Origin of the sequence: Azospirillum thiophilum, from assembly GCF_001305595.1 — a bacterium.
Classification (GTDB): domain Bacteria; phylum Pseudomonadota; class Alphaproteobacteria; order Azospirillales; family Azospirillaceae; genus Azospirillum; species Azospirillum thiophilum.
Genome location: NZ_CP012401.1, coordinates 451,005 through 505,937, shown reverse-complemented (window position 1 = coordinate 505,937; position 54,933 = coordinate 451,005). Strand labels below are relative to the sequence as shown.

Below are 54,933 nucleotides of genomic sequence, written 5' to 3'. Positions count from 1 at the left end.
AGCGGCCTGGGCGGCGGCTTGGATCGCCATCGGGGCGCGGCCGGGCATGCGCTCGGGCTGGGCTCCGACGACGGCCCCGGCGATGCCGCCGGTCAGCCAGGCGGAGAAGGCGGTCCGCCCGTCGACCCGCAAGGGGGCGTCGGCGCAGGCCTGCGGTGGTTGCCCGGCGCTCCCGTCATCCTCCTCCGCATACTCCCGCTCCTGCTGCGGAGCACCGCCGCCCAGCACCGCGCGGCTCCACAGCGGCAGGTTGGCAGTGGCGGCGATGGACAGGCCGCCGTTGGTTTCGGCGGCCGAGGCGGTGGAGATCAGGCCGGCGGGGCGCGGGGCCGGACGGCTGTGCACCTCGATCAGCGCGACGCGGATGCCGGCGGCCCAGGCACGGTCGATGAAGGCGCGCACGCGCCGGGCGGCGGCACTGGAGCCGGCGAGCGCGTCGGGCGTCCCGCCGGTCAGCCACGCCGCCGGGGTCGGGCCGCAGCCGCGCCGGTATTGCAGCGCGACCTGATCCTGGACATAGGCCTGCCCGCGGGCGAGCCGCAGCAGGCCGCGGCCGTAGCGTTCCAACTCCTCGACCGGACCGCGGCCGGCGGTCAAGAGGCTGCGGTCGATCAGGATCAGCGACGGCTTCAGCGCAACCAGCCGGTCGAGCAGCGGCTCGAAATCGGCGAACTGGGCCTGCCGGTGGACGATGCGCAGGAATTCCAGGTTGGGGACGCCGCGCGTGGCCGCCAGCTCGGCCATGCCGCCCTCGTCCAGCGTGGCGTCGCGCAGGGCGGTGTCGCCCAGCGCCACCACCGTCACCGGATCGGGATTGCGCGCCGCCCGCTCCGCCATCGCCTCGATGCGGTTCAGGTTGTACCAGGCGAAGGGCTGGTCATAGAGGCGGGAGCCGGCCCACAGCACCGCCGGCACGCCCAGGGCCGCCACCGCCAGCGGCGCCAGCAGCAGCGCCAGCCCAAGCCGCAGCCCCCGCCTGCCCCAGCGGCTGCGGCCGGATGCCGCGGCGACGGGCGTGGAACCCGGGGCGGTCGCGGCGGTCGGGGCGGTTTGGGGCTCCGGAGTCTGCATCGGGGTCTCCATGACGGTCACGACGTGGGGCGTCAGGACATGAACAGGGGAGCGGGAGGGGGGTGGCCGGCCGCCCCCCTGCTCTCCTCCCACAACGCGCGGGGAGGGTGAATTGCCCTTCGGAAATCGGGGGTATCCCCAAGGTGCCGGAACAGCTCCGCCGCAGGGTCGTGGTTTGCCGAACGCGCCGATTGTGTGTAGGCTCCTTCCCTCTGGGTGGGCCTTCAGCAGGTTGGGCGATGAGCACCGAAATCCGTACCTTCAGCATTCCCGATGCCGCCGCCGAGGAGGCGCAGGTACAGCTGTCCGCCTTCCTGCGGACGGTCGAGGTCCAGCGCATAGAGACCGCCTACGCCGACGGCGCGTGGCGCGTGCTGGTGCTGTTCACCGACCTCCGCCGCAAGGAGGAGTCGCAGCAGATCGAAGCGGCCATCGCCGCCGCGTTGAACGGCTGGCGTGACCGGGCCGCGGCCCAGGCCGGCCTGAGCCGCGAGGCCGTGCTGCCGGACGATCTGGTGTCGGAGATCGCCCGATTCGCCCCGACGACGGAGCATGAGCTGTCGATCATCATCAACGCCCGCGGCCAGGCCTCCTCGCCGTACGGCGGGGAGATCGTGCAGGTGGTGCGCTCGACGCTGGATCTGCTGATCGACTGAGCAGGGCTATGCCGGTACGGTTTCCGGGAGCGGCGTCCTATACGCTTCGGCGGAACGCACGGCACCCGAAAGCCGTGCCGGGTCTGCCGTAAGCGCCGATTGGCCCCCGCACCGCGCCATGTCAGGATCGCAGCCTGAGATGGCAGCGCTGTGCGAGGCGGTTGTGGCTTCGAAGATCATGTCGGGCAGGTTTGCGGTCGTGAACGCCGCGGTTGCGGACGCCGAATGGACCGTGCACCGGGCCTGTCCGCCGGATTACCGGAAGATCGCGCAGGAACTGGCCCGGCTGGGCGCGGAGGCGGCGCGCCGGGCCCGCGCCACCGGAGACCGGCATTACGACCGCCTGGCCTGCACCCTGACCAGCCGGGCGGGCGCGATCCTGGACGATCTCGACCGCGGCGGGAAGCCGTAGCGGAGGGCGGCCCGGACAAAAGACCGGGGGCCGAAAAGGACTGCACAAAAAAGGCTGCGGCGCCGGAGAAGGCGCCGCAGCCTTTTTTGTGGGACGGTTTGCATAGGACCGTTTGCAGGGGACGGAAGCCGGGGCGGGACCGGTCCGCCGGCCCTCCGCTCTCACGGACAGAGAGGGAGGGCGGCGGCCGGCCTCGAGCCGGCTCAGACCACCTTGGCGTCGTGCATGGCGGCGATCTGGTCCTTGCTGTAGCCGAGCTGCGCCAGCACCTCATCGGTGTGCTCGCCCAGCAGCGGCGACCCGGTGACCTCGACCGACATGTCGGAGAACTTGATCGGGCTGCCGACGGTCAGGTACTTGCCGCGCTGCTTGTGGTCGACCTCGACGACCGTGCCGCTGGCGCGCAGCGACGGGTCGTTGGCGATCTCCTTCATCGACAGAACCGGCGCGCAGGGGATGTCGTACTTGCGCAGGATGTCGACGGCCTCGAACTTGGTCTTCTCCTTCAGCCACTCCTCGATGATCGCGAAGATGTCGAAGATCTTGTCCTGACGGGCCAGCGCCGTGTTGTAGGCCGGGTCGTCGATCCACTCCTCGCGGCCCAGCGCCTTGCAGATCGGCGCCCAGGCATGGCCCTGGATGGTGAAGTAGATGTAGGCGTTGGGATCGGTCTCCCAGCCCTTGCACTTCAGCACCCAGCCCGGCTGGCCGCCGCCGCCGGCATTGCCGCCGCGCGGAACCACGTCGGAGAAGGTGCCGTGCGGGTACTGCGGGTATTCCTCCAGATAGCCGATGCGGTCGAGGCGCTGCTGGTCGCGCAGCTTGACGCGGCAGAGATTCAGCACGCTGTCCTGCATCGACACCGCGACCTTCTGGCCCTTGCCGCTCTTGGTGCGGGCCATCAGGGCGGTCAGGATGCCGATGGCGAGGTGCATGCCGGTGTTGCTGTCGCCCAGCGCGGCGGCCGACACGGTCGGCGGGCCGTCCCAGAAGCCGGTGGTGGAGGCGGCGCCGCCGGCGCACTGCGCCACATTCTCATAGACCTTCAGGTCCTGGTAATGGTGGCCGTCGCTGAAGCCCTTGACCGAGGCGACGATCATGCCCGGGTTCAGCTCCTTGATCTTCTCCCACGAGAAGCCCATGCGGTCGAGCGCGCCGGGGCCGAAATTCTCGACCAGCACGTCCGATTCCTTGATCAGGCGGGTCAGGACTTCCTTGCCCTCGGCGGTCTTGGTGTCCAGCGTCAGGGAGCGCTTGTTGCTGTTCAGCATGGTGAAATAGAGCGCGTCGGCATCCGGGATGTCGCGCAGCTGGCTGCGGGTGACGTCGCCGGCGCCCGGACGTTCGACCTTGATGACGTCCGCGCCGTACCAGGCGAGAAGCTGGGTGCAGGCGGGGCCGGCCTGAACATGGGTGAAGTCGATGATCTTGATGCCTTCGAGCGGCTTGCTCATGACTGCAACACTCCCTTTTTCGCGTTGTTTCAGTTTGTCCCGTGGACGTGCTCTTGGATTTTCTTTCAGGCCGGGCCGGCGCCGGCCGCCGTCGCCGCCGCCTCGAGTTCGGCAAGGCGGCGCTTCAGCTTCCGCTCTTCGGTCCAGCGGGCGGTTTCGTCCCGCACCACGGCGACGATCCCGGTCACCGCACCGTCGGTCCCGCGCAGCAGCGCGACGGTGAAGGCGATCGACAGGCTGTGCCCGTCCTTGTGGACCGCCGGGACCCGCAGCAGCTCGTGCCCATAGCGGGTCTGGCCGGTGGCCATGGTCTGTTCATAGCCGTCCCAGTGGCGCTGCCGCTGGCGTTCCGGAATGATGATGTCCAGCGACCTGCCCATCGCCTCGGACGCGGTGAAGCCGAACATCCGCTCCGCCGCCGCGTTCCACAGCGTGATGGCACCCGCCGGATCGGACACGATGACGGCGTCGCCGATCACCGCCACCAGCTGTTCGCAATCGACGACCACGGGCGAACCCGCTGCCGTCACAACCGCGGGCGCGCCCGCTGCTGTCTGTTCCATGTCGATCTCCTTGGCGCTCGCCCCCTCTTGGATTGGGCGCCGGGGGAGCCGGTGCGGCGGAAGCGTGTAACGCCGGCCGCACTGACATTATCGATACGGTATACCAGATACCATCGACCTGACAAGGGGATTTGAGAGCCGTGCGAATTGTCGTGATCGCGAACAGATGGGGAGGCGGGGCGAGCCGGCCTTGGGCCGTTCCGGGGCGAAGCGGCGCGGGCGGCATGGGGAGAATTGTATGCGTATGATTATCCGACGTAGGATCCGGGAAACGGATCGGTCCGGGTGGCATGAATTGCCGGATCAGCGCAACTGAAGGGAATATATATGGCCGCGTTCGACAGCTATTGCGTGGCGCCGTTCAAGCAGCGCCTGCCGATTCAGCGGCTGTTTCCCGCGGACCACGAGGTGAACAGCGGGATTTGCTTCGGCCTCAGCCTGGAATGGATTGCGCGCCACCGCTCGCACAAGGGCGAGACGTCGAAGGCGCGCATCGCCTACATCGACCTCGACAACACGATCCTGCATGCCAGCATCAAGCAGCGCCTCTACGGTGCGGAGCTGAGCAACGACCTGGACCTGTCGTCGGAGCAGCTCGGTTCACGCAACCAGGCGATGGCGCAGGCCGGGTTCAAGGTCGGGTCGACCAAGACGGAATGGGTGAGCGCGACCAATCCGGACAGCGTCAAGGAGGTGATGAAGGCGATCACCACCGCCACCGCCAGCCCCCACACCTATCACGTCGTCACCATGATCTTCGAACAGCGCGGGATGGCGCATGCGACCTGCTGCTACAAGTCCGGCGGCAAGGCCTTCGGGCTGGGATCGCACCTGTATTTCTTCGATCCCAACTTCGGCGAATACAAGGCATCCAGCAGCAGCGTCGGCGACCTGTTCAGCGGATTGGTCGACCAATACCGCAACTTCAAGAAGCGGGATGGGTCGGTCGTCGACTACAAGGTCAAGGAGTTCGTCGTGCAGAGCATCTCCTTCAACTGACCGGCACCCGACGGGGCAAAGCCGGCCGGCGACACACCGGCCGGCGACCGGCCCCGATCAGCCGACCAGATCGAAGAAGGGCATCGACGCGTATTTGCTCGACTTGATGTTGGCGACCACCTTGTCCTGCGAATGGCCGCCGGTGGCCAGGGTCGCCGGCAGCTTGATCACCTTGCCCACCGCCTTCGACGATTTGCTGATCGGATCCCATTGCAGGTTGAAGTTGACGATCTGCTTCTCGATCGCCGACAGGTCTTCGTTGGCCACCCGGACATAGGGGCCGTGGATGATGCCGCCGCGCACCATCTTCGACACGGTCGGCGCGTTGAAGGCGCAGCAGGGCAGCGCGGCCTCGACCGCGACGATGGTGGCGATGGCGCCGCCCAGCGAATGGCCGCACAGGATCGGGCGGGCGCCGCCCAGCAGCATCTTCGCCTGTTCGAGCAGCAGATGGGCGGCACGGATGCCGGCCGGCAGGCTTTCGATGGTGTAGAGGGCGATGTCGGTCTTCAGGTTCTTGCCGCCGGCCATCTGGCCGGAACTGCTGCTGCCGACCGCGGTGCCGCGATAGGCGATGATGTATTCGCTGGAGTGCTTTTCCTGGTAGACGGCGCCGAAGAATCCGACGTCGATATCCTCGTGGGTGAAGATCACCTGGAAGCCGGGCGGGGACCGCCTTGCCCCTTCCGCCTTCTTGAAGGCGGCCTCGTCGTTGCCGCGACCCTTCTGGAAATTATAGACGGTGTTCGCGGCAACGGCCAGATCGAGAATGTTGACCGGCATGATGGCGTCCTTCGTCGTACACGGGAGCCCGAGACAATACCAGCACCCCAGGGCTGTCAACGCACCGGAACGATTGTTATCGGGAGGCGTGTCCTTGCTTCGGTTGTGCCTTCGGTCCTGCGGTGACGACAAAAGAAAAGGGCGCCTCGCGGCGCCCCTCCAGGGAGCCGGGGACCATCGGCCCCCGGCGGGTGGGGGCGAGGGGCGGCTGGTGCCGCTCCTCGCCTCCTTAAAGCTCAGACATCCAGCAGCAGGCGGCGCGGATCCTCGATCAGCTCCTTGATGCGGACGAGGAAGGTGACCGCCTCCTTGCCGTCGATGATGCGGTGGTCGTAGGACAGCGCCAGATACATCATCGGGCGGACCTCGATCTTGCCGCCGATGACGACCGCGCGGTCCATCGTCTTGTGCATGCCGAGGATGGCGGACTGCGGCGGGTTGATGATCGGGGTCGACATCAGCGAGCCGTAGACGCCGCCGTTGGAGATTGTGAAGGTGCCCCCGGTCAGCTCGTCCATCGACAGCTTGCCGTCGCGGCCCTTCTTGCCGAGCGCGGCGATGGTGCCCTCGACGCCGGCGAAGTCGAGCTTGTCGGCATCGCGGACGACCGGAACCACCAGACCCTGCGGCGTGCCGACGGCGACGCCGATGTCATAGTAGTTCTTGTAGACCATGTCGGTGCCGTCGATCTCGGCATTGACGGCCGGGATCTCCTTCAGCGCCTGGACGGCGGCCTTGACGAAGAAGGACATGAAGCCGAGCCGCACCTTGTGGCGCTTCTCGAAATAATCCTTGTACTCGGCGCGCAGAGCCATCGCGGCCGACATGTCCACCTCGTTGAAGGTGGTCAGCATGGCGGCCGAGTTCTGCGCCTCCTTCAGGCGCTCGGCGATGCGCTGGCGCAGGCGGGTCATGCGCACGCGCTCTTCCTGCGCGGCCCGCGGACGGTCGCCCTGGGTGCCGGCGGCCCACACCATCTTCGGTGCCGGAGCGGCGGCGGGAGCGGCCGGCTTGGCGGCGGGAGCGGCGGCCGGGGCGGCGAGCACGTCGCCCTTGGTGATGCGGCCGTCCTTGCCCGAGCCGGCGATGGTCGAGGCGTCGACACCCTTCTCGTCGGCCAGCTTGCGCGCGGCCGGGCCGGAGGCGGCGATGTTGCCCCCCGGAGCAGCAGCGGCGGCGGCCGGGGCCGGGGCGGCAGCCGGGGCCGGAGCGGCGGCGGCCGGAGCCGGGGCAGCGGCCGGAGCGGCCCCGGCGCTGGCGCCTTCGTTGATGACGCCCAGCAGGGCGCCGACCTCGACGTTCGCGCCTTCCGGAGCGACGATTTCCGCCAGCACGCCGGCGACGGACGCGTTCACCTCGAGCGTGACCTTGTCGGTCTCCAGCTCGACCAGCGCCTCGTCCATGGCGACGGCGTCGCCGGCCTTCTTCAGCCAGCGGGCGATCGTCGCCTCGGAGACGGACTCACCCAGCGTGGGGACCTTGATGTCGGTAGCCATTTTTTATCCTCGTTTCTCTTTTTTCGTTCGCTTGGGTGAGGGTCAGCGGACCGTCAGGGCCTCGTCCAGAAGCTTGGCCTGCTCCTGGTTGTGGCGCTTCAGCAGGCCGGTCGCCGGCGAGGCGGTGGCCGGGCGGCCGACATAGGACGGGCGGCCGGCCTTGTGGCCGACATCCTTCAGCACGCTTTCCAGACGGCGGTCGGCGAAGAACCAGGAGCCCTGATTCTCCGGCTCCTCCTGGCACCACACCAGCTCGGCGTTCGGATATTTGGCGAACTCGGCCGCCAGCGCATCCTTCGGGAACGGGTAGAGCTGCTCCAGGCGCAGGATGACCACGTCCTTGATGCCGCGGCTCATGCGCTCCTGCAGCAGGTCGTAATAGACCTTGCCGGAGCACACGACGATGCGGCGGATCTTGTCGTTGGCGGCCAGATCGTTGGCGGTCTCGCCCAGCACGCGATGGAACGTGCTGCCCGGGCCCATCTCCGACAGGTCGGAGATGCACAGCTTGTGGCGCAGCAGCGACTTCGGCGTGAACAGGACCAGCGGCTTGCGGAAGCTGCGGCGGATCTGGCGGCGGAAGACGTGGAACAGGTTCGCCGGCGTCGTCACGTTGCAGATCTGCCAGTTGTCCTCGGCGCACATCTGCAGGAAGCGTTCCGGACGGGCCGACGAGTGTTCCGGACCCTGGCCCTCGTAGCCGTGCGGCAGCAGCAGCACCAGGCCGGACATGCGCAGCCACTTGGACTCGCCCGACGAGATGAACTGGTCGATGATGGTCTGCGCGGTGTTGGCGAAATCGCCGAACTGCGCCTCCCACAGCACCAGATTGTGCGGCTCGGCCAGCGAATAGCCATACTCGTAGCCGACCACCGCGGCTTCCGACAGCGGGCTGTCATGGACCTCGAAGGTCGCCTGGTCGGCGCCCAGATGGCAGAGCGGGATGTACTTCTCTTCGGTGTTCTGGTCGTACATCACCGCATGGCGGTGCGAGAAGGTGCCGCGGCCGGAATCCTGGCCCGACAGGCGGACGCCGGTGCCCTCGGCGACCAGCGTGGCATAGGCCAGCGCCTCGGCGGTCGCCCAGTCGATGCCTTCGCCCGATTCGAGCGTCTTGCGCTTGGCTTCCAGCTGGCGCGCGATCTTGGAATTGACCGCGAAGTCCTTGGGGTACTCGCACAGCTTGAAGCCGATTTCCTTCAGCCTGGCGATGTCGACCCCGGTCTCGCCGCGGTGCTGGCTGTTCTGGTCCTGCGCCTGCAGGCCGGCCCACTTGCCTTCCAGCCAGTCGGCCTTGTTCGGCTTGTAGGTGCTCGACGCCTCGAACTCGCCCTCCAGCTTCTTCATGAAGTCCTGGGTGATCTGATCGCCCTCGGCCTGGGTGATCACGTTCTCCTCGACCAGCTGCTTGGCGTACAGCTCGCGCGTCGTCGCGTGGGCGCGGATCTTCTTGTACATCAGCGGCTGGGTGAAGCCCGGCTCGTCGCCCTCGTTGTGGCCGTGGCGGCGGTAGCACACCATGTCGATGACGACGTCCCGCTTGAACTTCTGGCGGAACTCGATGGCGATGCGGCTGACATGGACGACGGCTTCGGGATCGTCGCCGTTCACGTGGAAGATCGGCGCCTGCACCATCTTGGCCATGTCGGAGCAATACACGCCCGACCGCGAATAGGTCGGGTTGGTGGTGAAGCCGATCTGGTTGTTGATGATGAAGTGCATGGTGCCGCCGGTGCGGTAGCCGCGCAGCTCCGACAGGCCCAGCGTCTCGGCGACGATGCCCTGGCCGGCGAAGGCGGCATCGCCGTGGATCAGCACGCCCATCACCTGCTCGCGATCCAGGTCGCGGCGCTGCTGCTGCTTGGCGCGCACCTTGCCCAGCACGACCGGGTTGACCCATTCCAGGTGGGACGGGTTGGCGGTCAGCGACAAATGGACGATGCTGCCGTTGAAGTCGCGGTCCGACGAGGTGCCGAGATGGTACTTCACGTCGCCCGAACCCTGGACGTCCTGCGGGCTCGACGGGTTGCCCTGGAACTCTGAGAAGACGGCGGAGAAGGGCTTGCCCATGAAGTTGGTCAGCACGTTCAGCCGGCCGCGGTGGGCCATGCCGACGACGACCTCCTTCAGGCCGAGCTGGCCGCCGCGCTTCAGGATCTGCTCCAGCGCGGGGATCATCGACTCGCCGCCCTCAAGGCCGAAGCGCTTGGTGCCGGTGTATTTCAGCTGCAGGAACTTCTCGAAGCCCTCGGCCGCGGTCAGCCGCTCCAGGATGGCGCGCTTGCCGTTCACCGTGAAGTCGGTGTGGTTGCGCCCGCCCTCGATGCGCTCCTGGATCCAGGCCTTCTCTTCCGGATCCTGGATGTGCATGAACTCGACGCCGATCGTCCCGCAATAGGTCTTGTGCAGGATGTCGAGGATCTGGCGCAGCGTCGCCGTTTCCAGGCCGAGCGAATAGTTCAGGAAGATCGGGCGGTCGAGGTCGCCGGGGCCGAAGCCGTAGGTCGCCGGATCGAGTTCCGGGTGCGGCTCGCGCTTTTCCAGGCCCAGCGGGTCGAAATGCGCGTTCATGTGGCCGCGGACGCGGAAGACGCGGATCAGCATCAGGGCGCGGATGCTGTCCAGCGTGGCGGCGCGCAGCTGCTGGTGGCTGATGCCGCCATAGACCTGCTGGGCGTGGGCCAGCATGGCGCCGTTGCCGGGGCCGTTCAGCGCGGCGGCCGCACCGTTGGCCCCGCCGTTCGGCACGGCGACGATGAAGCTCTCGGCGACCGGGTCGCGCTTGGCCTTGGGGTCCTCCAGATCGGACAGGGTCCAGGACGCGCCGCGCAGCTCGTCCAGGACGGCGCGCGAATCCTCGTCCAGATCCTGGAAGAAGCTGTTCCAGCTCGGATCGACGGCGGCCGGATCGGAGAGGAAGCTGGCATAGAGTTCGGCGACGTAACCGGCGTTCGAGCCGAAGAGGAACGAGGTCTGTTCCAGATTTGCCGACATGGTTTCACCTCGGGCGTGGACCCGGGTCCCCTATGGGAGAATGAGCGGGAGAATTTCGGGCGGATGAAGGGGACGGGGATCGATGGATACCCATGTGCAGGAACCGGCAGGGGCGGCCGGCGGGAGCGCGGATCGCGCCGCCGATGCCTGCATATGGGTTCCCAGGACCGTCCGTCCAGAGGGGGCACGCACGCCTCGAGAGGCGGCGGGCGGGTCGCCGTGGCGGCCCGCCCGTCATCTCCGGTGACGCGGACCGGGTGCGGAGGGCCGGCAAGCGCGCACGCCGCCGGCCGCCCGCGGCCCGATCAGCCCTTGAACACCTTCAGCATGGTGGAGCCCAGCGAGGCGGGGCTGTCGGCGACGGCGATGCCGACCGACTTCATGAAGTCGATCTTGAAGTCGGCGGTGTCGTTGCCGCCGGAGATCACCGCGCCGGCATGGCCCATGCGGCGGCCCGGAGGAGCCGTGCGGCCGGCGATGAAGCCGACGACCGGCTTCTTCGTGCCCGACGCCTTGATGAACTCGGCGCCGCGGACTTCGGCGTCGCCGCCGATCTCGCCGATCATGATGATGCCCTCGGTCTCCGGGTCCTTCACGAACAGCTCCAGGCTGTCGACGAAGTTGGTGCCGTTGACCGGGTCGCCGCCGATGCCGATGCAGGTGGTCTGCCCCAGCCCGGCCGCCGTGGTCTGCGCGACGGCCTCGTAGGTCAGCGTGCCCGAACGGGACACGATGCCGATCTTGCCGCGCTTGTGGATGTGGCCCGGCATGATGCCGATCTTGCACTCGTCCGGCGTGATGATGCCGGGGCAGTTCGGGCCGATCAGGCGGGTGGCGGAGCCGCTGAGCGCGCGCTTGACCCGGACCATGTCCAGCACCGGGATGCCTTCGGTGATGCAGACCACCAGCGGGATTTCGGCGTCGATCGCCTCCAGGATCGCGTCGGCCGCGAACGGCGGCGGCACGTAGATCACGGACGCGTTGGCGCCGGTCTTCTCGACGGCTTCCGACACGGTGTCGAAGATCGGCAGGTCGAGGTGCTTGGCCCCGCCCTTGCCGGGGGTCACGCCGCCGACCATCTTGGTGCCGTAGGCGATGGCCTGCTCGGAGTGGAAGGTGCCCTGGGCTCCGGTGAAGCCCTGGCAGATCACCTTCGTGTTCTTATCGACGAGAACAGCCATTTCACGCGGCCTCCTTCACGGCCTTGACCACCTTTTCGGCGGCATCGGCGAGGTTGTCGGCCGAGAGGATCGGCAGGCCGGATTCGGCCAGGATCTTCTTGCCCAGATCGACGTTGGTGCCTTCCAGGCGGACCACCAGCGGAACATGCAGATGCACTTCGCGCGCCGCGGCGACCACGCCCTCGGCGATCACGTCGCAGCGCATGATGCCGCCGAAGATGTTGACCAGGATGCCTTCGACGTTGCTGTCGGACAGGATCAGCTTGAAGGCCGCGGTGACGCGCTCCTTCGTGGCGCCGCCGCCGACGTCGAGGAAGTTGGCCGGCTCGCCGCCATACAGCTTGATGATGTCCATGGTGGCCATCGCCAGACCGGCGCCGTTCACCATGCAGCCGATGTTGCCGTCGAGCTTGACGTAGTTGAGGCTGTGCTTGGCCGCCTCGATCTCCGACGGATCCTCTTCGGCCTCGTCGCGCAGCTCTTCCACGTCCTTGTGGCGGAACAGCGCGTTGTCGTCGAAGTTCATCTTGGCGTCGAGCGCCAGGATGTCGCCGGCGCCGGTGACGATCAGCGGGTTGATCTCGACGATGGCGCAGTCCAGGTCAACGAAGGCCTTGTAGGCGGCCATGATGAACTTGGCGGCGGCACCGACCTGCTTGCCTTCCAGGCCGAGCGCGAAGGCGACCTTGCGGGTGTGGTAGCCCTGGATGCCGGTGGCCGGGTCGACCGCGACCTTGATGATCTTCTCGGGCGTGTTGTGGGCGACCTCTTCGATCTCCATCCCGCCTTCGGTCGAGGCCATGATGGTGACGCGGCCGGTGGCGCGGTCGATCAGCATGCCGAGATACAGCTCGCGCTTGATGTCGGCGCCTTCCTCGACATAGAGGCGCTTGACCTCGCGGCCTTCCGCGCCGGTCTGCTTGGTCACGAGAACGTGGTTCAGCATCTCGGCGGCGTTCTTGCCGACATCCTCGATCGACTTGACGACGCGGACGCCGCCCTTGCCCTCGGGGTTGTCCTTGAAGCGCCCGGCGCCGCGGCCGCCGGCATGGATCTGGGACTTCACCACCCAGACCGGGCCGCCCAGCTCGCGGGCGACCGTTTCGGCCTCCTGCGGGGTGTAGGCCACGCCGCCGCGGGGAACCGCGACGCCGTACTTCTTCAGCAGGCTTTTCGCCTGGTACTCATGGATGTTCATCGGGCGTCCATCTGTTTTTTGGTTCGGCTGACGAAACGGGTCGACTGAAAGACGAGACGGGCACACCACCGGCGCCTGCCCGGCCCTGGAAATGGGCCGGGGAGACGCCGGAGATCGCGCGGTTCGTCCTTTAGGAAGCGGACTTCTCGGCGTCCAGCTTCTTGACGACGTCGACCAGCGTCTTGACCGCGTCGACGGAGTTCTGGAACATCGCCTTCTCTTCGTCGTTCAGCTCGATCTCGATGATCTTCTCGACGCCGCCGGCGCCGATGATCGTCGGGACGCCGACGTAGAGGTCGTCCTGGCCGTACTGGCCGCTCAGGTGGGCGGCGACCGGAAGGACGCGCTTCTGGTCCTTCAGGTAGGATTCGGCCATCTGGATGGCGGAGGCGGCCGGGGCGTAGAAGGCCGAGCCGGTCTTCAGCAGCTTGACGATCTCGGCGCCGCCGTCACGGGTGCGCTGAACGATGGCGTCCAGCTTCTCCTGCGTGGTCCAGCCCATCTTGACCAGATCGGGCAGCGGGATGCCGGCGACGGTGGAATAGCGCACCAGCGGGACCATGGTGTCGCCGTGGCCGCCCAGCACGAAGGCGGTGACGTCCTCGACCGAAACCTTGAACTCTTCGGCCAGGAAATAGCGGAAGCGGGCCGAATCGAGCACGCCGGCCATGCCGACCACGCGCTCCGGCGGCAGGCCGGACGCCTGCTGCAGCACCCACACCATCACGTCGAGCGGGTTGGTGATGACGATGACGAAGGCGTTCGGGGCATACTTGCCGATGGCCTCGCCGACCGTCTTGCAGACGCCGCTGTTGATGCCGATCAGGTCGTCGCGGCTCATGCCCGGCTTGCGCGGGATGCCGGCGGTGACGATCACGACGTCGGCACCCTCGATGACCGAATAGTCGTTGCCGCCGGTCAGGCTGGCATTGAAGCCCTCGACCGGGGAGGTCTCGGCCAGGTCCAGCGCCTTGCCGGCCGGCATGCCTTCGGCGATGTCGAACAGGACGACGTCGCCCAGTTCCTTCTGAGCAGCGAGCAGAGCCAGCGTGCCGCCAATCTGGCCGGCACCGACGAGCGCAATCTTCTTGCGAGCCATGGAGCGTTCCCTAAAACGTTTGAGCGTCCCCCATTCAGCGGGAGACTAGAACCGTTGGTCATTCTAACGTCTTAGGGATCCAGCGCCCCGAGATTTCGGAAGCGTAGGTAGCGCGTTTTGTCGCGGAGGGCAAGCCCGACCGCAAGCGGGGCATTGCAGCTTTGCGTCGCACCCCCGATGATCCTTTCCAACGGCGGGACCGTTCGGCTTTATACGTATGTTTCAGGTCCGGTCACCAACTTGTACCAAGACAATCGAAGGAGAGCGTTGATGGCCAAACTCTTGGCGCGCGGCATGTCCGGTCTGACCCTGTCGCTGGCGCTCGCGGCCGGCCTCGCCGTCGGGGCCGCCACCGGGGCCGCGCAGGCGCAGACGGTCGGCGACTTCACCGCCGCCATCACCGCCGCGCCGATCACCGATGCCGTGGCGGAAACCAGCGTCGCCTATTGCCAGACGCTGACCAACTACGTCTTCACCTCCATCCCGGAAAACCAGAAGGCGGAGTGGGTGCTGCCGCTGGTGACGCTCGACGGGTCGCTGACGGCGGAGATGGCGGCCAAGCGGGAGGCCTGCATGAAGGTGCGCCAGCAGCCGCTGATCGCCTTCGATGCCGGCACCGGCGAGCAGATCGTCACCCCGGCCGAAGCGATGGAAGGCCCGACCGACCGCGGCCCCTACTACAAGGAGGTCTCGCCCGACACCCCGGTTCCGCACACCGGCCGCGCCACCCCGCGCCAGCCGATGCAGCGCGGCGGCGTGCAGTAAGGCGGGATCCGGGGGGCGCGCGCCGTTGCCCCCTCCCTCCCCCGCGTCGCGGGAGAGGGGGGATGCGCACAACGGCGGCAGTCCCCTCTCCCGCAACGCGGGGGAGGGTTAGGGAGGGGGCAAAGGACTTGTCACGGCCCGATGCCGTAGCGTTCCAGGTGGCGGGCCATCTCGGCGGGGGACAGCGGGAAGCCGCTGCCCTGCCGGGCGTTCAGCATGGCGCGCGGGTGGATGCCCGCCGCCCGCGCCTGCACCTGCATGGCACAGCGCATCGACAGGCCGGCCCGCCACACCAGCGCCGTCACCGCCTGCGGGTCGTGGGCGTCGAGGATCAGGTCCACCACCTCCGGCGCGACTCGGGCGCGCAGGGTCAGTGCAGCCCGGACGAAACCGGTCTCGTTCCACGACATGGCGTCGCCCAGCGCCGTTTCGTCCAGCTTGCCCAGCCGGTGCAGGCGGACGGCGCGGCGCTCCGGCGCCTCGCCCTGGTCGGGCGCCTCGGCCCAATCGATGCGGCGGCGGGTGGTCGCCGCGATCTCCGCCACCGTGGCGTCGTCGAGGTCCGGGCCGCGGCGCAGGGTCTCCACCACCGCCAGATCGACGAAATCGGCCAGCCGCAACGCCAGCCGGCGGGGCAGGGCCGGGCGGCGGGCCAGCTTCTCCCGCCAGCCGGGATTGGCCGCTGCCCGCTCCACCAGAGATTCGAGCGTCGGTTCGGCGATCACCGCCCCGCTGTTGTCGAGCAGGATGCCGGTCGCCTCGGCATGGCCGCTGCCGGCGATGGCGTCGGACAGGGCGGCCCCGATGCTGTGGCGCCGGGCGATGGCCGACAGCGCCCAGCCGGCGGGTGCGGCGGCGACGATGTCCAGCAGATCCTCGTCGGCGAGCGCGGCGCAGCAGCGCAGCACCGGCTCCGCCACCGACCGCTCGACGTCGCGCGCCAGGGTCGCCACCACCGAGGGCGGGGCGCAGGCGATGTCCTTGATCGCGGTGGCCAGTGCCTCGCGCACGCGGACGATGTGGTCGCGGGCCAGCTGTTCCAGCGCGCGCACCGCCACGGTGCTGACGGTGTCGGCGCCGCCCGGCGGCAAATCCGGCAGCAGCCGGCACAGCTTGCGGGCAAGGTGGGAGCGGACGTCGGCGTCGCCCATGCCGGCCAGCCGCGATTCGATCAGCGCGTCGCCGACCTGCCGGGCCACGCCGCGGTGCGCTTCGGGCGGGGCCGAGGGCGGGGCCGAGGGCGGGGACGAGGGCGGGGACGAGGGCGGCGCCGGGGGCGCCGGTTCCGGGGAGGGCGGATCGGCGAACAGATAGTCCATCAGTTCGGGCGCGACTCCACCGTCCGTCTCCAGCGGGAGAGCGTTCGGGGGAGGGGACGGGGAGCGCCGGGCTGTCACCGGACTGCGAGCCTTGCGATTGGCACCGCTCCCCCCTTCAGGGCTGCGGTGGAGATGTGGACGTCATGCGCCTCTTCGAAGCGCCAACCGTTATCAAAGCGCCGCCCAGGTTAACGGGGTCCTAATACGCCTACGGCAGCCCCCTTGATTTCCTGCGCGCCGTTTCGCTCAGCGCCGCTTCGCCGCCGGGGTGGCGCCCAGCATGTTGCGTTGCGCCAGCATCGGCCGCGGCGTCCGCCGGCCACCCGGCACGCGGATGGCGGCGGCCTGTTCCAGCCGGTGCCTGTCGAACTGGTCGAAGATGCGCATCAGCGCTTCCGCGGTGCCCTCGCCGTAATGGATGTCGATGCGGGCGCGGTCCTGCTCGGTGCGCACGCCCTCGCGCAGGCGGCCGAACAGGGCATCGAACAGCGTCTCGAAATGCTGGTCGGCGAAGATGAAGCGGCTGTCGCGCAGCTGGTCGGTCATCCGCCGGATGAAGGTCTGGCGCTGCTGGTGGAACTGGCGGAAGCGCAGCATCGCCCGCACGAAGGGCATGTCGGCCAGCACCGCCAGCGTATCCTCATGCGCCAGACGCCGCCAGACCTCCGCATCCCGGTCGGTGCCGAGCCGGTTGAAGACAGACAGCGCGCTGGCGTTCAGGGCCTCCCATTCCTTCTCGTAGAACAGGGCGGACAGGCTGGCCTGCAGGCCGGGGACGATGATCTGGGGAAAGGTCGCGCCGGTAATCGGGTCCATGCTGTCGGGCAGCCGCGTGCGCAGCGCCGACACCATCAGCCGGGTCACGAAGTCGCGGCGGCGCCCGTCGGCCTGGAAAAGCGGCGGCGCCTCTCCCGCCGGGCCGCAGCCGCCGCAGGCCGAGGCGGTGCAGCTCTGGCAGATGGTGGCGAACAGCGGCAGCACCGACGGCCAGTGCGCCATCATCAGCCCTACGGCGCGGGTGAAATCCTCGCGCGACAGGGCACCCTTGGCGGTGAATTGCGGCTCCAGCGCCTCCTGGAAGGTGCTGACCAACGCCTGGGCGGTGCGGTGATGGCGTTCGAACGGCGGCGGATCGGTCGACATTCCACGCCCTCCCTTGCGATTGGTCCCGGATGTCCGGATGGCCGGTTCGATGCGGCCGGCCATGGCTGTCTCTGGAATTTATCTCGTATTTTATGGAATTAGGGTGTGATGGCCGTCACAGGCGGGGCGGTCCGGGGCCGCAGGGGCAAAAAAAAGGCCGCTGCCCGGAAGGGCGCGGCCTTTAGTCTAGGGAGGAAACGCACTGCAAAATGCAGTAACGAAGCGGAGTATACGGATATGGCCGTGTTAGCGGTATCACGCTTTTCGAATTGGTGCGGTGCGATGTCCGCATAGCGCGGTATGGAATAAGGTTTGCTCCGCCCAACGGATAGGCTGAAAAGCAGCATTCTGCATATTTTGAAGCCAATTCCAGAATCGCGGGTCAGACGAACGATCGAAATTGAAAATGATCGCGCATTTTATCGTTCGTAAACGAAAAAGGGGATGCCGACCGGCATCCCCTCCTTTTCCCGCCATGCCGCCAATCAGGCCGCCAGCTTCTCGCGGATCAGCGCCTTGGTCTCGTCGATGCCGTAGAGCTGGATGAAGGACCCCATGCGCGGCCCGGTGGTCTGGCCCAGCAGCACCTCGTAGAGCGCCTGGAACCAAGCCCGCAACTCGGTGAAGCCATGGGCCTTGCCGACCTCGAAGACCTCGTTCTGGATGGCGTCGGCGCGGACGTCGGCCGGCAGGCCGTCCAGCTTGGCCAGCAGGTCGGTCAGGGCGGCGCGCTCGGCGTCGGTGGGGGCGCGGAAGCGCTTGGTCGGCTTCACCTGATCCTGGTAGTAGCGCACGGCATAGCCGATCATGCTGTCCAGGAAGGGGCTGTTCTCCGGCGTGGCGTCGGGCGCGTAGCGGCGGATGAAGCCCCACATGCTGTCCTTGGTCTCGGCATTCGCCGCCCCGGCCAGGTTGAGCAGCAGGTTGAAGGACACGTCGGAGCGCACCGCCGGCGGCTTGCCGTTGTGGATGTGCCAGGCCGGGTTCTCCAGCTTTCTTGCCGGCTCCTCGCCATGGACCTTGTCGACGAAGGTCAGATACTCGTCCACCGCGCGGGGGATGACGTCGAAATAAAGCCGCTTGGCCGATTTCGGCTTCTGGAACATGTAGAGCGCCAGGCTCTCCGGCGGGGCGTAGGCCAGCCATTCCTCCATGGTCAGGCCGTTGCCCTTCGACTTGGAGATCTTCTGGCCCTTGTCGTCGAGGAAGAGCTCGTAGTTGAAGCCTTCCGGCGGGGTGCCGCCCAGGATTTTGCAGATCTTGCCGGCCAGCTCGGCCGACGGGATCAGATCCTTGCCGTACATCTCGTAATCGACGCCAAGGCCGAACCAGCGCATGCCCCAGTCCGGCTTCCATTGCAGCTTCACATGGCCGCCGGTGACCGGAAGCTCGACCTTCTTCCCGTCCTCGTCCTCGAAGACGATGGTGCCGGCGTCGACGTTGCGTTCCAGCATCGGCACCTGGAGCACGCGGCCGGTCGAGGGCGAAACCGGCAGGAAGGGGCTGTAGGTCGCCTGCCGCTCGGCGCCGAGCGTCGGCAGCATCACCGCCATCACCTCGTCGTAATGGCGCAGGATGCCGAGCAGCGCCTCGTCGAAGCGGCCGGACTTGTACCAGTCGGTGGAGGACTGGAACTCGTACTCGAAGCCGAAGCCGTCGAGGAAGGCGCGCAGCCGGGCGTTGTTGTGGGCGCCGAAGCTGTCATGGGTGCCGAACGGATCGGGCACCTGGGTCAGCGGCTTGCCCAGGCTGGCCGCCACCATCTCCTTGTTGGGGATGTTGTCGGGCACCTTGCGCAGTCCGTCCATGTCGTCCGAGAAGCAGAACAGCCTGGTCGGAATGTCGCTCATGGTCTGGAAGGCGTGGCGCACCATGCTGGTGCGCGCCACCTCGCCGAAGGTGCCGAGATGCGGCAGGCCCGACGGACCATAGCCGGTCTCGAACAGGACATAGCCTTTGGCGGGCGGCGCTTTGGCGAAGCGCGCGACCAGTTTGCGCGCCTCCTCGAACGGCCATGCCTTCGCCTGCAACGCCAGATCCCGCTCGCCGGTCATGTCGGACCCTTTCGACACCAGATAGATAGATAAAGTCCAGGCCACAGAATATGCCTGGGAATGAGGGCAAAGACCGTAGGGCCGGCGGCGCGTGGCGTCAACAGCGGGACTTGCCGCGGCAATGCGGCGGGTCCATCCTGCGCCGCTTCTTGGGGCAGGGCCGTTGGACTCGGCTGCCGGAATTTTGGGGGCTTGGTGTCGATGAGCTGGCTGTATCTGGCGGTCGCGATCCTGTTCGAGATCGTCGGCACCTCGGCGATGAAGATGTCGGACGGGATGACGCGGGCCGGGCCGGCGGCGGTCGTGGTGCTGTGCTACGGCGTCGCCTTCGTCCTGCTGGCGCAGGCGCTGCGGACCATCGAGGTCGGCATCGCCTATGCCATCTGGTCGGCGGCCGGAACCGCCGCCATCGCCGCCATCGGCGTGGTGGTGTTCGGGGAATCGCTCAGCCTGTTGAAGATCGCCGGCATCGCCCTGATCGTCGCCGGGGTGGCCAGCCTGCACGCGGCCAACGGCGCCGCCTGATGTGCAGCATGATAGTTAGGTATTGACCTAACTATTGATCGCCGATAGGGTGAGGCCATGGATGCGGCTCTCGACAGGACGTTCCGCGCGTTGGCCGATCCGACGCGCCGGGCGGTGGTTCAGGCGCTGGCGCGCGGGCCGGCTTCGGTCGGCGACCTCGCGAAGCCTTTCGAAATGGCCTTGCCGAGCTTCCTCCAGCATCTCCGGCTGCTGGAGGACAGCGGCCTCGTCGAGACGCGCAAGATCGGCCGGGTCCGCACCTGCACGCTCAGGCCCGAGGCGCTGGCGGCCGTGGAAGGCTGGCTGGACGCCCAGCGCAGCCTGTGGAGCAAGCGGCTCGACCAGTTGGACAATCTGGTGCTCGACCTGAAGGAAAGGGAGGAAGGAACCCCATGAGCGTCACGCCATTCGTCTTCGACCCGCGCCTCGATCTCGAACTGAAGCGCGAGGTCGAGGTTCCGCCAAGGCTCGTCTGGCGCGCCTGGACCGAGCCGGAGCTGCTCATGAAATGGTTCACGCCGGCGCCCTGGCGGACCACGGCCTGCGAAATCGACCTCAAGCCCGGCGGCAGGTTCCGCACGGTGATGGAGGGGCCGAACGGCGAGCGGAACGACAGCACCGGATGCCTCCTCGCGGTGGAGCATGAGAGGCTGCTGGTCTTCACCGATGCGCTGGGCCCCGGCTACCGTCCCGCCGGCAGCGGCTTCATGACCGCGTCGGTCACGCTCGAGGCGACGGAGACCGGCACGCTCTATACCGCCGTCGCCTGTCACAAGGACGAAGCGGCGAAGACGCAGCACGAGGAGATGGGCTTCCATCTGGGGTGGGGCACGGCGCTCGACCAGCTGGTCGCGGTGGCGAAGGGGCTCTGACTGCGCCTGCCGTTCCGTGCCGTTCTACACCTTCACCTTGAACGGATTCACCTGCCGGGCGGCGCGTTCCACCGCCTCGGCGGGGCCGGGGCGGCCGAGGAAATAGCCCTGGGCGACGTCGCAGCGCAGCAGGCGCAGGGCCTCCAGCGTTTCGGCATCCTCAACCCCCTCGGCGACGGCGGTCAGGTTCAGGCTGTGCGCCATCTGGATGACGGCGGCGGTGATCTTGGCGCTGTCATGGTTGCGGGTGAGGTCGGCGACGAAGCTGCGGTCGATCTTCAGCTTGTCCACCGCCAGACGACCGATGTAGGACAGGTTGGAATAGCCGGTGCCGAAATCGTCGATCGAGACCTGGATGCCCATCGCCTTGATGCGGCGCAGATTGTCGATCACCAGCTCGGTGTTCTGGATCAGCATCGATTCGGTCAGCTCCAACTCCAGCAGCAGCGGATCCAGGCCGCTGTCGGCCAGCGCCTGCGTCACCGTGCGGACCAGGTCGTTGCGCTGGAGTTGCAGCGCCGAGAGATTGACCGCGATCGACAGCGACAGCCCCTGGCTGCGCCAGCGCGCCGCCTGCCGGCAGGCCTCCGCCAGCACCCAGGCGCCGATGGGGACGATCAGGCCGCTGTCCTCCGCGACCGGAATGAAGGCGCCGGGCGGGATCATGCCCTTGTCCGGATGGTTCCAGCGCAGGAGCGCCTCCGCCCCGATCACGGCGCCGGTCTCCAGGCTGACCTGCGGCTGGTAGTGGATCAGGAACTCCTGCCGTTCCAGCGCCCGGCGCAGGCTGCTGCGGGTCGACAGGTGGGCCACGGCCTCCGCGTTCATCGCCTCGGCATAGAAGCGGTGGGTGTCGCGGCCGGACGCCTTGGCATGGTGCAGGGCGGTGTCGGCGTTCTTCAGCAGGGTGGCGAAGTCGCTGCCGTCGGCGGGCGCCAGCGCCACGCCGGACGACAGGGTGACGCTCAGCTCCTGCCCCGCCACCTGGAAGGGCCGGGCCATCGCCTCGTGCAGGGAGGCGACCGCCTCCACCACCGCGTCGCCGTCGGGCAGCCCGGACAGCAGCAGGATGAATTCGTCACCGCCGCCGCGGCTGACGGTGTCGGTGTCGCGCACCGCGGCCTTCAGCCGGTCCGCAACCGCGCGCAACAGCGCGTCGCCGACGGCGTGGCCCAGACTGTCGTTCACCGTCTTGAAGCGGTCCAGCCCGCAGGCGACCAGCGCCACCAGCCGGCCGTTGCGCTCGGCCCGGGCCAGCGCCTGCCCGGCGCGGTCCTGCACCAGCAGCCGGTTCGGCAGCAGGGTCAGCGCGTCGTGGTATGACAGGAACTCCATCCGCTCCTGCGCCGCCTTGCGTTCGGTGATGTCGCGCACCACCACCAGCAGCCGGCGGTCGTTGCCGTCCACCGCGGCGCGCCGCATGCTGACCTCGACCCAGAACAGCGTCCCGTCCAGCTTGCGGGCATGCCATTCGAACAGCTGGGGGGTGCCGGCGGATGCCTTGCGGATCCAGGCCGCGGCGTCCTTGCGGGTGTAGGGCGGCACGCCGGAGCTGATCATGTCGACTTTGATGGCCGGCAGCGGTGTGTCGCCGATGCCGTACATCTCCACCATCCGGCGGTTGACCTCCTGGATGTTGCCGCTGTCCAGGTCGTGGATGAAGATGGCGTCGGTGACGTTGTCGAAGATGGTGCGGACCCGCTCCTCGCTGGCGGTCAGCGCGGCGACGGCGGTGCGCAGGCTCTCGGTCTTGCTTTCCACCTGGCGGCGCAGCAGCAGCCCCCACACCAGCGCGCCGATGCCGAGCACGAGCATGCCGGCCAGCAGCTTGACCAGCAGGTCGATCAGCTGGGGATTGACCGCGCCGGCGATGCTGCGGCCGAGCCAGCGATCCTCGATCTCCTTGCGCTCCGACGGGGTGATGCGGGCGAAGCCGTCGGCGACCAGCTGGTAGAGCGCGGCGTCGCCCTTGCGCACCGCCCAGTGCAGTTCGCCGGTATAGAGCGGGTCGGTGTAGCGGAAACGCCCCTGCACCCCGCGCTTGGTCATGTAGTAGTTGGCCGACGGGTCGTCCATGCAGAAGACCCGCGTCTCCTGCCGCGCCGCGGCCTCGATCATCGTCTCGAAGCCGGAATAGCGCTGGAAGGCGGTGATGCCCTGCTCGGTCAGCCATTCGACGCAGAAGTCGCGGTCCTTCACCCCGACGGTGAAGGCGCGCAGCGAATCGACCCCGGTGATCCCGCTGAGGTCGGCGCTGAACCAGATCGGCACGTCGACCTCGGCATAGGGCTGCGAGAAGTCGTAGAGCAGTTCGCGCGCGGCATTGCGGAAGATGGTCTCGATGACGTCGGCGTCGCCCTTGTCCATCGCCTGCCGGGCGAGGCCCCAGTCGGTCGCCAGCATGTGGACCGCGATGCCGGTCTTCTGCGACCACAATGCCCACAGATCCTTGACGATCCCGACATGGGCGCCGTAGCCGTCGCGGAAGCTGTAGGGCGGGTAATTGTCGTCGAGCGCCACCCGGATCAGCGCCGGGCGCGGGGCGGCGTCCTGTGCGGCGGCGGGCACGGGAAAGGCCGGCTGCGTGGGGCCGATCGCCGCCGCCGGGCCGCCGGCCAGCATCGCCAGCAGGAGCGCGGCCAGCATCCGCAGCACAGCGGGCCATCCGCCCCTCCGTCCGCCCCTCCGTCCGCAACGGCCGACGCGCGCGGTGGAGCGCATCGTCGGATCCCGGCACGGACGGTTGGCGGACATGGGCATGGCCTTTGCCGAGGGCAGGGGGCTTGTGGGGAGCCGGTGCGGATGGCGGTCCCGCCGCGGGGGACCGGTACCGATCCGAAGAGCGTACCCCGTCCGTCCCGGCTCGGCAACGAGGGGTTCTTGCGGCTCCGGCACGATAGCCCGCCTTGGTGGAGGGGGGGCGGCCTTGGGAAAACCTGCATTCGCAAGATCCGCCGCTTTCCCCGTCCATGGCGGCAAATCCGTCGACAGCGGGCGGTGCCTCCGGTACTGACTGAAGCAACAGGGATTTTGATGAAATCGCCCGGACCAGCGGAGCGTGCCATGGACAGGACACAAGCGGCGGTTTTCGGGCTGCGTGTCGGACACGCGACGGTCGGGGATGTGTGGAAGGCCGCCTGCGAGGACATCGTGGAGCGCACCGCGGTGTCGCGCGCCAGCGTCTGGGCTTTCGCGGACGGGCGGGAAAAGCTGGTCTGCCTGAACCTGTTCGACGCGGACCGGCGCGAGCATGGCGGCGGCATGGTGCTGCTGCGCGCCGACCATCCCGACTATTTCCGCGCCATCACCAACAATTCCCGCGTGGTGGCGAGCGATGCGCTGACCCACCCGGCGACCCGCTGTTTCGCCGGGAGCTATTTCAAGGGAAACGACATCCGCAGCCTGCTCGACTACATCGTCCTGTACGAGAATGTGGCGGTCGGCGTGCTGTGCTGCGAGCAATCGGGGGCGATGCGGGAGTGGACGCCGGCCGACAGCGCCTGCCTGCAATCGGTGGCGATGCTGATCGGGACGGTGTTCCTGGCAGCCGGCGGCTGAGGGCCGGTCAGGACGGACGGTCGGGCGGCGCCTTCGCCGTCGCCTGGGCGCCGGTCTCGACCTTGGTCCGGTCTTCGGCCCGGCCGTCGTCCCGGTCGTCGCTTCGGGCGCGCAGGGCGTCGCGGATTTCCTCCAGCAGCTGCTCCTGCCGCGGCGGGGTCTTCGGCGTTTCCTTGTGCAGGACATGCAGGCGGTTGACCTGCCGCACGATCAGGAACAGCGCGCCGGACACGATCAGGAAATTGATGCAGGCGTTGATGAAGCGGCCGTAATTCACCGTGGCCGCCCCCGCGGCCTCCGCCGCCTGGAGCGAATCGTAGCCGCCGCCCGACAGGCTGAGGAAGTAATTCGAGAAGTCGATGCCGCCCATCACCCAGCCGATGGGCGGCATCAGGATGTCCTTGACCAGGGAATTGACGATCCCGGTGAAAGCGGCGCCGATGATGATGCCGACCGCCAGCTCAACGACATTGCCGCGGCTGATGAATTTCTTGAATTCTTCGAGCATGACGTCCCGTCTTCCGTGGTTGCTGGAGGGGAAACGGGGTGGGAAGGGGTTGGTTTCAATGGAGGCTCTTGCCCCCTCCCTAACCCTCCCCCGCCCTCGGCCGGCCGAAGGCCGGTCCGATCGCGGGAGAGGGGACTGCCGCGGTATTGCCAATTCATCCTTTCCCGCGAAGCCGTGGGAAGGGTGGGGGCACTGCGCCGGCGCCCGACCGATCAACGGTTACACCATCCGGTCCTTACGCCATGCGCCCGTGGCAGTGCTTGAACTTCTTGCCCGACCCGCAGGGGCAGGCGGCGTTGCGGGGCGTGTTGGCCATCACATCCTCCGGCAGCGGCTGGTCTTCCGGCGTGCCGGCCAGCGAAGAGGCGCGGACCATGCCGTCCGGCAGGGCTTCGTCGATACCGGCCATGGCGAGCGCCGGGTCGGTGCGGCCCTCGTGCATCTCCTGCATCTGGCGGGCGAACAGCTCCTCCTGCGACGGAGCCATACGGATTTCGACATGCATCAGGATGCTGGTGACCTGCTCGCGCAGCGCCATCAGCATGCTGTCGAACAGCTCGAAGGCCTCGCGCTTGTACTCGTTCAGCGGATCCTTCTGGGCATAGGCGCGCAGGTTGATGCCCTGGCGCAGATGGTCGAGCTGGAGGAGATGATCCTTCCATTCCTGGTCCAGGACCTGGAGCAGGATGCTCTTCTCGACATGCCGCATCGTCTCGGCGCCGTAGGCCTCCTCCTTCTCCGCATATTTGCGGTCGGCGGCCTCGCGCACGCGCTCCTCGATCTCCGGCTCGGCGATGCCCTCTTCCTTGGCCCAGTCCTGCACCGGCAGATCCATGCCCAGCACGCGGTTCACGCCCTCGTGCAGGCCGTCGATGTCCCACTGCTCGGAGTAGCTGTTGGCCGGAATGGCGGTCGACACCATGTTGGCGATGATCTGATGGCGCATCTCGCGGATTTCCTCCGCGATGTCGGCGCTCTCCATCACCTCGTGGCGCTGCTCGTAGACGACCTTGCGCTGGTCGTTCATGACGTTGTCGAACTTCAGCAGGTTCTTGCGCACCTCGAAGTGATGCGCCTCGACCTTCTGCTGCGCCTTTTCCAGCGCCTTGTTGATCCAGGGATGGATGATCGCCTCGCCGTCCTTCAGGCCGAGACGCTGGAGCATGCTGTCCATCCGCTCCGACCCGAAGATGCGCATCAGGTCGTCTTCCAGCGACAGGAAGAACTTCGAGGTGCCGGGGTCGCCCTGGCGGCCCGAACGGCCGCGCAGCTGGTTGTCGATGCGGCGGCTCTCGTGCCGCTCGGTGCCGATGACATAGAGGCCGCCGGCCTGCTTGACCGCCTCGCGCGCCTCGGCGATCTCGGCCTCGATCTGCTTGATGCGGGCGTCGCGCTCCGGGCCTTCTGGCAGGTCCGCCAGCTCGACCTCGATGCGCATCTGGAGATTGCCGCCGAGCTGGATGTCGGTGCCGCGGCCGGCCATGTTGGTGGCGACCGTCACCGCCCCGGCGCGGCCGGCTTGCGCTACGATGTAGGCCTCCTGCTCATGGTGGCGGGCGTTCAGGACGTTGTGCGGGATGCCGCGCTTGGTCAGCAGATCCGCCAGCAGCTCCGACTTCTCGATCGAGGTGGTGCCGACCAGCACCGGCTGGCCGCGCTTGCGCGCGTCCTCGATCAGGTCGGTCATCGCATGGTATTTCTCGGTCGCGGTGCGATAGACCTCGTCGTCGTGGTCGATGCGCTTGACCGCGACGTTGGTCGGGATGTCGACCACCTCCAGCCCGTAGATCTCGCCGAACTCCGCCGCCTCGGTCAGCGCGGTGCCGGTCATGCCGGCCAGCTTCGGATAGATGCGGAAGTAGTTCTGGAAGGTGATGGAGGCCAGCGTCTGGTTCTCGCGCTGGATCGTCACCTTCTCCTTGGCCTCCAGCGCCTGGTGCAGCCCTTCGGAGAAGCGGCGGCCCTCCATCATGCGGCCGGTGAACTCGTCGATGATGACGACCTTGTCGTCCTTGACGATGTAGTCCTTATCGCGCTGGAACAGCATGTGGGCGCGCAGCGCCTGCTGCGAATGGTGGACCAGCGCCACGTTCTGGATGTCGTAGAGCCCGCCGGTCTTCAGCAGCCCGGCCTGACCCAGCAACTGCTCCATGTGCTCCTGGCCGGCCTCGGTGAAGCTGACGGTGCGGTGCTTCTCGTCCTTCTCGAAATCCTCGGGCACCAGCAGCGGGATCAGCCGGTCGACCTGGACATACATCTCCGACGAATCGGTCGAGGGACCGGAGATGATCAGCGGCGTGCGCGCCTCGTCGATCAGGATCGAGTCGACCTCGTCGACGATGGCGTAGTTGAAGGGCCGCTGGACCAGCTCCTCCAGCCGGAACTTCATGTTGTCGCGCAGATAGTCGAAGCCGAACTCGTTGTTGGTGCCGTAGGTGATGTCGGAGGCATAGGCGGCGCGCCGCTCGTCATCGTCCAGCCCATGGACGATGCAGCCGGTGGACAGCCCAAGGAAGCTGTAGACCCGCGCCATCCAGCCGCTGTCGCGCGAGGCGAGATAGTCGTTCACGGTGACGACGTGGACGCCCTTGCCTTCCAGCGCGTTCAGGTAGACGGCCAGCGTGGCGACCAGCGTCTTGCCCTCGCCGGTGCGCATCTCGGCGATCTTGCCGCTGTGCAGCACCATGCCGCCCAACAGCTGGACGTCGAAATGGCGCTGGCCCAGCACGCGTTTGGCCGCCTCGCGCACGGTTGCGAAGGCGTCGGGCAGGATGTCGTCCAGCGTCTCGCCCTTGGCCAGCCGCTCGCGCAGCCAGTCGGTGCGGCCCTTCAGCTGGTCGTCCGACAGCGCGGCGACCGACGGCTCCAGCGCGTTGATCTGAGCCACGGTCTTGTGCAGCGCCTTGACCGCGCGCGTGTTGGCGGTGCCGAAAATCTTGCGGGCGAGAGCGCCGAACATGAAAACCTCGGGAGTAAAGCGGAATGTGGGCCAGCCTATCGACGGGTTTCACATAGGACTATGGAGAGGCCCTGTCAACGAGACCGGGCGAGACCGGGGCGAGACTGCACCCGGCCCGCCGGCCCGCCGCATGACATCATGATGAATTCGCATCCAGGAAGCGGGGAGCCGGCTGGATGCCGCGGCCGGGGGCTGGTATAGGCCGATGCGGCGGCACAGTTCCTGTGACGGGACGATGGCGACCCTTGCCCACGGCAGGCGAGCCATGCTTAATCCCTTGCGGAATCGGGCGCGGAGCGGCGGATGGCTCCGATGCCGCGGGCCCTTGCGAAACGGACGGCGTCTTCGATGGTGCCCCCCCCTTCACTATTGCCCCTCGTGTTGCGAAGCATCCGCCGGAAGGAAAAAGACACGCCATGGTTCATCGAGTGTTCCGCACCGCGCTGCTGTCGGTTGCCGCCTGCGGCATCGCGCTGGCCGCCCATGCCCAGACGCCGGCTCCGGCCACCCCCGCGCCGGCCGCTTCGGCTCCGGCTGCCGCCGCTCCGGCCGATCCGGTGGTCGCCCGCGTCAACGGCGAGGAACTGCACAAGTCGGACGTCACCCGCATGGTCTCGCAGCTGCCGCCCCAGGTGCAGCAGATGCCGATCGAGATGATCTATCCGGCGGTGATCGACCAGCTGGTCAGCGGCAAGCTGGTCGCGTCGGCCGGCTACAAGGCCGGCCTGGCCGATTCGGCCGAGGTGAAGGACGAGATCAAGCGCGCCGAGGAGCGCGCGGTCCAGCGCGCCTACATCCAGAAGGAGATCAAGGCCCGCGTCACGCCGGACGCGCTGAACAAGGCCTATCAGGAGTTCCTGAAGGAGAACCCGGCGCATGAGGAGGTCAAGGCCGCCCACATCCTGGTCGAGAAGGAGGACGAGGCCAAGGCCATCATCGCCCAGCTGAAGAAGGGTGGTGATTTCGCCAAGCTGGCCAAGGAGAAGTCCAAGGACGCCGCCGCCGCGGCCCAGGGCGGCGATCTCGGCTATTTCACCAAGGATTCGATGGTCGAGCCCTTCGCCAACGCCGCCTTCGCCATGAAGCCGGGCGAGGTCAGCAAGGAGCCGGTGAAGACCCAGTTCGGCTATCACATCATCAAGGTCGAGGACAAGCGCACCCAGCCGCAGCCGACGCTCGACGAGGTGAAGCCGCAGCTGGAGCAGACGCTGTCCAAGGACCTCGTCACCGCGCTGGTCGACGAGCTGCGCGGCGCCGCGAAGGTCGAGACCTTCCAGCTCGACGGCTCGCCGATGCCGAAGGAAGAGCCGGCCGCTGCCCCGGCCCCGGCCCCGGCCCCGGCCGCTCCGGCGGAGCCGGCGAAGAAGTAAGGGGACGGGGGGCGTACCATGCCCCCACCCCAACCCTCCCCCGCTGGGCGGGGGAGGGGGTAAGCGCTTTTGCAGGAGAGCGGCGGCAGTCCCCTCCCCTGCGAAGCGGGGGAGGGTTAGGGTGGGGGCAATACGCCAGCACCTCAAACCCTCCACGCCCACCACACCACCACTCCCCCACCACGGGAATTCCTCCATGGCCACGACCCTCTCCCCCTTGGCTCCCGCCAGCTTCCCGACGCTGCCGCCCATCGCGGGCGTGCGCATCGCCACGGCGAACAGCGGCATCCGATACAAGGGCCGCGACGATCTGCTGCTGGCCGTGCTGGATCCTGGCACCAGCGTGGCGGGCGTGCTGACCCGGTCGCTGACCTGCTCGGCCCCGGTGGTCTGGTGCCGCGACAGCCTGCCCAAGGGTCAGGCCCGCGCCGTGGTGGTGAATGCCGGCAACGCCAACGCCTTCACCGGCAAGGCGGGCGACGCCACCGTCCAGGCAACCGTCACGGCCGCCGCCGAACTGGCGGGCTGCGCCCCGGACGAGGTCTACATCGCGTCGACCGGTGTGATCGGCATCCCGCTGGCCGCCGACGCCATCGGCAAGTGCCTGGCGCCGATGGCCCCGAGCCTTGCCGCCGATTCGGCCGCGTGGGAGAAGGCCGCCCGCGCCATCATGACCACCGACACCTTCCCCAAGGGGTCGGTGCGCATCGCGACCATCGGCGGCACGACGGTGACGATCGCCGGCTTCGCCAAGGGCTCCGGCATGATCGCGCCGGACATGGCGACGATGCTGGGCTTCGTCTTCACCGACGCCGCCATCGCCGCCACCGCGCTGCAGGACATGCTGTCGGAATTCACCGAGCGCACCTTCAACGCCATCACGGTCGACGGCGACACCTCGACCAGCGACACGCTGCTGCTGTTCGCCACCGGCAAGGCCGGCAACGCCCCGGTGTCGAGCGCCGACGCCGGCGAGCTGGCGGAGTTCCGCGCCGCGCTGGAGGATCTGCTGCTCGACCTGGCGCTGCAGGTGGTGCGCGACGGCGAAGGGGCGACCAAGTTCGTCGCCGTCACCGTGCGCGGCGCCGACAGCGACGCCGCCGCCAAGCGGATCGGCATGACGGTGGCCAACTCGCCGCTGGTCAAGACCGCGGTGGCCGGCGAGGACGCCAACTGGGGCCGCATCGTCGCCGCCATCGGCCGCGCCGGCGAGCGGGCCGACCGGGATCTCATCAGGATCACCGTCGGCGGCACGCTGATCTGTGCCGACGGGATGGAAGTCCCCGGCTATGACGAGACGCCGGTCGCCGCCCACATGAAGGGCAAGGAAATCGACATCGACATCGATCTCGGCCTCGGCAAGGGGACGGCGAAGGTGTGGACCTGCGACCTGACGCACGGTTACATCGACATCAACGGCAGCTATCGGAGCTGACCGGCCGTGGCCGCCTGTTTCGATCCCAGCTCGACCCCGGCTCCCGGCTCGCTGCCGGTACTGCTGGTCGTCGCGGTGGCGCTCGTCGATGCCGACGGGCGCGTGCTGCTGGCCCAACGCCCGCCCGGCAAGTCGCTGGCCGGCCTGTGGGAGTTTCCCGGCGGCAAGGTGGACGCCGACGAGACGCCGGAGGCCGCGCTGGTGCGCGAGCTGAAGGAGGAACTGGGCATCGACACGGCGGCGAGTTGCCTTGCCCCCTTCACCTTCGCCTCGCACAGCTACGAGCGCTTCCATCTGCTGATGCCGCTCTATGTCTGCCGGGTGTGGGAGGGCGACGTCATGCCGCAGGAGGGCCAGAAGCTCGCCTGGGTCTATCCGAACCGGATGGGCGACTATCCGATGCCGCCGGCCGACGTGCCGCTGGTGGCGATGCTGCGCGACCTGCTGTAGGAGCGCCGGGAAGGAGGGCGGCTTCTTCATGCTGCCTTCCTCCTTCCGCTGTTTTCGCTCTACACGCGGACGGTGAGCGGGCGCTGCGGTCTCACGCCAATGCGTTGTGGCGACTGTGGTGGTCCGAGCTTTGTTCCCGGACGTGACCCTTTGCGGCTTTGCCATGGGGCCGATCTGTGCCACATGATGAGTCGTTGAGATGAGAAGCCGAATCTCCGGCACCACTTTCCTGAACCGCATCGGCGTGGATTCGTTGTTTTCCTACAGCAACCGGGGTGCGTCGGACGGCGGCTTCGGAGACCGGCCGGCCACGGCGCTCGACGCGCTGCGGACCGTGTTCGGCTACGATTCCTTCCGTGGCCAGCAGGCCGACATCATCGACCATGTGGTGCGCGGCGGCGACGCGCTGGTCCTGATGCCGACCGGCGGCGGCAAGTCGCTGTGCTACCAGATCCCGGCGCTGGTGCGCGACGGGGTGACGGTCGTCGTCTCGCCGCTGATCGCCCTGATGCGCGACCAGGTGACGGCGTTGCGGGAGCTGGGCGTGCGCGCCGCCTTCCTCAACTCCTCGCTCGGGCCGGCCGAGGCGCGGGAGGTCGAGCGGGCGATGCTGCAGGGCGAGATCGACCTCGTCTATGTCGCGCCGGAACGGCTGGTGACGCCGCGCTTCCTCGATCTGCTCGACCGTACCCGGCTGGCGCTGTTCGCGTTGGACGAGGCGCATTGCGTGTCGCAGTGGGGGCATGACTTCCGCCCCGAATATCTCCAGCTGTCGATCCTGCACGAACGCCACCCGATGGTGCCGCGCATCGCGCTGACCGCGACCGCCGACGTGCAGACCCGGGCCGAGATCAAGGAGAAGCTGGGGCTGACCGACGCCCGCGTCTTCCTGTCCAGCTTCGACCGGCCCAACATCACCTACCGCGTGGTGCCGAAGAAGAGCGAGCGCCAGCAGATGCTGGCCTTCCTGCGCGAGAACCACCCGGAAGACGCCGGCATCGTCTATTGCATGTCGCGCAACAAGGTGGAGGAGGTAGCGGCCTGGCTGAACGGCCAGGGCCGCGAGGCTCTGCCCTACCATGCCGGGCTGCCGGCCGAGATGCGCGAGGCCAACCAGGACCGCTTCATCAAGAGCGAGGGTCTGGTGATGGTCGCGACCGTCGCCTTTGGCATGGGCATCGACAAGCCGAATGTCCGCTTCGTCTGCCACCTCGACCCGCCCAAGAGCCTGGAGGCCTATTACCAGGAGACCGGCCGCGCCGGCCGCGACGGGCTGCCGGCCAACGCCTGGATGGCCTACGGCATGGCCGACGTGGTGATGCTGCGCCAGATGCTGGAGCAGTCGGAGGCCGGCGACAGCCACCGCCGGGTCGAGCGCGGCAAGCTGGAGGCCCTGCTGGGCTTCTGCGAGACGCCGGACTGCCGCCGCCAGGTTCTGCTGAACTATTTCAACGAGACGCTGCCGGAGCCTTGCGGCAACTGCGACACCTGCCTGGATCCGATCGAGACCTGGGACGGCACCGTCGCGGCGCAGAAGGCGCTGTCGGCGGTCTACCGCACCGGCCAGCGCTATGGCGCCGGCCATTTGATCGACGTGCTTGTCGGCAATGCGACCGAGAAGGTGATCCAGCAGCAGCATGACCGTCTGAAGACCTTCGCGGTCGGCAAGGATCTGTCCAAGGTCGAATGGCAGTCGGTCTATCGCCAGCTGGTGGCGACCGGCCTGCTGACCGTCGACCTAGAGGGCTATGGCGGTTTCCGCCTGACCGATGCCGGGGTCGCGGTGATCAAGGGGCAGCGGGTGGTCAAGCTGCGCAAGGATCCGGTGCTGGAACGCCGGCGCGGCGTCCACGACGCGCTGCGCCGCCACACGGCGCGGGGCGGCAGCGTCGGTGGCGGGGAGGGCGTGTCCAGGAGCGGCGCCCGCGGTGCGCTGTCGGCGGCGGACGACGTGCTGTGGCACGCGCTGAAGGACTGCCGCACGGCGCTGGCCAAGGCCCAGAGCGTGCCGCCCTATGTGATCTTCCATGACAGCACGCTGCTGGAAATGGTGGCCCAGCGTCCGCAGGACCACGCGAGCTTCGCCCATCTGCCGGGGGTGGGTGGCCGCAAGCTGGAGCGCTACGCCGACGCCTTCCTGGAGGTGATCCGCCAGCACGGCTGAGGGCGGCGGATGGGGGGTGCGCAAGCATGGCAGGCTTGAGAATGGAGGGCCGATTTTTCCGAAATTCACCGCTTGCATCCCATGGAGCACCTCGCTATGTTCCGCGCCACAACGACGCCGCAGTAGCTCAGGGGTAGAGCAACTGATTCGTAATCAGTAGGTCCGGGGTTCAAATCCCTGTTGCGGCACCACTCTAAGGCCCTGAAAGGTAACGCCTTTCGGGGCCTTTCCATGTCCGGGGTCCGCAAGCTCGTTTTTGCAGCGGACCTGTAGCGGACCCGCCGGGCGGAAATCCGGGTCCGCCAGCTTTCGGGCGCGAAGCCCGGCCCCAGTAGAAACGCGATGGCATCTGTCCAGTCGCAACCATGTTGGAATTCTCTGTATCGCGAAATCATAGGGAGAAATGAAATATGCGCATGCGGCCTGTCCGGTGAGATCGGGCGGCTTTACTTTTGGGACTGTTACCCCCATATGCGCAGCCGCGTCGCGATCAACACCATGCCCGGCTTCTCTGCCGCGTTGTAGGTGACGTGGCGATTGGCGTTCAGCTCATCCACTGTTCGTGCCGGATCTGAGGCCATGGCGAGGACGGCAAAGACGGTGCGGATAGCGGTCATATTACTGGCAGCCACGACATTGCTTGATCTAAGATTCAATGTCTGTGGTCTTCCAATCCCTAGTCATTTCACAATTAAGGAACGAAAATGGCCGAGATGCCGGAAGAGATTTTTGGTGTTTATCAAGAATTAAAGAACGAGGTAACTTGGCTTCATGCGAAGTGGAAAATATATAGGCAGCTTTATGCAAAAAGCGAAAAGAGAGTTAACCTCTTAAACGAAGTTGCAAGAGCATTTTTTTACATTATTGAGCAATCTCTCAGGTCGGAAATAAGCATATATGCTAGTAAACTTACTGATCCTGCGCGTTCAAGGAAATTTGAAAATCTCTCTCTGTATCAGTTGCAGGAAAGAATAGCGAAGAACTGCGATGCCGATTTTTCTTCTGGTTCTCAGGAGTTGCTTGATATCGTGAAGGAAAGATGTGCTCCACTCCGCAATTGGCGGGATAAGAAATTGGCTCATTTAGATCTGAATGTCGCAATGAATACAGCGACGACTCCTCTGCCATCGTTTTCAAGAAAAGAAATTGGAGGTGCGATTTCGTCTATTGCGGAGTACATGAACAATATCGAGGGATACTATAATGATAGTCATCATGCTTATGAAATGGTGAGCATCCCAACAGATGCGAACGCACTTATTGAAATGCTAAAATGGTCAATGCGATATGAAGAACTTCGGAGCACAGGAAAGATAGCAATTGATGATTGGTCTTTGGGGGATTGGCGTGATGCATAGATGACCGGCACGCTGTCCGCCATGGGCTATCGCCAGACCTTCAAGCGGAACGACTATCGCACCTTGGGCAACGGGCGGGGCAGCGGCTTCGTCACCGGGTTGCGCGTCGGTGGGGCGTGGCGCATCTACGCCCAGGGCGTTTACACGGCACAGCGCCGCGACCGCATCGCGTCCTTCCGCCGCCTGATGTGATGCACCCATCACCCGGTCAATGCCGGGCGCTCGGCCAACACCGTGCGGGCGTATCGGCCACCGCAAGCTCCGATCCGGGAACCGCCGGGTTTTCAGGGGGTGACAGATCAGGGCGTCTTCCGCAGCGCCTCGAGCATGGCCGTGCGAAGCATGTCGGGCGAACAGGGCATCTCCAGCAGGATGCCGCCGGATGCTCCGGCCTTCCAGTGCTGGAGCAGGTTGGGATCGGCGGTGATGCCGATCCATGGCAGCGGATGGCCCATTTCGGCTTCAAAGCGGTCGCCCAAGCGGTCGCCGGTGTCCAGGCCATCGGTTGGAGGCAGCAACAGCAGGGTCGGGCGCAGGCCCTTGTCCCTCATGATCGCGATGATGTCGTCGACGCAGTCGCCGGCGATGACCCGGCACCCCCACGACTCGAGCAGAGCCTCGACGCCCAGCCGCAGGATGGCGTTCTGTTCAAGGACAACGACGGTGTTCCCTGTGATTGCTGGCACGGCGTGATCCCATCCGGACGTTGGGCGACTTGGAGACTGTCCAAGATCGAAAACCCATCGGAGGGCGGGATGGTATCCGTGGCCTCTTTTTTGTCATTAACCTGTGATGGGTTCAACCCAAGGTGCGTGCGGCTCTGCCATGTCCACCAACCCCATGATGGTCGGGCGGCGACGCCGATGTCGACAGACCGCATCGGGCGGATGCGGAAGCGGCCTGCCGGCTCCGCCACCGGGGCGCCTTGCGCCCGGCGGCGGCCGGCGACTTGACAAGCGCGCTCCGCCTCACTCCACCGGGTAGGGCGGCTTCGTGTAGCCCGCCGGCGACAGGGTGAAGATCTCCGCCCCGTCGGCGGTCACGCCGATGGAATGCTCGAACTGGGCGGACAGCGACTTGTCCTTGGTCACCGCGGTCCAGCCGTCGCCCAGGATCTTCACGTCGGCGCGGCCGGTGTTGATCATCGGCTCGATGGTGAAGATCATGCCTTCCTTCAGCACCAGACCTTCGCCGGGCTTGCCGTAATGCAGGACCGACGGCGGCTCGTGGAAGACGCGGCCGACGCCGTGGCCGCAGAAATCGCGCACCACCGAGAAACGATGGGATTCCGCGAAGGTCTGGATGGCATGGCCGATGTCGCCCAGGGTGGCGCCCGGCTTCACCACGTCGATGCCGATCATCAGCGCGTCATAGGTGACGTCCACCAGCTTGCGCGCCTTCACCCCGACGTCGCCGCACAGGTACATGCGGCTGCTGTCGCCATACCAGCCGTCGACGATCGGCGTCACGTCGATGTTCAGGATGTCGCCGTCCACCAGCCGCTTGTCGCCGGGGATGCCGTGGCAGACGACATGGTTGACCGAGATGCAGTTGGCACGCGGGAAGCCGCGGTAGCCCAGCGGGGCGGGGATGCCGCCATGGTCGCGGATGAACTGTTCCAGCAGGCGGTCGAGCTCGCCCGTGGTGACGCCCGGCTGCACATAGGGGGCGATGAAGTCCAGCGTCAGCGCGGCCAGCCGGCCGGCCTTGCGCATGCCCGCGAACCCCTCCGGGCCATGCAGACGGACGCGGTTGGAGTCGACGTGATCCTGTTCCAAGACGAATGCCCCTATGCCAAAAAACCCGAAACCCGGACATGCCGCGGCGCTACAGAACGATCGGCAGCGGCCGGTCCAATTCAATCGATTCGGGCGTGATCGCGCAAGCCCAACACAGTGCCTCGACCCCCGAATCAAGCGCGCGGCGCAAGCCGGCGTCATAGGTCGGGTCGAGATCGGCCGCCGTGCGGAAATAAGTGCAGTCGGTGCGCTGGACAAGGTAGAGCATGACCGCCCGGCAGCCCTGCGCCACCATCGCCGCCATCTCCTCCAGATGCTTGGCGCCGCGGGCGGTGACGCAATCCGGGAACTCGGCGGCGTCCCCATGGGCGCCGCCCGGCCGGCGGAGATGGACGTTCTTGACCTCGACATAGACCGGCGGCCGGGCGGACGGCTGCGCCGGGTCGTCCTCCAGCAGAATGTCGATCCGGCTGTTGCGGCCGTACTTCACCTCGCGCCGCAGCCGGTCGTAGCCGGCCAGTTCCGGGATGGTGCCGGCGGCGATCGCGGCGGCGGCCAGGGCGTTGGGGTGCCCGGTGTTGACGCCGACCAGCCCCTCGCCCCAGGGGGCGGCGGCCTCGACCAGCTCCAGCGTGTAGGCAAGCTTGCGCTTCGGGTTGGCGGAGCGCGACAGCCACACCGCCGATCCCGGCAGGGCCAGCCCGATCATGCTGCCGGAATTCGGGACATGCACGGTGACCTCCGCCCCGTCCAGCTCGACGTCGGCGAGGAACCGCTTGTAGCGGCGGATCAGGCGGCCTTGAAGAAGGGGGGTGGGAAAGCGCATCTTGGCGGCGACGCTACCCTTGGCCTTCCCGCTCGACAAGAGCGTTCCGACGGAGACCCGCACCGCCATGACGTCCGAGACCGCCGTCCCCCCGGCCGAAGACAATCCGACCGCCGCCGTCCTGGTGATCGGCAACGAGATCCTGTCGGGCCGCACCAAGGACGCCAACCTGGGGCACATCGCCGAGAAACTGACGGAGATCGGCGTGCGGCTGCGCGAGGCGCGGGTGGTGCCGGACGTGGAGGAGGAGGTCGTCGCCGCGGTCAACGCGCTGCGTGCGCGCTACACCTACGTCTTCACCACCGGTGGCATTGGCCCGACCCACGACGACATCACCGCGGCCTGCGTCGCCAAGGCCTTCGGCGTCGCGCTGGAGCGCAACGGGGAAGCGGTCGCCCGGCTGGAGCGCCATTACGCCGCCGGCCAGTTGAACGAGGCGCGGCTGCGCATGGCCAACGTCCCGGCCGGCGGCATCCTGATCGACAATCCGATCAGCCAGGCGCCGGGGTTCCAGATCGGCAACGTCTTCGTCATGGCCGGCGTGCCGAACATCATGCGGGCGATGCTGGACGGGGTGCTGCCGCGTCTGGCCGGCGGGCCGGCGCTGCATGCCCGCACGGTGGCCTGCGAGCTGGCCGAGGGCGTGATCGCCGCCGAGCTGTCGGCCTTGCAGGACCGCCATCCGGCCCTGGAGATCGGCAGCTATCCCTATTTCCGCAACGGCTTCTTCGGCGTCAGCCTGGTCCTGCGCGGCACCGGCGAGGACGAGGTGGAGGCGGCGGCCGGCGAATTGGCCGACATCGTCCGGCGGCTGGGCGGCACGCCGACCGTGACCGTCGGAACCAAAGGGTAGGGTGACGCTATGACCGCGGCTATGTCGGGGGATCAATTGCCGCGGACCGATTCGGGTCTACATGGAGAGTTTGGCGCCAGGCCATCGGACCTCAGGCCGTTTGGCGCCGGGACCAAGTCTGCCGGGAGAGCCCCGCCATGAAGACCTTCGAGAAAGCGGCGTTGCTGTTCCTGCTGCGCCATCTGTTCGCCGGCATCGTCGGTGCGGTGGTGCTGGCCAGCGGACTGTTGTGGTTCGACGTCGCCCGGCTGGCCACCCTGATCGGCAGCAGCGAATACGGCATCACCGCCACGGTGATGCTCTATGCCGGCCTGATGCTGACCTTCGGCAGCGTGTCGATGGGAATCGGCATCATGACGCTGAACGAGGACAACCGGCCGTAGGATTAGGGGGGAAACGGTCCCGGTCAGAAGCGGGTGCCGAACGGTCCGAAGCGGTCGTAAATCCAGACCAGCGCGACGATCACCGCCAGCCACAGCGCCGCGTTGCGCACCGCCACGCCGCGGTTGCGGCGAAGGGCGGCAGGAACCACCAAAACCGCGACCATCAGAAGCGCCACCAGCGACAGCCAACTCGTCTCGCTCACGCCAAGCCCTCCCGTTTCCTGAGCCCATTCCCCGGGTCATGCATCAATCGACATGGCCCTTCGATATGGGACGGTCTCCGGTTTTGCGAAGGGGTCTTGACCGAAAGCCCGGCGATTGTCTAAGTCATGACGACGGAACGGCGCGTTGCATATCCATGTATGCAATCTCCGCGGGCATCCCGGTGCCGCTCCGTCGGCATGTGCTTTGGCATCGAGGCTCCGGTCGTCAGACCGGGACTCCGGTGGCGAAGCCGGGGCGCGGGCGTGGCGAAACCGGTAGACGCAAGGGACTTAAAATCCCTCACCTCTTGGTATGCGGGTTCGAGTCCCGCCGCCCGCACCATATTGAAAAGAAACGTATTTTCCCGCTCATAGCGGAAGGCGTCCAGAACGCCGAAATGCTCTAGGACCCACCCAGGACCCACGGGAAGCCATCGCGTCTTTGAGCCGGGACAGTCCGTCAGACGAAGAACTCTTCGTCGGGAACGTCCAGATCATAGATTGAGCTGCCCGAGTCGCCGTGCTGCGCCAGCGATACGGCGATAGCGCAGGCTACGGCACCGTCGATCCTCTCCCGCGCCTTGCCCTTGCTGAACAGCCGGTTGCCGGCCCGGTCGGTCTCCACTTGGATATTGTCGAAGCACCAGCGCAGCACCTCATGCCCGCCGTGCTGGAATTGCCGCCCGACTATGGCGCGCTCCAATTCCTTGATGGCCGGCGCCATGGTGATCCAGCCTTGCCGCACCTCCACAGCCGGATAGCCGTCTTCGGTCAGCGTGTTCAGTGTGGACCGGGCCAAGTGCGGGTCAATCCCGACCGACACCACATTGAAGCGGTCGCACAGGTCGCGGATGCAGTCTTCCACCGCGCGGAAATCCACCACGTTGCCCGGCGTCGGCTCGATCAACCCTTCATCGGCCCAACGGACATAGGGCACCCCGTCCCGATCCTGTCGGCCGCGCAGGTTGTCACCGGGGCAGAAGAAGTGCGGCAGCACCGCATAGCCGGTCCCGACGCGCCAGCACGCCACCACCACCGTCAGGTCCGAGTTGCTGGACAGGTCCACGCCCAGCCAACACGGCGCATCGGCCAGCGCGTTGAGGTCGAGCGGCGCCGCGCCTTGATCGTAGACCGGCATTTCAACGAATGGGTCGGTCGAGTGGTCGAGCCACACGTTCAGATGCAGTTGCTTGAACGCTTCCCGGTCCGCAGGCCGGTTCTCGGCTTCCCGCGCGAGCTGGCGCAGGCCGTCCAGATCGGGGAAGCCGTGGACCAAGCCGGGATTGGCGCGGAACCACACCCGTTCGTCGCGCCAATCCGCATCGGCCGGTGTCTCGAACAGCACCGGCAGCGTGCCGGGGTCGTCGATCTCACCACGGGCGACTCGGCGGGCATAGTCCACAATGTCGTGGGCAACGTTCTGCTGCCCTCGCCAGGCGGTGCTGATTACGACGGACAGGGAGCCGGGCACCTTGACCAGACCCGTGCGGATCACGTCCCACAGGTCGCGCTTGGGCCATGCGTGGAGTTCATCGACCAGGGCAAAGGTGGGCGTGGTGCCATGGGACCGGGCGGCGTCGCAGGATATGGCGCGTAGCTGGCACCCGCTCTTGGGATGCTCAATGCGATGCCGATAGTCGATGAAACGCAGCACCTTCTCAATCCGGGAGTCCTCCCGGCAGATGCCGGCGGCTTCCTCGAACCCGATGCGGGCTTGCTCGCGATCCGACGCGGCGAACAGCGCCAGCCCGCCGGGCACCCGCTCCGGGCCGATGGTGTGCAGCAGCCCCAGCCCGGCCCCTAGGCTGGTCTTGCGCCCGCCGCGCGGCAGCAGCATGACGACGTTGCGCACGATCCGCCGGCCGTCTGGATGGCGCGGGCCGTAGATGCGGCGGACCAAACGCTCTTGGAAGTCGTGAAGCTGGAAAGCCCGCTTCGGCAGGGTGGATTTCGGATGGCGCAGCACGCGCAGAAAATCGACGGCCCGTTGACCGAAGCCCAACGGATCGGGGATCTCGGAGCCGTCGTAAATCCATTCGGGAAAGGTCGTGGTCATAGGTCGAGGTCCGACAGGTCGTCGTCGTCATTGCCGGTCGGCGCGGCCTTGTTCCGGCTGGCCGGGGTCAAGCCCAACTCGGCGGCCAGCCGGCGGCTTTCCGTCAGCGCCTGGAACATGGTCTGAAAGGCCGGGTGGCGCTTCACGTCGCCCTTGTCGTTCTTCACCATGTCGCCTTCGGTGGCGATCATCGCCTGTGACCGGCGGATGGTGCCAGCGGCAAGGCAGTAGGCTTCCAACATCGGGAGGTCTTCACGGGTCAGGGTCTTGCGGGCGCGCAGACCGGGCACGACGCGGCGCCATTCGGCCTTGGCCTCGGTCGGCAGCCAGGACGGCACGGGCGGCAGCCGGGCAAGCCCGCCCTCGATAGCCTTCAGTTCCGGTTTCCGTCCACGCATCGCTCAACCCCTTTGGTCCATTTGCTCAATTCGGCTCTCTCGGGAGGAAGACCCCTGTCCGGTACCCAGCCCCATGGCGGGAAATCACAAACCCCCTATCCCTAACCCCTTGCTATCCCTGCCTTTTTCCCGTGCGTCTTGCGGTTATGGTGCAAGCGGCAAAGCGTCTGAAGGTTGGACGGGTCAAGGCGACGGTCGGGCCGGTCCTTGATGCTCACCTTGTGGTCAACGTCCACGCCCTCAGTCGATCCGCACACCACACAGCCGGGGTGCGTCGCCAGATGGGCGCGACGCAAGCGGTACCAATCCGAGTCGTAGCCGCGTTGGTGACGGTCGGGCCGGGCAGCCTCCACAGCCTTGGAACAGCGGGGGCACGGTCGGCCGGCGGGAATGATGGAGCCACACTTGCAGATGCGAGGCGCAGCGTAGGGCATGGCGTCATCCCCCTCGCACCCAGCACACCCAGCCGATAAGGTCGCCCGCCTCGTAGAGCGGTTCCGCCCCTTGAATGGCGCCATTGTCGAGGATGTCCCCGGACTTGATCTTCGCCGGCCACTGGGATGCCTGAACGCCGCTCGGAACCGGCCCCGGCCAGCCAGCGGCGGCAATGTCCGCTTGGGTGATGCGAATGTGACGGTCTCCCTGTGTAACCCCGCCGACAAGCTGTGTGGGCTGGTAGTTGCCGGCCTTCCCGTAGACGGTGCAGGTGACGAAGGTGCTGGACGTGCCGACGCGCCGCTTCAGTTCCAGCGGGCGCCCGGCGCGGTGCATGGACGCGGTGAGAGTGGCGGCGGTCATCCGAGCACCACCGACCTGTAGGGCTGAAGACGTTCCGCCACGTCGGCGGGAAGCCCTCCGTCACCACCGGCTTTGTCCGGGTCGAGCAGTGAGAACGTCTCAACGTCAACGTTCGTATAGGAACGCAACGCGGGGTCTCTGCCCTTGGCGTGGTAAGCCCGAACGCACAAGGCAATGCAGGCGGCTTCCACGTCCTCGGGCAGTGTCCGGCCAACCGCGCCCGGCATGGTAAAGCCAGCCGTGTATTCCACGTCGATCACGTCACCGGACCAACACAGGAAGCGGCGGCGGCTGTCCAAGCGGTAGAGCGTGCCTTGTTCGGCGTCGGCCTCGTAGACGGTCGAGGCAAGCGCGGTCCCGTCCACGGTGACGCTGGCGATGGTGACGACAGGCAGCCGGGACAGCAGCAATTCAGGCACCGGCCGGGCAAGGCGATAGGTCTCCCGCACCGTTTCAGCGGCGAACACCCGATTGCACCAGCGCCGAATGATGGCGCTGGCGCGGGTGATGGCGTCCGCCAGCCAAGCGTCATCACCAGAACCGGACACCGCAAGCTCGGCCTTCACCGCTGCGACGGTGGTGAGGTCCATGACGGTGGCGGGGGTGATGACGGTCAGCATGGTGCGCATGGTCATTCTCCCTTGCCGCGCCGCGCGTTGCGGACGCGGTAAAGAAGCAAAACGATGGTGAGGCACAGGACGACAATTTGAAGCGCCTCACTGAAACCCCCGGTCAGCGAGGCGATGGAAAGACCGCTGGTCGGAATGGCGAGGTCGGTCATAGTGCGGTGCAACATGGCGTTCACGCGGGCGGGTTGCTGGTGGGCGCGTTGACCGGATGGCCCAGGATTGCCACGGCCCCCAGGTTCGCGGCGCTGGCGTTGCCGGTCGGCGTGATGGTGAGGCGCTGGTACCGCTTGCCCCCGACATAGCCGACCTTCCGGGCCTTGTTGTCGTCGGCGAAGGTGAAGCCGGCCAGCGCCTCGGTTCCGACCAGCAACTCATCGGGCACGGCCAAAGCGTCCGACAGGTTGGCCGCGTCGCCATGCTCCACCAGCACTGAGAAGGTGGCGTCCGCGTCGGCCAGCGAGCCGGTCAGCAGGATGAAGGTCACGGAGCCATAGCCCAGACTGTCCACGATGGCGGAGACGACGGCGGTGTTGTCGCTGGTCGCCGCGCTCGGCGGGATGATGTTGACCGGGGTGATGTTGTTCAGCAGGTCGCGCATGGGGGTTCCTCCTTCAGCTCGCGGCCACGATCAGCTTGCGCAGGGCTTCCGACTTGCGGACACCACCGGCAACCCGCTTGCGGGCGTGGAAACGGCACTTCCCCTTGGTGCGCTGGGTCAGGTCGTCGCGCAGCAGGGAGAAGCCCACCCGGTCGAACACCCGGTAGCCTTGGGCGAAGTCGCCGAAGACGACGGGGATGTTGTCGCCGGCCACGTCGGGCATGTCGGGCAGTTCCACCACCGGACGGCCCAGGATGGTGGTGACGGGCGAGCCGGCCAGCCCGGTCATGGACAGCAGGTATTCGCCCGTCGTGGTCTTCAGCTTGCGGCAGGCGCCCAGGGTGGTGGAGTTCATCCCCCACACGGCGTTGGTGCGGTAGGGCGACGGCAGGGCGTGGAACAGGTCGATCAGCGAGTCGGGGAGGATCTTCGCCGCGTCGCCCGTCACCACGCTGGGGATGGTGGTATCCGACATGAAGCCCATCGGGCGCTTCACGCCGTTGCCGGTGACGAAGGCTTGCCCTTCCGCCTGCCCAAACTCTTCGGCCAGATCGCCGGCCAGCTCGGCGAAGATATCGACGGCGGCGTCCTCCAGGGTGGAGAAGGCCACGTCCACATAGGCGGTCAGTTCCTTCACCTCATAGGCCGACTTGCCGTAGCGGCTGCCGGTCTCGGTGTCCTCCCGGTCCTCCAGCTCCTCCACCCACGTCGCGGTGGGACGGCCGATCCGCTTGGGCAGTTCCACCGAACCGCGCGTCGTGTTGCGCACGGTGGCGAGCTGGCGGACGGGCGACCACAGGACGATGTTCTTGTCCACCTCGGCGATGAACTCGGCCGGCGCCAGATAGCCGGCGCTGGTGTCGTCGCCCGTGCGCAGGGTCTTCACCTCGGTATAGTCCATGCCGGCGGTGCCGCCCCGAAGGTAGTTCTCAAACGCCTTGCGTTCGGGCGCTTCGGCCCCCTTGGTCTCCGGTGCCACAGCGGCGCCCGGCCGGCGGAGCGTGGTTTCCACCTTGCCCAGACGGTCGGTCAGCGGCGCCAGCGCGGCGGTAATGGCAGCGGTCATCTTGGTTTCGACACCGGCCACCAACTCGGCCGTCTTGGTCTCCAGCGCGGCCAGATCGGGCGCGGCGGCGTTCTCGTCTTCCATGGTGCTCTCCGTAATGATGGCCGCGCCAGCGGCCGGGAAACTCTTCACACTCAGCACCCGCGCCCGGCTCGATGCGGGCCGGCGCACGATGCTGACTTCCTGCAAGTTGACTTCGACCAGCACCCGCCGGCCGGCGGCGTCGCGGTGGGCCTTGGTGGCGATGTAGCCGATGGACAGACCGTCGAGGCGTCCGGCCCGCAGGTCCGCCAGCGTCGCCGGGTCGGTCACGACGCCGCGAACCTTCAGGCCGATGTCGTCTTCAGCGGCCTCGATCCACTGGCCGATGGGCAAGCCTTTGTGCTCGCGCAGCATCAGCGGCAGACGGGTGGTAATGCTGGCGTGGTAGGCGCCCGCCTGCACCACGTCGTTGACCGCATCGGCCGGGCCACCGAACAGGCTGGCGTAGCCGATCACTTCACCCTCTGGGGAGACCTTCACCTCAAGCATGGGGTAGCTCCGTGCTCGGTTCGGCGGCAGCCCCCGTAGTCGGGGCGGGCGCGGTGTTGACCGGGCGCATGAAGGTTTCGCCCCCGGCGTAGGGTGGGCGGTTCTCCATGGTGCGGGCTTCGTTGGGGTTCAGGATGCCGGCGGAAATCGCCTTGCTCATCGCCTCGAACCGGGCGGCGATGTCGGCGCGGGCGAGGTCGTTCACCTCGAACTCGAAATACAGGGTGTCCCGCTCCTCGGGGGTGAGCAGCGTGATCGCCATCGCGTCGCACCACAGGCGCAGGATCGGCAGCATGCAGAAGGTCAGGAACTGCATGCCCATGCTCTCGGCGTTGGCGTGGGTGGCGCGGTCCATTTCATTGACCAAATGCAGCGGCACCCGCCAAAAGCGGCTGATTTCCTCCACCTGAAAGCGGCGCATTTCGAGCGTTTGGCTATCCACCGATGTCAGTTGGATTTGGGTGAAGTCCATGTCGTCATCGAACATCATCGTCCGGTGTTCGGCGTCGGCTCCCGAATAGAAGCGGGTGAACAGGGATCGGATGCGCTGCAACGCCTCGGGCGTCTTCTTGCCCTTGACCTTGAGAATGCCCGAAGGTTTGGCGCCGCGACCGAATAGCGAACCGCAATGCTTCTCCAGCGTGAGCGACAGGCCGATAGCTTCCCGGCCCAGCGTGACGGGGGACGCACCCTTGTAGGTGTCCAGCCCCACGCCCCGGATGTGCAGGATCTCGGATCGGTCGTATTCGCGGGCGGGCAGCGCCGTGTTGCCGGTGGCGACCGTGTAGACCGGGGCCATGGTGCGCGGGTCTTGGCGAACGGAAACGGCCCGCGCGTCGAGCGGGATCAACTCCACCACCCGGCCGGCGGCGTCGCGGTTCACGAAGGCGTAGGCGTTGCCGTGGGTGGCGAAGTGGGTTCCCAGCACAAGGCGGAACTCGCTGGCAGGGGTCCAGTCGTTCGGGGCCTTCGTCACCAGGGCATAAAGGGGATGGTCGGTGGCGCGCTCCCGGTCGTCGCCTTTCCGGCGGTACAGGTGCGGCGTCAGTTGCTCGATGGTCTCGGCAATGACCTTGATGCAAGCGAAGGAGACCGAACAGCGCATGGCGGTTTCGGGAGAAACGGATACCCCCGCAGCGGTCGGCAAAGTGCCGCCGGTCAGGACTTCGTATCCACCAACGTCTTTCCGCTCGCTAACCCCGAAAAGCGCCTTGATGCCGGTAAGCATTCGCGCGGTCCCTTGCCGTTTCACTGGCAAATTCCGCCGAAATATCGTAACAGTCAAATAGAGTTGGAAAATCCTGTTAATCTATGTTTTCTGAAATATTCCGGGATATTCAATAATATCCAGCGATAACTGAGAAGGACTGAGCGCTTCGTCCTAGGCTATACGGTTGGTGTCGGGTTGCGTACTATGGCGCTGCATGTTCTGCGGTGCTGGCCTTTGCCCGCTTGGCCTTCCGTTCAACCGTTGCGGCGAACTTCCGCAACTCCGCTTGATCGGCCGGCATCAGCTTGTTGACGCTGGCGCGGTACAGCAGCCCCTTGGCAAAGGCCGCATTCACCCCCCGGCGGAACTTGGTGTAGTAGCGTTCGGCGACGTCCACCCAATCCAGCGGTGCGCGGAAGGCTTCAAGCTCGGCCTCCAATTCCTTCACCCGGCGGAACGCCTGTTCCCGAAGGTCAGCCGCCGCGCGGTCGGCACCGTAACGCTGCCCAGCCTGGAACCCACGCTCGAACGTGGCGTCGTCACCACCCCCGGAAGTCTTGCGCCGAAGCTCGGCGATCTCCCGGCGGGCGGCGGCAAGCTCGGCCTCCATCACCATCATGCGCAAGGTGGAGACGGTGCCGCCTTCTGTGTCGGGGCCGTTCACGGCCTCCCCCAGCGACAGGCCAGCCGCGCGAGCCATGGCAGCCGCCTTGCGGACAGCGGCCAGGGCTTCGGCGTCGTGGTCGGACTCGGCGAGGGACAGCACCTTGTTGAACTTGGCTCGGTCGAAGGGCTTGCTCATCGGATCGTCTCCATCGGCGTGTCGGTGCCGAACACATCCGCCCAGGCGATGCGTTCGGCCTTGGCGCGGGAAAGGTGGGCGTCAAATTCGAGGATGGCCGCGCGTTCCTCGAAGTCGTCCAGGCGGTCGGGGAAGTCGGGATAGCTGGTCAGCAGATCGACCAAGCCGGCTTTCTCGGCGCGGGCGGCGGAGACGACGGCCGGCGGAAGCGGGGCAGGCGCCCGGAGCCGCAGGGTATCGCCGTCGAGGGTTGACGACGGCTCCTTCAGCGCGCAGGGCACGCAACACGGAAACGCCCGTCATAGGGTCGTCTCCCACTCAGAGCCAGAGGATAGGGGGAAATTTGCGTCCCCAGCGTCCCCAGCGTCCCCATATTCATTAACACATTGATTTCCCTCGGTGTTCTTGGGGACGGAAGCCGGGCCGTTTGCGTCCCCGCTCGAATGCGTTTGCGTCCCCGCTGGCAAACGGCGGACACGGATCGCGCGTTTCTTGTCGTCACCGCGCCCGACATGCTGGTCGAGTTCGATTTCGACACCTTGGGAGCGCAGGGCCGGCGCCAGACGACGCAGGCGGCTGGACAGACTTCGGGCGTTCTTCGGCCATGTCTTGTCGCGTGATACGTCTGGCGTGACCTTGAGATTGATCTCGGCCAACAGCGCCGTGGCGGTCACGATGTAGCTGGACCGCTCCGCCGCGATGTCCAGCACGGCCATAGCCAGCGGATCGGCCTCGATAACCTCTTCGATGCCGCGCGCCCGGTTGGTCTCATAGGCGTCAACGAACTGGACCGGCTTCCATCCGAAAGCGGGAAAGCCAGCGGCGGACCACAGGGCGAAATCGGCCATGCGCGGCAGACGCGGGAGCGTCACCATGGCGCGGTTGCGCAGCGCCATCGACACGCCGTCGAACAGTGCGCCCAGGATACGGGGCGCGGCGGCGTCGAACTCCGACCAGAACGCGGCTTCCGGCCGGCGGGCTTCCGCCGTCATGGCGGGCAGGGTCAGAGCAACGGCGCGGTCGGCCAGATCGGGGCGAGACGCCAGCGACGGAATGCCGTTCAGCAACACCGGACGGCACACGTCGATCAGCACTTCCTCATTGTTGGTGTAGAGCGCCCGCGTGGCGAACCCGCCTCCGGTGGCGATCCGGCAAAACCAATCCGACTGTTCGCCATCGACATAGGACAGGTTGTCGTAGCCCAGGACCCAGCCATTCCGCGCGGCGATCAGCGCGTCGCGTTCGTCCTTCGGTGGGGAGCGCAGATCGGCGGCGTTCGGATCGACCAGACGACGCAGCACGCGGCAGAAGGTCGATTTGGCCGCTCCCTGTTCGCCGTTCACCACCATGACCGGAAACGGCCCCTTGCGCTTCTGGCACGCCAGCAGCCACGCCACGGCAAGGCGGAAGTCGTCGTCACCTCCGATGTTCAGGAAGGGGCGCAACTCGGTGATGCGGCCTCCCTTCACAGGTATCGGCAGCGGTCGCAAGCCGGCCGGGCGGATGAAGGGACAGGGCGGGCGGGGGACAACGGACCAGCCATCCGGCCCGATAACGACGGCGGACCAATCGGGCGTGCCCAGATCGATCACGACTCGGCCCTCGTGGTCGCCGATGCGGATGGCGGGAACCTTCTCCGGGCCGTTGCCGGCCATGGCCTCGATGCTGCCCAGCGCGTCCGTGAACGCCTGTGACGATGGCGAGCCGGGGACGGTGATCTTCGTTCCGCCTTCAACGATCACCTGTTGATAGCGGGCGCCATAGAGCCGTCTCAGATACCGTTGGTAGGCGCTGGACCGAACCGGATAGCTTTCAAGGTGTCCGTCAATCTCGACGGTGGCATAGGCGCCGTGGTCGGCGTCGTGCCATAGCTCCCCGCTCCGCGTCGCGCAGAGGATCAGCTTGTCCCGCTGGGGCAAATCATCGTTGTCGTCACCATGGGGCGGGGTGAACTCGCTGGCGTTCTCGATGATCTTGCGCACATCGTCAGGCATGGGGGATCTCCGCAGCCTTTCCGGCGCGTAGGATGTCGTTGAAGTCGGTGTCGGGGACGGGAGGCAGGGCAAGGCGGACGCGGCGACCTTCGGCATGGAACCGGCGGGCGGCGGCTTCGGCCTTGCGCTGGCCCACGCCATTGGAGTCGTGATCGACCAGGATCACCACTTCGGCCACCACGGGCGGCAACAGCAGATCGACCAGATTACCGGCGGAGAACGCGGCCCAGCCCGGCAACCCGGTTTCCTGCATGCCCGACAGCACGGTTTCGATGCCCTCCCCGACCAGCAGGACGGAGCCGGCGTGCGCAAGGCGGATCGCGGCACCCTTCAGCGGCCCCAAGGTCATCTTCGGGCTTGGCACCGGAGCCTTGTCGGTGCCGCTGGGGGTGAGAAAGGTCCGATGGATCGCGCACACCCGGTTGTCGGGATGCAGGGCGAAGGCGGCGACCATGCAGGGGAACCGCTGGCCAGACGGCGCGTGCTTGGCGTTGGGAAGAAACCGGATGGTCGGCGGCACCGGGAGCGTGATGGCGCGTCCGGGCAGATACGCCCTTTCCACGATGGTTCCGGCGGCGGGCACCGTCTGCGCCCAGACCTCCGAAGCCGCCTTGCGCTTGGCGTCGGGGTCAGTCGGCGTGGAAGGTTCGTGGCGAACTGGCGGCGTCCATTCCTTGTCGGGTTCACCCGCCCATAGTCGTTGCGCGCGAAGGGCGTGGATCACGTCGGCTTGGGAACACCCACAGGCATGGCTCTTGACCAGCACGCGCCCGTTGTCTTCCTCGACAGTGAAGCCAGACGGATAGCCGCAGCAGGGGCAACGGCCGCTGTAGGTCCGCCCAGAGCGGGCGAGACCCAGCGCCTTGGCGATGCCGGCGGCGTCCATCACACCCCCGCGTCGCTGGTGGAGTGGACCAACTTCCCCATGCGCTCAATGGCCCAGCGGTCGAGTTCGGCAACGGGGTAAAGCGGCGTCCGGCTCACCCCCTTGTTGAAGGCCGGGCCACCTCCGACGCTGGCGTATTTGGCGAGCGTGGCGGGGGCAACGGTGACACCGTGGACTAACTCCAAGTACTCGGCAGCCTCCCAGCGGCGCAGGCGCGGCTTGCGCAGGGCCGGCGGCAGGCAAACCTCGGGCGTGGCGGGAATGTCCCGCGAATTCAAGTTTGTCACTTGTCTCTCCTAGATTTTAGATAAAGAGGACTTCTCTTCAGTCATCGTCGCCAATTTCTTCAAGGGCCTCAACGACTCGTTCCGCAATTGAGCCGATGCTAACGTAAATGACAGCGTCAGGAACTTCGGGGGGGTCGCCAGCTCCGTTGTATATTTTGTGTTTCCACCCATCTTCTTCGCGCCAAACGAAGAGTGTTGTAAGTGATAGTGCTGCGACTAAAGCTCTTGGCGGTGTGTTTTTATACATTAGCAAAAGCATGTGCGGCACGAGCAAGCCACCCACAATTAAGCTCGCCAACTCGACCGGAACGCAGAACTCCACCAAGCGCCGAATGACGGCAAGGCGGAACGCGTCCCATACGGAGAACTGGCGCCATTTCTGCCCTTCTCGCTCCTCATTTGCCTCAAGCATCACCTGCTTTCGGTCGAGCCAGTTCCGTATCACCTTCGCATTGCCGCCCGTGGCGTAGACGACGCTCGAAAACCGGTATCGCTTATCTGAAATCGGGTTAGTCATTTTCACCTCCGTTGAGGCGAATATAGAGTGGCGCGGGGAGGCTGTCAAGAACGCCTCTTGTGAGGCGTTGTGCGAAAGTTTGTCGCCTCAACCGATAACAAGGACGGGTTAAAAACCAAGGGGCCGGTTTTGCCGGCCCCTTGGTTACGATGGAGTCGGCGAGGCGTGGTCAGGCGGCATCTCTGGCAAGGCGCTTTGCCTGTTCCCGCACGATTTTCAACAGCTTGGCGCGCATGTGGTCCGGTGCCACGTCGATCTCGTCGGCGATGGTGCCCAGAAGTTGACTGCGGGTCATGCTGCACCCCCAAACTCCAGCAAGTCGCGAATGATCGCCACAGCCATCCGGGCGTCAGTCGTCGTGCCGAAGTAGTCATCTTCCGGCATCTCGTCGGCGCACCAGACGAACGCCTTGGCCTTGGCGTGGTGCCCTTCTAAAGTCGTCGGGCGGATTACCAGCATTCGCTTGGCGATGGCGCTGCCCTTTTCCGTTAAGGCTTCAAACTTGGCAAAGTCAGCATCTCGCGGGAGGTTGGCCGACTGTGCCTCAACTCGATCCAGATCGACGCCAAGGGCGAGTAGTTCGGCGTCGGGGTGCGGCGCGGCAACGATCATGGCAGCGGGCACAGCCGGCGCCACCATGGCAGCGATGCGCAACGCTCTGGAAGCGGCGGGCGTGCGGTTCACCGAACACGGCGTTGAGTTGGTGAGGAGATAAAAATTCTAGTCTCTGGTAAAAATCTCGACTCCTTTCCTCTCTTTGCCGATCATTCATCATCCACCAGAGGGTAGGCGGGAATGGCCGATAGAACATTCACAACTTTTGGGAAAAAGCCTCGCTCTATAAACATAACCCTTGGCGAGTTATCGGACGCATTTTTGCAGTATATTAAGCATGAAACCGGCATAGACTATGATAAAATTATACTAGACTCAGATAGTAGTGGAGGCTGGAGAGAAACAATAATTGAGGTTAGCGCATATCGTGCGGGATATATTGTGACGGCGTTTATAAATGGTAAGGCAGCTAAGTCTACGCAAGCAAGGATGGGGTGCGGACCTTTTCAGATAAGATGTAAAATTCACGTCAATCTATTTGGTAATGGGAACCCAGAATTCTATGTTTCGGCTATAGTTAATGACAACAGGTCAATTTCCTTTGAAAGCGATCAAATAAACTTACTAATTGATCTGATCTCAATAAAGGACAGCAAAGAAATCAAATAAACAAGCTTCTCAACGAGCAGAGCCTTGAACACGGTTATGTGCCTTCACCCGGTTCCGAATGAGCCAAAATTGCGCAAGTTCCCGCGCATTTCCAAACGACAAACGTCTGCTGCGGCAAGTCCGGGCGGGCTTGTTACACTTCGGGCGTTGACGGCCTCATGTTCCGCACATCCGCGTATGCCGTCAAGTGTTCTTGGAAAATCGGCTACGCTGCGGCTCGCCAGCCTTGCGGCGTGTCCTCGAACACCTGCCGCTCGTGCTCTTGCCGGTCCATGTCGTTCAGCCGGGCGATGATCTCCCGGATATGGGCATTGCCTTCCATGTGCTCGCGGTAGATGGCGCGCAAGAAGCGGTCGGCCCACTTCGGCACCCGCCCGCGCTTTTCCCACAGGGCCACGGACTGGGCGTCGTTGCCGAAATAGCCGGCCAGCGCGTTCTGTGACAGGTCGAGTTCCTTGCGCAGAAACCGGAACTCGCACCCGGTCAGGTAGGGCTTCCGGTGGACAAGCTGCATGCCGATGGCTCGGTGCAGCCCTTCCACATTCTCGATCACCATGGCCTCGCCGTAGGGCGTGGCGTGCGGCTTGACGCCGTTCGCCAGCCATACGTTGGGAAGGCCGCATTCGGTGTAGTGGTACATCGTCGCCTCCTTCCGTCAAAACACTGTGATGATCAGCAACCGAGTCCGCCATTCGATGGCGATACCGACCGTGATCTGTTCTCCGGCCGACATGCCGCGCATATCCACACGCCAGTTCCCATGTTCGTCGATCCACGGTTCCCCGTCGATAAAGCCCGCCTGGACCACGCGCCGCGCCTGAGTGATCGAGATCTTCCGCTGCACCATGCGCTTCTTGGCGTGGGGCACCGGAACGATTCGGTCAGGGTCCGCAGCGATCTCCTTCACGATCCGGGCGGCGGCGGGTTTGGTGAGCCTCAGAGGGACAACGTTCGGGTCGGCCATAACCTATAAATCTTATAGGTTGGGTGCCGATGTCAAGGGCGGCGCCCATAAAACCCCATGCTACCCCGTTCGATGACGGTTTGTGACTAGTCACACTCCGAACGCGCCTTGATGCGTGACTAGTCACGAACCATCTATAGGGAAACCGTGACTAGTTACGAGGATGCGCCATGCCAGACCAAACAGCCGCCGCTCGACAGGCCAAGCGCCGCGCCCGCCTTGCCGAAGGTGACGTGACGCAAATCAACGTGCTTGCCCCCCAGGCCATCCATGCCGCCTTGCGGGAAATCGCCGCGCGCACCAGGGACGGCGAACCGCTCCACAAGGTTCTCCGCTCGCTCGCCATGCGGGCGACGAACCAAGACGCGCGGTGGGCGCCGCTGGCCGTACCCGACGATCTCCAGCCCGCCCCCGGAGAGGTCGCCGTCGCGATCCGCACCGGCAGCCGGTCGAACGGCTACACGCGCAAGCTCATTGACCGGGCTGGCCTTCAGCGCCGCGATGATCTCGGCGCGTGGTGCGGGATCGTCACCAGGGACATGGCGGACAAGCTGGCCGCGCGGGCGGAAACCACCACCGCGACCGTGGTCGAGCGGGCCGGCGGGGAATAGCTCCAAAAGCGGGGACGCAAACCCAATTTGGGGACGCAACGGGGACGCAAATTCATAATTTTGCGTCCCCACGACAATCATAGCGATATCAACATGTTAAATCGCTGCTTTTGGCCTTGGGGACGCGGGGACGCAAATTCTCCTTTTCTTTCTAAATAGGAAGGTTAAGGGGAGGGGGAGGGGGACCAAGGGGGCGGGATCAGGTCGGCTTTCGGCCGGCGGGCTTTGCCAGAGGCACCACGTTGTCGATGGCCTCTCCCTTCGCCGTCGCGGCTCCAGCGTTCAGCGCTCCCATGATGCGGCCTTCGATCTTGTCGGACAGTTCGCGGAGCGGATCGGCGTCCCGGTTCACATAGCGGCCGGTCATCGCAAGCGTCTTGTGCCCCAGCTTGTCGCGCACAAGGAAGGCGTTCGCTCCGGCTTGCCCGGCATAGGTTCCGACCGTGTGCCGCTTGTCGTGGAGATGGACATCCGCCAGCCCGGCTTTCTCCCGGATGCGCTCCCAAGCGTGCCCGAGCGTGCTGGCGGACAGCGGCTTTTCAGGGGCGCGCACTCCCGGCAGCACCCATTCCGATTTGCGCGGCAGATCGGCCAGGAGCGCTTGCGCCAAAGCCCCAATGGAATGGACGCGGGCGCCAGCCTTGGCGTCACGAATGAGAAGGGCGCCGTCAACCACGTCGGCCCAGCGCAGGGCCAGCACCTCCCCGACGCGGCAGCCAGTCAGTAGCAGCAACCGGAGACCGGCCAGAACGGTTTCATGCACCTCGCCGCTTTGGTCGAGTTCGGCCAGCACCTTGCCCAACCGCTCCACCTCGGGCGTGGACAGGAAGCGCTCCCGCTTGTTCTCGCGGTAGCGCTCGATCCGCTTGCATGGGTTGGTCCCGTCCGGGCGCATGCCCCACACTTCGGCAAGGCTGAACATCTTGGACAGGACGGCGAGCGTCTGGTTCGCCTGTCGCGGGGTGTCCCGCATGTCGTGGTGGAGCTTGGCGACATCGGCGCGCGTCACCTTGTCCACCTGTAGCTTTCCCAGCGCGGGTTTGATTTCCTTCTCCACCAGCCGGCGGAAGCCGGTCGCGGTGCTGGGCTTGTTCTTCACATCGACGTGCTGGGTCAGATAATCGTCCGCCAGATCGGCGACGGTGGCGCCCCGCTTGGTCCGGGCCTTCTTCTCGGCCGCCGGATCGGTGCCCTTCCGCACCGACGCCAACAGCTTCTCCGCCTCGGTGCGGGCTTGGTCGGGTGTCCAGGGGGAGCCATGCCGGCCGATGGTTACTTTCTGCTTCGGCGTATCCCGTCCGCCCATGCGGTAGATCGCGAGATAGGTCTTGGTGCCCTTCGGCGTCACCTTCAGCACGAAACCCTTCAGCACCGTGTCGAACACCAACAGATCCTTGTCCCCCGCCTGGACGTGATCCACCAGCCTTTTCGTGATCTTAGCTTCCATCCCCATCCCCCCGCAGGACCCACGGCCCGGATAATCCCTTGCCGCAGGTGGATTTTTTCAGGACCCACGGTCCTAGGACCCACCCAGGACCCACCGTGGCGAAAATCCGATCATATTCGGGAAAAGGATGGAAAGGAATGCGCGCCAATAAACCATTGATTTACATGCAGTTTGGTAACGGGCGGCAATTTCTGGAAAATACCGGAAAAGGTGAGTGGGTGAGACTTAAAATCCCTCACCCTTAGGTATGCGGGTTCGAGTCCCGCCGCCCGCACCATCATCCATCCGATGAATGCCGTCCGGCGGCTCAGCCGGCCGCTTTGGCCGTGAACTGGTCGAAGGCCTCGACCGCCTGGGCCGCATACATCACCGACGGGCCGGCGCCCATATAAACAGCCATGCCCATCGTCTCCATCACCTCGTCACGCGTCGCGCCCTGCTTCATCGCCGCTTCCGCATGAAAGGCGACGCAGCCGTCGCAGCGGATCGCCACGGCGATGCCCAGCGCGATCAGTTCCTTCGTCC

The 54,933-nt window shown here is 66.3% G+C and carries 59 protein-coding genes and 2 tRNA genes (2 of these 61 running past the window's edge); 20 read left to right on the top strand and 41 right to left on the bottom strand.

Features of this window, described 5'->3' with window-relative positions:
- Positions 1-1,071 carry the 5' portion of a hypothetical protein gene (locus AL072_RS02370; protein WP_045581674.1) on the bottom strand. It extends 33 nt beyond the left edge of the window, so only the first 1,071 of its 1,104 coding nucleotides appear in the window; it begins with the start codon at positions 1,069-1,071; the stop codon falls past the left edge of the window.
- A 239-nt stretch (positions 1,072-1,310) separates the two neighbouring features.
- On the opposite strand from AL072_RS02370, the gene AL072_RS02365 reads away from it, so the two are divergent.
- Positions 1,311-1,727 carry an HRDC domain-containing protein gene (locus AL072_RS02365; protein ID WP_045581675.1) on the top strand — a complete coding sequence of 139 codons (417 nt, stop codon included), beginning with the start codon at positions 1,311-1,313 and terminating at the stop codon, positions 1,725-1,727.
- Positions 1,728-1,866: 139 nt separating this feature from the next.
- A complete protein-coding gene (locus AL072_RS02360; RefSeq protein ID WP_245636731.1) occupies positions 1,867-2,139 on the top strand; it encodes a hypothetical protein in 273 nt (90 codons plus the stop codon).
- A 203-nt stretch (positions 2,140-2,342) separates the two neighbouring features.
- Here the strand turns inward: AL072_RS02360 and frc are convergent, their stop codons facing one another.
- Together frc and AL072_RS02350 are read right to left on the bottom strand one after the other, a co-directional pair.
- Entirely contained in the window at positions 2,343-3,593 is a 1,251-nt protein-coding gene (frc, locus tag AL072_RS02355) for a formyl-CoA transferase (RefSeq protein ID WP_045581676.1), read from the bottom strand.
- A 65-nt stretch (positions 3,594-3,658) separates the two neighbouring features.
- A complete protein-coding gene (locus AL072_RS02350; protein ID WP_045581677.1) occupies positions 3,659-4,156 on the bottom strand; it encodes a PAS domain-containing protein in 498 nt (165 codons plus the stop codon).
- A 327-nt stretch (positions 4,157-4,483) separates the two neighbouring features.
- On the opposite strand from AL072_RS02350, the gene AL072_RS02345 reads away from it, so the two are divergent.
- The gene (locus AL072_RS02345; RefSeq protein WP_045581678.1) at positions 4,484-5,155 is read left to right on the top strand and encodes a YopT-type cysteine protease domain-containing protein; all 672 of its coding nucleotides are present in this window, start codon (positions 4,484-4,486) and stop codon (positions 5,153-5,155) included.
- A 57-nt stretch (positions 5,156-5,212) separates the two neighbouring features.
- Here the strand turns inward: AL072_RS02345 and AL072_RS02340 are convergent, their stop codons facing one another.
- From AL072_RS02340 to mdh, 6 genes are all read right to left on the bottom strand, one after another.
- Positions 5,213-5,938: a Tle-like phospholipase domain-containing protein gene (locus tag AL072_RS02340; protein WP_045581679.1), complete on the bottom strand. Its 726-nt coding sequence runs from the start codon at positions 5,936-5,938 to the stop codon at positions 5,213-5,215.
- Positions 5,939-6,174: 236 nt separating this feature from the next.
- Positions 6,175-7,434, bottom strand: a complete 1,260-nt coding sequence (odhB, locus tag AL072_RS02335; RefSeq protein ID WP_045581680.1) for a 2-oxoglutarate dehydrogenase complex dihydrolipoyllysine-residue succinyltransferase — start codon at positions 7,432-7,434, stop codon at positions 6,175-6,177.
- 42 nt (positions 7,435-7,476) lie between these two features.
- Positions 7,477-10,428: a 2-oxoglutarate dehydrogenase E1 component gene (locus AL072_RS02330; protein ID WP_045581681.1), complete on the bottom strand. Its 2,952-nt coding sequence runs from the start codon at positions 10,426-10,428 to the stop codon at positions 7,477-7,479.
- A gap of 305 nt (positions 10,429-10,733) precedes the next feature.
- Complete coding sequence (gene sucD / locus AL072_RS02325; RefSeq protein WP_045581682.1) at positions 10,734-11,609, bottom strand: succinate--CoA ligase subunit alpha; 876 nt, start codon at positions 11,607-11,609, stop codon at positions 10,734-10,736.
- 1 nt (position 11,610) lies between these two features.
- Positions 11,611-12,807, bottom strand: coding sequence for an ADP-forming succinate--CoA ligase subunit beta (gene sucC, locus AL072_RS02320; protein ID WP_045581683.1), 1,197 nt, complete (start codon positions 12,805-12,807; stop codon positions 11,611-11,613).
- Positions 12,808-12,937: 130 nt separating this feature from the next.
- Positions 12,938-13,906, bottom strand: coding sequence for a malate dehydrogenase (gene mdh / locus AL072_RS02315; protein WP_045581684.1), 969 nt, complete (start codon positions 13,904-13,906; stop codon positions 12,938-12,940).
- A 270-nt stretch (positions 13,907-14,176) separates the two neighbouring features.
- On the opposite strand from mdh, the gene AL072_RS02310 reads away from it, so the two are divergent.
- On the top strand, positions 14,177-14,671 hold the full coding sequence (locus AL072_RS02310; RefSeq protein ID WP_045581685.1) for a hypothetical protein: 495 nt from the start codon (positions 14,177-14,179) through the stop codon (positions 14,669-14,671).
- A gap of 131 nt (positions 14,672-14,802) precedes the next feature.
- Here the strand turns inward: AL072_RS02310 and AL072_RS02305 are convergent, their stop codons facing one another.
- The 3 genes from AL072_RS02305 to AL072_RS02295 form a co-directional block, all read right to left on the bottom strand.
- Positions 14,803-15,990, bottom strand: coding sequence for a DUF2336 domain-containing protein (locus AL072_RS02305; protein WP_082108901.1), 1,188 nt, complete (start codon positions 15,988-15,990; stop codon positions 14,803-14,805).
- A 246-nt stretch (positions 15,991-16,236) separates the two neighbouring features.
- Complete coding sequence (locus tag AL072_RS02300; RefSeq protein ID WP_045581687.1) at positions 16,237-17,133, bottom strand: hypothetical protein; 897 nt, start codon at positions 17,131-17,133, stop codon at positions 16,237-16,239.
- Between the two features lie 485 nt (positions 17,134-17,618).
- Entirely contained in the window at positions 17,619-19,187 is a 1,569-nt protein-coding gene (locus AL072_RS02295) for a lysine--tRNA ligase (RefSeq protein ID WP_045581688.1), read from the bottom strand.
- 201 nt (positions 19,188-19,388) lie between these two features.
- On the opposite strand from AL072_RS02295, the gene AL072_RS02290 reads away from it, so the two are divergent.
- The 3 genes from AL072_RS02290 to AL072_RS02280 are packed head-to-tail and all read left to right on the top strand — an operon-like array spanning position 19,389 to position 20,584.
- On the top strand, positions 19,389-19,712 hold the full coding sequence (locus AL072_RS02290; RefSeq protein WP_045582576.1) for a DMT family transporter: 324 nt from the start codon (positions 19,389-19,391) through the stop codon (positions 19,710-19,712).
- A gap of 57 nt (positions 19,713-19,769) precedes the next feature.
- Complete coding sequence (locus tag AL072_RS02285; protein ID WP_045581689.1) at positions 19,770-20,108, top strand: ArsR/SmtB family transcription factor; 339 nt, start codon at positions 19,770-19,772, stop codon at positions 20,106-20,108.
- A complete protein-coding gene (locus AL072_RS02280; protein ID WP_045581690.1) occupies positions 20,105-20,584 on the top strand; it encodes an SRPBCC family protein in 480 nt (159 codons plus the stop codon). Before AL072_RS02285 ends, AL072_RS02280 begins: the two co-directional genes overlap by 4 nt.
- A gap of 24 nt (positions 20,585-20,608) precedes the next feature.
- On the opposite strand, the gene AL072_RS02275 is transcribed toward AL072_RS02280, so the two are convergent.
- Positions 20,609-23,230 carry an EAL domain-containing protein gene (locus AL072_RS02275; RefSeq protein WP_045582577.1) on the bottom strand — a complete coding sequence of 874 codons (2,622 nt, stop codon included), beginning with the start codon at positions 23,228-23,230 and terminating at the stop codon, positions 20,609-20,611.
- A gap of 417 nt (positions 23,231-23,647) precedes the next feature.
- On the opposite strand from AL072_RS02275, the gene AL072_RS02270 reads away from it, so the two are divergent.
- Positions 23,648-24,142: a GAF domain-containing protein gene (locus tag AL072_RS02270; RefSeq protein ID WP_045581691.1), complete on the top strand. Its 495-nt coding sequence runs from the start codon at positions 23,648-23,650 to the stop codon at positions 24,140-24,142.
- A gap of 7 nt (positions 24,143-24,149) precedes the next feature.
- Here the strand turns inward: AL072_RS02270 and mscL are convergent, their stop codons facing one another.
- Positions 24,150-24,650, bottom strand: a complete 501-nt coding sequence (gene mscL / locus AL072_RS02265; protein ID WP_245636730.1) for a large conductance mechanosensitive channel protein MscL — start codon at positions 24,648-24,650, stop codon at positions 24,150-24,152.
- 235 nt (positions 24,651-24,885) lie between these two features.
- Positions 24,886-27,609: a preprotein translocase subunit SecA gene (gene secA, locus AL072_RS02260; RefSeq protein ID WP_045581692.1), complete on the bottom strand. Its 2,724-nt coding sequence runs from the start codon at positions 27,607-27,609 to the stop codon at positions 24,886-24,888.
- Positions 27,610-28,025: 416 nt separating this feature from the next.
- Between secA and AL072_RS02255 the strand changes: the two genes are divergently transcribed.
- The 5 genes from AL072_RS02255 (at position 28,026) to AL072_RS02235 (ending at position 33,219) form a co-directional block, all read left to right on the top strand.
- Positions 28,026-28,979, top strand: a complete 954-nt coding sequence (locus AL072_RS02255) for a peptidylprolyl isomerase (RefSeq protein ID WP_045581693.1) — start codon at positions 28,026-28,028, stop codon at positions 28,977-28,979.
- Between the two features lie 196 nt (positions 28,980-29,175).
- Complete coding sequence (gene argJ / locus AL072_RS02250) at positions 29,176-30,414, top strand: bifunctional glutamate N-acetyltransferase/amino-acid acetyltransferase ArgJ (protein ID WP_045581694.1); 1,239 nt, start codon at positions 29,176-29,178, stop codon at positions 30,412-30,414.
- A gap of 6 nt (positions 30,415-30,420) precedes the next feature.
- Complete coding sequence (locus AL072_RS02245) at positions 30,421-30,864, top strand: (deoxy)nucleoside triphosphate pyrophosphohydrolase (protein ID WP_045581695.1); 444 nt, start codon at positions 30,421-30,423, stop codon at positions 30,862-30,864.
- Positions 30,865-31,063: 199 nt separating this feature from the next.
- Positions 31,064-33,028, top strand: a complete 1,965-nt coding sequence (recQ, locus tag AL072_RS02240; protein ID WP_245636729.1) for a DNA helicase RecQ — start codon at positions 31,064-31,066, stop codon at positions 33,026-33,028.
- Between the two features lie 116 nt (positions 33,029-33,144).
- Positions 33,145-33,219: transfer RNA gene (locus tag AL072_RS02235), tRNA-Thr, on the top strand.
- Positions 33,220-33,489: 270 nt separating this feature from the next.
- On the opposite strand, the gene AL072_RS34800 is transcribed toward AL072_RS02235, so the two are convergent.
- The gene (locus tag AL072_RS34800; RefSeq protein ID WP_158511031.1) at positions 33,490-33,645 is read right to left on the bottom strand and encodes a hypothetical protein; all 156 of its coding nucleotides are present in this window, start codon (positions 33,643-33,645) and stop codon (positions 33,490-33,492) included.
- A gap of 87 nt (positions 33,646-33,732) precedes the next feature.
- Between AL072_RS34800 and AL072_RS34060 the strand changes: the two genes are divergently transcribed.
- Both AL072_RS34060 and AL072_RS02230 read left to right on the top strand, forming a co-directional pair.
- Positions 33,733-34,386 (top strand): AbiU2 domain-containing protein, encoded by a 654-nt coding sequence (locus AL072_RS34060; protein WP_144428110.1) that lies wholly within the window; start codon positions 33,733-33,735, stop codon positions 34,384-34,386.
- Entirely contained in the window at positions 34,387-34,578 is a 192-nt protein-coding gene (locus AL072_RS02230) for a hypothetical protein (protein ID WP_045581696.1), read from the top strand.
- Between the two features lie 107 nt (positions 34,579-34,685).
- Here the strand turns inward: AL072_RS02230 and AL072_RS02225 are convergent, their stop codons facing one another.
- The 3 genes from AL072_RS02225 to sfsA all read right to left on the bottom strand — a co-directional run bounded on the left by AL072_RS02225 (position 34,686) and on the right by sfsA (position 36,951).
- Positions 34,686-35,072, bottom strand: a complete 387-nt coding sequence (locus AL072_RS02225; protein WP_045581697.1) for a hypothetical protein — start codon at positions 35,070-35,072, stop codon at positions 34,686-34,688.
- Between the two features lie 282 nt (positions 35,073-35,354).
- Complete coding sequence (map, locus tag AL072_RS02220) at positions 35,355-36,164, bottom strand: type I methionyl aminopeptidase (protein WP_045581698.1); 810 nt, start codon at positions 36,162-36,164, stop codon at positions 35,355-35,357.
- Between the two features lie 49 nt (positions 36,165-36,213).
- Positions 36,214-36,951: a DNA/RNA nuclease SfsA gene (gene sfsA, locus AL072_RS02215; RefSeq protein ID WP_045581699.1), complete on the bottom strand. Its 738-nt coding sequence runs from the start codon at positions 36,949-36,951 to the stop codon at positions 36,214-36,216.
- Positions 36,952-37,018: 67 nt separating this feature from the next.
- On the opposite strand from sfsA, the gene AL072_RS02210 reads away from it, so the two are divergent.
- Entirely contained in the window at positions 37,019-37,804 is a 786-nt protein-coding gene (locus AL072_RS02210) for a competence/damage-inducible protein A (protein ID WP_045582580.1), read from the top strand.
- 137 nt (positions 37,805-37,941) lie between these two features.
- The gene (locus AL072_RS02205) at positions 37,942-38,187 is read left to right on the top strand and encodes a hypothetical protein (RefSeq protein WP_045581700.1); all 246 of its coding nucleotides are present in this window, start codon (positions 37,942-37,944) and stop codon (positions 38,185-38,187) included.
- A 23-nt stretch (positions 38,188-38,210) separates the two neighbouring features.
- Here the strand turns inward: AL072_RS02205 and AL072_RS02200 are convergent, their stop codons facing one another.
- A complete protein-coding gene (locus AL072_RS02200; RefSeq protein ID WP_045581701.1) occupies positions 38,211-38,390 on the bottom strand; it encodes a hypothetical protein in 180 nt (59 codons plus the stop codon).
- Positions 38,391-38,648: 258 nt separating this feature from the next.
- Between AL072_RS02200 and AL072_RS02195 the strand changes: the two genes are divergently transcribed.
- Positions 38,649-38,733, top strand: a tRNA-Leu gene (locus tag AL072_RS02195).
- A 117-nt stretch (positions 38,734-38,850) separates the two neighbouring features.
- Here the strand turns inward: AL072_RS02195 and AL072_RS02190 are convergent.
- The 17 genes from AL072_RS02190 to AL072_RS02130 all read right to left on the bottom strand — a co-directional run bounded on the left by AL072_RS02190 (position 38,851) and on the right by AL072_RS02130 (position 50,846).
- Positions 38,851-40,446, bottom strand: coding sequence for a terminase large subunit (locus tag AL072_RS02190; RefSeq protein ID WP_045581702.1), 1,596 nt, complete (start codon positions 40,444-40,446; stop codon positions 38,851-38,853).
- Complete coding sequence (locus AL072_RS02185; RefSeq protein ID WP_045581703.1) at positions 40,443-40,844, bottom strand: phage terminase small subunit P27 family; 402 nt, start codon at positions 40,842-40,844, stop codon at positions 40,443-40,445. Before AL072_RS02185 ends, AL072_RS02190 begins: the two co-directional genes overlap by 4 nt.
- A 101-nt stretch (positions 40,845-40,945) precedes the next feature.
- Positions 40,946-41,278: an HNH endonuclease signature motif containing protein gene (locus AL072_RS36170; protein ID WP_045581704.1), complete on the bottom strand. Its 333-nt coding sequence runs from the start codon at positions 41,276-41,278 to the stop codon at positions 40,946-40,948.
- 4 nt (positions 41,279-41,282) lie between these two features.
- Entirely contained in the window at positions 41,283-41,642 is a 360-nt protein-coding gene (locus tag AL072_RS02180) for a hypothetical protein (RefSeq protein ID WP_045581705.1), read from the bottom strand.
- Positions 41,639-42,271, bottom strand: a complete 633-nt coding sequence (locus AL072_RS02175; protein WP_052709970.1) for a head-tail connector protein — start codon at positions 42,269-42,271, stop codon at positions 41,639-41,641. The genes AL072_RS02180 and AL072_RS02175 overlap by 4 nt, the downstream gene beginning before the upstream one ends.
- Before the next feature lie 2 nt (positions 42,272-42,273).
- Positions 42,274-42,423: a hypothetical protein gene (locus AL072_RS34790; RefSeq protein WP_158511029.1), complete on the bottom strand. Its 150-nt coding sequence runs from the start codon at positions 42,421-42,423 to the stop codon at positions 42,274-42,276.
- A gap of 20 nt (positions 42,424-42,443) precedes the next feature.
- The gene (locus AL072_RS02170) at positions 42,444-42,869 is read right to left on the bottom strand and encodes a hypothetical protein (protein WP_045581706.1); all 426 of its coding nucleotides are present in this window, start codon (positions 42,867-42,869) and stop codon (positions 42,444-42,446) included.
- A gap of 13 nt (positions 42,870-42,882) precedes the next feature.
- Positions 42,883-44,466, bottom strand: a complete 1,584-nt coding sequence (locus AL072_RS02165; RefSeq protein WP_052709971.1) for a phage major capsid protein — start codon at positions 44,464-44,466, stop codon at positions 42,883-42,885.
- A complete protein-coding gene (locus AL072_RS02160; protein WP_082108904.1) occupies positions 44,459-45,694 on the bottom strand; it encodes a phage portal protein in 1,236 nt (411 codons plus the stop codon). The genes AL072_RS02165 and AL072_RS02160 overlap by 8 nt, the downstream gene beginning before the upstream one ends.
- Positions 45,695-45,878: 184 nt before the next feature.
- Complete coding sequence (locus tag AL072_RS02155; RefSeq protein ID WP_045581708.1) at positions 45,879-46,478, bottom strand: hypothetical protein; 600 nt, start codon at positions 46,476-46,478, stop codon at positions 45,879-45,881.
- The gene (locus tag AL072_RS35150; protein WP_167543363.1) at positions 46,475-46,642 is read right to left on the bottom strand and encodes a hypothetical protein; all 168 of its coding nucleotides are present in this window, start codon (positions 46,640-46,642) and stop codon (positions 46,475-46,477) included. Before AL072_RS35150 ends, AL072_RS02155 begins: the two co-directional genes overlap by 4 nt.
- A gap of 135 nt (positions 46,643-46,777) precedes the next feature.
- Positions 46,778-48,472, bottom strand: coding sequence for a hypothetical protein (locus AL072_RS02145; protein WP_052709972.1), 1,695 nt, complete (start codon positions 48,470-48,472; stop codon positions 46,778-46,780).
- A complete protein-coding gene (locus tag AL072_RS02140; RefSeq protein ID WP_045581710.1) occupies positions 48,465-49,358 on the bottom strand; it encodes a DUF7146 domain-containing protein in 894 nt (297 codons plus the stop codon). Before AL072_RS02140 ends, AL072_RS02145 begins: the two co-directional genes overlap by 8 nt.
- Positions 49,358-49,645 (bottom strand): hypothetical protein, encoded by a 288-nt coding sequence (locus AL072_RS02135; RefSeq protein ID WP_200909765.1) that lies wholly within the window; start codon positions 49,643-49,645, stop codon positions 49,358-49,360. Before AL072_RS02135 ends, AL072_RS02140 begins: the two co-directional genes overlap by 1 nt.
- Positions 49,646-49,682: 37 nt before the next feature.
- On the bottom strand, positions 49,683-50,162 hold the full coding sequence (locus tag AL072_RS34055; RefSeq protein WP_144428109.1) for a hypothetical protein: 480 nt from the start codon (positions 50,160-50,162) through the stop codon (positions 49,683-49,685).
- Positions 50,163-50,331: 169 nt separating this feature from the next.
- Entirely contained in the window at positions 50,332-50,457 is a 126-nt protein-coding gene (locus AL072_RS35940) for a hypothetical protein (RefSeq protein WP_281178647.1), read from the bottom strand.
- Positions 50,454-50,846, bottom strand: coding sequence for a hypothetical protein (locus tag AL072_RS02130; RefSeq protein ID WP_144428108.1), 393 nt, complete (start codon positions 50,844-50,846; stop codon positions 50,454-50,456). The genes AL072_RS35940 and AL072_RS02130 overlap by 4 nt, the downstream gene beginning before the upstream one ends.
- 111 nt (positions 50,847-50,957) lie before the next feature.
- On the opposite strand from AL072_RS02130, the gene AL072_RS34050 reads away from it, so the two are divergent.
- A complete protein-coding gene (locus tag AL072_RS34050; protein ID WP_144428107.1) occupies positions 50,958-51,386 on the top strand; it encodes a hypothetical protein in 429 nt (142 codons plus the stop codon).
- Between the two features lie 205 nt (positions 51,387-51,591).
- On the opposite strand, the gene AL072_RS02125 is transcribed toward AL072_RS34050, so the two are convergent.
- Positions 51,592-52,026, bottom strand: coding sequence for a helix-turn-helix domain-containing protein (locus AL072_RS02125; protein ID WP_045581712.1), 435 nt, complete (start codon positions 52,024-52,026; stop codon positions 51,592-51,594).
- A 15-nt stretch (positions 52,027-52,041) separates the two neighbouring features.
- Positions 52,042-52,350: a DUF4258 domain-containing protein gene (locus AL072_RS02120; RefSeq protein ID WP_045581713.1), complete on the bottom strand. Its 309-nt coding sequence runs from the start codon at positions 52,348-52,350 to the stop codon at positions 52,042-52,044.
- 170 nt (positions 52,351-52,520) lie between these two features.
- On the opposite strand from AL072_RS02120, the gene AL072_RS02115 reads away from it, so the two are divergent.
- The gene (locus AL072_RS02115; protein WP_045581714.1) at positions 52,521-52,961 is read left to right on the top strand and encodes a hypothetical protein; all 441 of its coding nucleotides are present in this window, start codon (positions 52,521-52,523) and stop codon (positions 52,959-52,961) included.
- Between the two features lie 199 nt (positions 52,962-53,160).
- Here AL072_RS02115 and AL072_RS02110 read toward each other — a convergent pair whose 3' ends face one another.
- On the bottom strand, positions 53,161-54,408 hold the full coding sequence (locus AL072_RS02110) for a site-specific integrase (RefSeq protein ID WP_045581715.1): 1,248 nt from the start codon (positions 54,406-54,408) through the stop codon (positions 53,161-53,163).
- Between the two features lie 307 nt (positions 54,409-54,715).
- Positions 54,716-54,933: the 3' portion of a carboxymuconolactone decarboxylase family protein gene (locus tag AL072_RS02105; RefSeq protein ID WP_045581716.1), read on the bottom strand. 136 nt of this gene lie beyond the right edge of the window; 218 of the gene's 354 nt are visible here — the last part of the coding sequence; its start codon lies beyond the right edge, outside the window; it ends in the stop codon at positions 54,716-54,718.

Coding starts and splice junctions, on each gene's coding strand:
- AL072_RS02365 (WP_045581675.1), top strand. CDS start 1,311: ATGAGCACCGAAATCCGTACCTTCAGCATTCCCGATGCCGCCGCCGAG.
- AL072_RS02360 (WP_245636731.1), top strand. CDS start 1,867: ATGGCAGCGCTGTGCGAGGCGGTTGTGGCTTCGAAGATCATGTCGGGC.
- frc (WP_045581676.1), bottom strand. CDS start 3,593: ATGAGCAAGCCGCTCGAAGGCATCAAGATCATCGACTTCACCCATGTT.
- AL072_RS02350 (WP_045581677.1), bottom strand. CDS start 4,156: ATGGAACAGACAGCAGCGGGCGCGCCCGCGGTTGTGACGGCAGCGGGT.
- AL072_RS02345 (WP_045581678.1), top strand. CDS start 4,484: ATGGCCGCGTTCGACAGCTATTGCGTGGCGCCGTTCAAGCAGCGCCTG.
- AL072_RS02340 (WP_045581679.1), bottom strand. CDS start 5,938: ATGCCGGTCAACATTCTCGATCTGGCCGTTGCCGCGAACACCGTCTAT.
- odhB (WP_045581680.1), bottom strand. CDS start 7,434: ATGGCTACCGACATCAAGGTCCCCACGCTGGGTGAGTCCGTCTCCGAG.
- AL072_RS02330 (WP_045581681.1), bottom strand. CDS start 10,428: ATGTCGGCAAATCTGGAACAGACCTCGTTCCTCTTCGGCTCGAACGCC.
- sucD (WP_045581682.1), bottom strand. CDS start 11,609: ATGGCTGTTCTCGTCGATAAGAACACGAAGGTGATCTGCCAGGGCTTC.
- sucC (WP_045581683.1), bottom strand. CDS start 12,807: ATGAACATCCATGAGTACCAGGCGAAAAGCCTGCTGAAGAAGTACGGC.
- mdh (WP_045581684.1), bottom strand. CDS start 13,906: ATGGCTCGCAAGAAGATTGCGCTCGTCGGTGCCGGCCAGATTGGCGGC.
- AL072_RS02310 (WP_045581685.1), top strand. CDS start 14,177: ATGGCCAAACTCTTGGCGCGCGGCATGTCCGGTCTGACCCTGTCGCTG.
- AL072_RS02305 (WP_082108901.1), bottom strand. CDS start 15,990: ATGGACTATCTGTTCGCCGATCCGCCCTCCCCGGAACCGGCGCCCCCG.
- AL072_RS02300 (WP_045581687.1), bottom strand. CDS start 17,133: ATGTCGACCGATCCGCCGCCGTTCGAACGCCATCACCGCACCGCCCAG.
- AL072_RS02295 (WP_045581688.1), bottom strand. CDS start 19,187: ATGACCGGCGAGCGGGATCTGGCGTTGCAGGCGAAGGCATGGCCGTTC.
- AL072_RS02290 (WP_045582576.1), top strand. CDS start 19,389: ATGAGCTGGCTGTATCTGGCGGTCGCGATCCTGTTCGAGATCGTCGGC.
- AL072_RS02285 (WP_045581689.1), top strand. CDS start 19,770: ATGGATGCGGCTCTCGACAGGACGTTCCGCGCGTTGGCCGATCCGACG.
- AL072_RS02280 (WP_045581690.1), top strand. CDS start 20,105: ATGAGCGTCACGCCATTCGTCTTCGACCCGCGCCTCGATCTCGAACTG.
- AL072_RS02275 (WP_045582577.1), bottom strand. CDS start 23,230: ATGCTGGCCGCGCTCCTGCTGGCGATGCTGGCCGGCGGCCCGGCGGCG.
- AL072_RS02270 (WP_045581691.1), top strand. CDS start 23,648: ATGGACAGGACACAAGCGGCGGTTTTCGGGCTGCGTGTCGGACACGCG.
- mscL (WP_245636730.1), bottom strand. CDS start 24,650: ATGCTCGAAGAATTCAAGAAATTCATCAGCCGCGGCAATGTCGTTGAG.
- secA (WP_045581692.1), bottom strand. CDS start 27,609: ATGTTCGGCGCTCTCGCCCGCAAGATTTTCGGCACCGCCAACACGCGC.
- AL072_RS02255 (WP_045581693.1), top strand. CDS start 28,026: ATGGTTCATCGAGTGTTCCGCACCGCGCTGCTGTCGGTTGCCGCCTGC.
- argJ (WP_045581694.1), top strand. CDS start 29,176: ATGGCCACGACCCTCTCCCCCTTGGCTCCCGCCAGCTTCCCGACGCTG.
- recQ (WP_245636729.1), top strand. CDS start 31,064: ATGAGAAGCCGAATCTCCGGCACCACTTTCCTGAACCGCATCGGCGTG.
- AL072_RS34800 (WP_158511031.1), bottom strand. CDS start 33,645: ATGACCGCTATCCGCACCGTCTTTGCCGTCCTCGCCATGGCCTCAGAT.
- AL072_RS34060 (WP_144428110.1), top strand. CDS start 33,733: ATGGCCGAGATGCCGGAAGAGATTTTTGGTGTTTATCAAGAATTAAAG.
- AL072_RS02230 (WP_045581696.1), top strand. CDS start 34,387: ATGACCGGCACGCTGTCCGCCATGGGCTATCGCCAGACCTTCAAGCGG.
- sfsA (WP_045581699.1), bottom strand. CDS start 36,951: ATGCGCTTTCCCACCCCCCTTCTTCAAGGCCGCCTGATCCGCCGCTAC.
- AL072_RS02210 (WP_045582580.1), top strand. CDS start 37,019: ATGACGTCCGAGACCGCCGTCCCCCCGGCCGAAGACAATCCGACCGCC.
- AL072_RS02205 (WP_045581700.1), top strand. CDS start 37,942: ATGAAGACCTTCGAGAAAGCGGCGTTGCTGTTCCTGCTGCGCCATCTG.
- AL072_RS02190 (WP_045581702.1), bottom strand. CDS start 40,446: ATGACCACGACCTTTCCCGAATGGATTTACGACGGCTCCGAGATCCCC.
- AL072_RS02185 (WP_045581703.1), bottom strand. CDS start 40,844: ATGCGTGGACGGAAACCGGAACTGAAGGCTATCGAGGGCGGGCTTGCC.
- AL072_RS36170 (WP_045581704.1), bottom strand. CDS start 41,278: ATGCCCTACGCTGCGCCTCGCATCTGCAAGTGTGGCTCCATCATTCCC.
- AL072_RS02180 (WP_045581705.1), bottom strand. CDS start 41,642: ATGACCGCCGCCACTCTCACCGCGTCCATGCACCGCGCCGGGCGCCCG.
- AL072_RS02175 (WP_052709970.1), bottom strand. CDS start 42,271: ATGCGCACCATGCTGACCGTCATCACCCCCGCCACCGTCATGGACCTC.
- AL072_RS34790 (WP_158511029.1), bottom strand. CDS start 42,423: ATGACCGACCTCGCCATTCCGACCAGCGGTCTTTCCATCGCCTCGCTG.
- AL072_RS02170 (WP_045581706.1), bottom strand. CDS start 42,869: ATGCGCGACCTGCTGAACAACATCACCCCGGTCAACATCATCCCGCCG.
- AL072_RS02165 (WP_052709971.1), bottom strand. CDS start 44,466: ATGCTTGAGGTGAAGGTCTCCCCAGAGGGTGAAGTGATCGGCTACGCC.
- AL072_RS02160 (WP_082108904.1), bottom strand. CDS start 45,694: ATGCTTACCGGCATCAAGGCGCTTTTCGGGGTTAGCGAGCGGAAAGAC.
- AL072_RS02155 (WP_045581708.1), bottom strand. CDS start 46,478: ATGAGCAAGCCCTTCGACCGAGCCAAGTTCAACAAGGTGCTGTCCCTC.
- AL072_RS02145 (WP_052709972.1), bottom strand. CDS start 48,472: ATGCCTGACGATGTGCGCAAGATCATCGAGAACGCCAGCGAGTTCACC.
- AL072_RS02140 (WP_045581710.1), bottom strand. CDS start 49,358: ATGGACGCCGCCGGCATCGCCAAGGCGCTGGGTCTCGCCCGCTCTGGG.
- AL072_RS34055 (WP_144428109.1), bottom strand. CDS start 50,162: ATGACTAACCCGATTTCAGATAAGCGATACCGGTTTTCGAGCGTCGTC.
- AL072_RS35940 (WP_281178647.1), bottom strand. CDS start 50,457: ATGACCCGCAGTCAACTTCTGGGCACCATCGCCGACGAGATCGACGTG.
- AL072_RS34050 (WP_144428107.1), top strand. CDS start 50,958: ATGGCCGATAGAACATTCACAACTTTTGGGAAAAAGCCTCGCTCTATA.
- AL072_RS02125 (WP_045581712.1), bottom strand. CDS start 52,026: ATGTACCACTACACCGAATGCGGCCTTCCCAACGTATGGCTGGCGAAC.
- AL072_RS02120 (WP_045581713.1), bottom strand. CDS start 52,350: ATGGCCGACCCGAACGTTGTCCCTCTGAGGCTCACCAAACCCGCCGCC.
- AL072_RS02115 (WP_045581714.1), top strand. CDS start 52,521: ATGCCAGACCAAACAGCCGCCGCTCGACAGGCCAAGCGCCGCGCCCGC.
- AL072_RS02110 (WP_045581715.1), bottom strand. CDS start 54,408: ATGGAAGCTAAGATCACGAAAAGGCTGGTGGATCACGTCCAGGCGGGG.